35 protein-coding genes, 2 rRNA genes and 1 pseudogene (2 of these 38 running past the window's edge) are annotated in these 57,671 nt (G+C 72.4%); 18 read left to right on the top strand and 20 right to left on the bottom strand.

All coding sequences use genetic code 11. The annotated features are described in order from the left end of the window. The 3 genes from OG937_26920 to ftsE all read right to left on the bottom strand — a co-directional run. Nucleotides 1-487, bottom strand: partial view of a S41 family peptidase gene (locus tag OG937_26920; GenBank protein ID WUD75067.1) — the 5' portion only. Its footprint begins 677 nt before the window's first position; only the first 487 of its 1,164 coding nucleotides appear in the window; its start codon is at nucleotides 485-487; its stop codon lies beyond the left edge, outside the window. 67 nt (nucleotides 488-554) lie between these two features. Then, nucleotides 555-1,472, bottom strand: coding sequence for a permease-like cell division protein FtsX (gene ftsX / locus OG937_26915; protein WUD75066.1), 918 nt, complete (start codon nucleotides 1,470-1,472; stop codon nucleotides 555-557). A 44-nt stretch (nucleotides 1,473-1,516) separates the two neighbouring features. Continuing rightward, nucleotides 1,517-2,206 carry a cell division ATP-binding protein FtsE gene (gene ftsE, locus OG937_26910; GenBank protein ID WUD75065.1) on the bottom strand — a complete coding sequence of 230 codons (690 nt, stop codon included), beginning with the start codon at nucleotides 2,204-2,206 and terminating at the stop codon, nucleotides 1,517-1,519. A 274-nt stretch (nucleotides 2,207-2,480) separates the two neighbouring features. On the opposite strand from ftsE, the gene OG937_26905 reads away from it, so the two are divergent. After that, entirely contained in the window at nucleotides 2,481-2,672 is a 192-nt protein-coding gene (locus tag OG937_26905) for a hypothetical protein (GenBank protein WUD75064.1), read from the top strand. A 412-nt stretch (nucleotides 2,673-3,084) separates the two neighbouring features. Here OG937_26905 and prfB read toward each other — a convergent pair whose 3' ends face one another. The 3 genes and pseudogenes from prfB to OG937_26890 all read right to left on the bottom strand — a co-directional run bounded on the left by prfB (nucleotide 3,085) and on the right by OG937_26890 (nucleotide 8,514). Then, entirely contained in the window at nucleotides 3,085-4,203 is a 1,119-nt protein-coding gene (gene prfB, locus OG937_26900; GenBank protein WUD75063.1) for a peptide chain release factor 2, read from the bottom strand. Nucleotides 4,204-5,242: 1,039 nt separating this feature from the next. Then, nucleotides 5,243-6,436: pseudogene (locus tag OG937_26895) on the bottom strand (serine/threonine protein kinase). Nucleotides 6,437-6,723: 287 nt separating this feature from the next. Continuing rightward, on the bottom strand, nucleotides 6,724-8,514 hold the full coding sequence (locus OG937_26890; GenBank protein ID WUD75062.1) for a protein kinase: 1,791 nt from the start codon (nucleotides 8,512-8,514) through the stop codon (nucleotides 6,724-6,726). A gap of 367 nt (nucleotides 8,515-8,881) precedes the next feature. Between OG937_26890 and OG937_26885 the strand changes: the two genes are divergently transcribed. From OG937_26885 to OG937_26865, 5 genes are all read left to right on the top strand, one after another. After that, nucleotides 8,882-11,968 carry an FtsK/SpoIIIE domain-containing protein gene (locus OG937_26885; GenBank protein ID WUD75061.1) on the top strand — a complete coding sequence of 1,029 codons (3,087 nt, stop codon included), beginning with the start codon at nucleotides 8,882-8,884 and terminating at the stop codon, nucleotides 11,966-11,968. A 219-nt stretch (nucleotides 11,969-12,187) separates the two neighbouring features. After that, nucleotides 12,188-13,573, top strand: a complete 1,386-nt coding sequence (locus tag OG937_26880; protein ID WUD75060.1) for an extracellular solute-binding protein — start codon at nucleotides 12,188-12,190, stop codon at nucleotides 13,571-13,573. A gap of 81 nt (nucleotides 13,574-13,654) precedes the next feature. Continuing rightward, nucleotides 13,655-14,932 carry a sugar ABC transporter permease gene (locus tag OG937_26875; GenBank protein ID WUD75059.1) on the top strand — a complete coding sequence of 426 codons (1,278 nt, stop codon included), beginning with the start codon at nucleotides 13,655-13,657 and terminating at the stop codon, nucleotides 14,930-14,932. After that, a complete protein-coding gene (locus OG937_26870; protein WUD75058.1) occupies nucleotides 14,929-15,852 on the top strand; it encodes a carbohydrate ABC transporter permease in 924 nt (307 codons plus the stop codon). Before OG937_26875 ends, OG937_26870 begins: the two co-directional genes overlap by 4 nt. A gap of 122 nt (nucleotides 15,853-15,974) precedes the next feature. Beyond that, nucleotides 15,975-18,188 carry a bifunctional glycosyltransferase family 2 protein/CDP-glycerol:glycerophosphate glycerophosphotransferase gene (locus OG937_26865; protein WUD75057.1) on the top strand — a complete coding sequence of 738 codons (2,214 nt, stop codon included), beginning with the start codon at nucleotides 15,975-15,977 and terminating at the stop codon, nucleotides 18,186-18,188. Nucleotides 18,189-18,192: 4 nt separating this feature from the next. Here the strand turns inward: OG937_26865 and OG937_26860 are convergent, their stop codons facing one another. Further along, nucleotides 18,193-20,289, bottom strand: coding sequence for a CDP-glycerol glycerophosphotransferase family protein (locus OG937_26860; protein WUD75056.1), 2,097 nt, complete (start codon nucleotides 20,287-20,289; stop codon nucleotides 18,193-18,195). A gap of 136 nt (nucleotides 20,290-20,425) precedes the next feature. On the opposite strand from OG937_26860, the gene OG937_26855 reads away from it, so the two are divergent. The 3 genes from OG937_26855 to OG937_26845 all read left to right on the top strand — a co-directional run bounded on the left by OG937_26855 (nucleotide 20,426) and on the right by OG937_26845 (nucleotide 28,039). Continuing rightward, nucleotides 20,426-24,115, top strand: a complete 3,690-nt coding sequence (locus tag OG937_26855; protein ID WUD75055.1) for a CDP-glycerol glycerophosphotransferase family protein — start codon at nucleotides 20,426-20,428, stop codon at nucleotides 24,113-24,115. 17 nt (nucleotides 24,116-24,132) lie between these two features. Beyond that, the gene (locus OG937_26850; GenBank protein WUD75054.1) at nucleotides 24,133-26,415 is read left to right on the top strand and encodes a CDP-glycerol:glycerophosphate glycerophosphotransferase; all 2,283 of its coding nucleotides are present in this window, start codon (nucleotides 24,133-24,135) and stop codon (nucleotides 26,413-26,415) included. A gap of 100 nt (nucleotides 26,416-26,515) precedes the next feature. Beyond that, the gene (locus OG937_26845) at nucleotides 26,516-28,039 is read left to right on the top strand and encodes a hypothetical protein (GenBank protein ID WUD75053.1); all 1,524 of its coding nucleotides are present in this window, start codon (nucleotides 26,516-26,518) and stop codon (nucleotides 28,037-28,039) included. Nucleotides 28,040-28,109: 70 nt separating this feature from the next. On the opposite strand, the gene OG937_26840 is transcribed toward OG937_26845, so the two are convergent. Next, the gene (locus tag OG937_26840) at nucleotides 28,110-33,038 is read right to left on the bottom strand and encodes an NAD-glutamate dehydrogenase (GenBank protein ID WUD75052.1); all 4,929 of its coding nucleotides are present in this window, start codon (nucleotides 33,036-33,038) and stop codon (nucleotides 28,110-28,112) included. Nucleotides 33,039-33,392: 354 nt separating this feature from the next. On the opposite strand from OG937_26840, the gene OG937_26835 reads away from it, so the two are divergent. Then, nucleotides 33,393-33,959: a DJ-1/PfpI family protein gene (locus tag OG937_26835; GenBank protein WUD75051.1), complete on the top strand. Its 567-nt coding sequence runs from the start codon at nucleotides 33,393-33,395 to the stop codon at nucleotides 33,957-33,959. 79 nt (nucleotides 33,960-34,038) lie between these two features. Here OG937_26835 and OG937_26830 read toward each other — a convergent pair whose 3' ends face one another. Further along, nucleotides 34,039-34,692 carry an HAD family hydrolase gene (locus OG937_26830; GenBank protein ID WUD75050.1) on the bottom strand — a complete coding sequence of 218 codons (654 nt, stop codon included), beginning with the start codon at nucleotides 34,690-34,692 and terminating at the stop codon, nucleotides 34,039-34,041. Between the two features lie 81 nt (nucleotides 34,693-34,773). After that, nucleotides 34,774-35,280 carry a hypothetical protein gene (locus tag OG937_26825; GenBank protein WUD75049.1) on the bottom strand — a complete coding sequence of 169 codons (507 nt, stop codon included), beginning with the start codon at nucleotides 35,278-35,280 and terminating at the stop codon, nucleotides 34,774-34,776. Between the two features lie 156 nt (nucleotides 35,281-35,436). Between OG937_26825 and OG937_26820 the strand changes: the two genes are divergently transcribed. Continuing rightward, on the top strand, nucleotides 35,437-35,850 hold the full coding sequence (locus OG937_26820) for an Rv3235 family protein (GenBank protein WUD75048.1): 414 nt from the start codon (nucleotides 35,437-35,439) through the stop codon (nucleotides 35,848-35,850). Nucleotides 35,851-35,915: 65 nt separating this feature from the next. Here OG937_26820 and secA read toward each other — a convergent pair whose 3' ends face one another. Continuing rightward, nucleotides 35,916-38,708, bottom strand: a complete 2,793-nt coding sequence (gene secA, locus OG937_26815; GenBank protein WUD75047.1) for a preprotein translocase subunit SecA — start codon at nucleotides 38,706-38,708, stop codon at nucleotides 35,916-35,918. A gap of 207 nt (nucleotides 38,709-38,915) precedes the next feature. On the opposite strand from secA, the gene OG937_26810 reads away from it, so the two are divergent. Both OG937_26810 and OG937_26805 read left to right on the top strand, forming a co-directional pair. Next, nucleotides 38,916-39,506, top strand: coding sequence for a GNAT family N-acetyltransferase (locus tag OG937_26810; GenBank protein ID WUD75046.1), 591 nt, complete (start codon nucleotides 38,916-38,918; stop codon nucleotides 39,504-39,506). A gap of 80 nt (nucleotides 39,507-39,586) precedes the next feature. Continuing rightward, nucleotides 39,587-40,750, top strand: a complete 1,164-nt coding sequence (locus OG937_26805) for a winged helix DNA-binding domain-containing protein (protein ID WUD75045.1) — start codon at nucleotides 39,587-39,589, stop codon at nucleotides 40,748-40,750. Between the two features lie 10 nt (nucleotides 40,751-40,760). Here the strand turns inward: OG937_26805 and OG937_26800 are convergent, their stop codons facing one another. The 7 genes from OG937_26800 to mtnA form a co-directional block, all read right to left on the bottom strand. After that, nucleotides 40,761-41,513, bottom strand: a complete 753-nt coding sequence (locus OG937_26800) for a response regulator transcription factor (GenBank protein ID WUD75044.1) — start codon at nucleotides 41,511-41,513, stop codon at nucleotides 40,761-40,763. A gap of 172 nt (nucleotides 41,514-41,685) precedes the next feature. Further along, nucleotides 41,686-42,369, bottom strand: a complete 684-nt coding sequence (gene raiA, locus OG937_26795) for a ribosome-associated translation inhibitor RaiA (GenBank protein ID WUD75043.1) — start codon at nucleotides 42,367-42,369, stop codon at nucleotides 41,686-41,688. Between the two features lie 479 nt (nucleotides 42,370-42,848). Then, nucleotides 42,849-43,625: a ComF family protein gene (locus OG937_26790; GenBank protein WUD75042.1), complete on the bottom strand. Its 777-nt coding sequence runs from the start codon at nucleotides 43,623-43,625 to the stop codon at nucleotides 42,849-42,851. A 207-nt stretch (nucleotides 43,626-43,832) separates the two neighbouring features. After that, nucleotides 43,833-45,659, bottom strand: a complete 1,827-nt coding sequence (locus OG937_26785; GenBank protein ID WUD75041.1) for an LpqB family beta-propeller domain-containing protein — start codon at nucleotides 45,657-45,659, stop codon at nucleotides 43,833-43,835. Continuing rightward, a complete protein-coding gene (gene mtrB / locus OG937_26780; GenBank protein WUD75040.1) occupies nucleotides 45,659-47,602 on the bottom strand; it encodes an MtrAB system histidine kinase MtrB in 1,944 nt (647 codons plus the stop codon). The genes OG937_26785 and mtrB overlap by 1 nt, the downstream gene beginning before the upstream one ends. A gap of 28 nt (nucleotides 47,603-47,630) precedes the next feature. Then, a complete protein-coding gene (mtrA, locus tag OG937_26775) occupies nucleotides 47,631-48,308 on the bottom strand; it encodes a two-component system response regulator MtrA (GenBank protein WUD75039.1) in 678 nt (225 codons plus the stop codon). Between the two features lie 8 nt (nucleotides 48,309-48,316). Next, nucleotides 48,317-49,453: an S-methyl-5-thioribose-1-phosphate isomerase gene (gene mtnA, locus OG937_26770; protein ID WUD75038.1), complete on the bottom strand. Its 1,137-nt coding sequence runs from the start codon at nucleotides 49,451-49,453 to the stop codon at nucleotides 48,317-48,319. Nucleotides 49,454-49,596: 143 nt separating this feature from the next. On the opposite strand from mtnA, the gene OG937_26765 reads away from it, so the two are divergent. Genes OG937_26765 through OG937_26745 form a run of 5 tightly spaced genes read left to right on the top strand, consistent with a single transcriptional unit; the run spans nucleotide 49,597 to nucleotide 55,029 of the window. Next, entirely contained in the window at nucleotides 49,597-50,850 is a 1,254-nt protein-coding gene (locus OG937_26765) for a hypothetical protein (protein ID WUD75037.1), read from the top strand. Then, on the top strand, nucleotides 50,850-51,512 hold the full coding sequence (locus OG937_26760; protein ID WUD75036.1) for a DUF4129 domain-containing protein: 663 nt from the start codon (nucleotides 50,850-50,852) through the stop codon (nucleotides 51,510-51,512). Before OG937_26765 ends, OG937_26760 begins: the two co-directional genes overlap by 1 nt. Next, the gene (locus tag OG937_26755) at nucleotides 51,509-52,735 is read left to right on the top strand and encodes a DUF4350 domain-containing protein (GenBank protein WUD75035.1); all 1,227 of its coding nucleotides are present in this window, start codon (nucleotides 51,509-51,511) and stop codon (nucleotides 52,733-52,735) included. The genes OG937_26760 and OG937_26755 overlap by 4 nt, the downstream gene beginning before the upstream one ends. Further along, nucleotides 52,732-53,700 carry a MoxR family ATPase gene (locus OG937_26750; protein ID WUD75034.1) on the top strand — a complete coding sequence of 323 codons (969 nt, stop codon included), beginning with the start codon at nucleotides 52,732-52,734 and terminating at the stop codon, nucleotides 53,698-53,700. The genes OG937_26755 and OG937_26750 overlap by 4 nt, the downstream gene beginning before the upstream one ends. A gap of 18 nt (nucleotides 53,701-53,718) precedes the next feature. Then, complete coding sequence (locus tag OG937_26745) at nucleotides 53,719-55,029, top strand: DUF58 domain-containing protein (GenBank protein WUD75033.1); 1,311 nt, start codon at nucleotides 53,719-53,721, stop codon at nucleotides 55,027-55,029. A gap of 138 nt (nucleotides 55,030-55,167) precedes the next feature. Here the strand turns inward: OG937_26745 and rrf are convergent. Both rrf and OG937_26735 read right to left on the bottom strand, forming a co-directional pair. Next, nucleotides 55,168-55,284 (bottom strand): 5S ribosomal RNA (gene rrf / locus OG937_26740). Between the two features lie 66 nt (nucleotides 55,285-55,350). Then, nucleotides 55,351-57,671 (bottom strand): 23S ribosomal RNA (locus OG937_26735); it runs 802 nt beyond the window's last position.

The following is a 57,671-nucleotide window of genomic DNA, read 5'->3' as shown; positions in this document are numbered from 1 at the left end:
GGGCGACGACCTCGGTGACGGGACGGCCGGTGACCTCCGTGCCGTCGATGCTCATCAGCCGGTCCCCGGCGTGCACACCGGCCCGGGCGGCGGGGCTGCCGGACTGGACGCGGTCGATGCCGATGCGGCCGTCCTCGGTGCGTCGCACCCACAGGCCGACCCCCACGTACCGGCCGTCCAGGGACTGCTGGAAACCCTCGTACTCCTGGGCCGTGTAGAAGGAGGACCAGCGGTCGCCGCTACGGCTGACCAGGGCCTCCGCCGCCTGCGGGCCGACCTTGCCCTCCGCGATCGCCTCGGCGATCTCGTCGGTGTCGGCGACGGTGCCGGCCGGGATGCGGGAGTGCGGCGGCGTCCGCCGCTCCCCGCCCAGGTCCCCGAAGGAACCCGCCGCGGCACCCGTCGCCAGGACCGCGCCGAAGACCAGCGTCAGCGCCGCGGCACGGCGCAGGCGGCGCGGTCTCCCGGACGGACGGTGGCTCAGCACGTCGGGCAGTCTAGGCGAGAAGCGGGCGCTGTACGGAAAGTTGGCCGTACAGCGCCCTTGGCGCGGATCAGACCTTGAGGTATTTGCGCAGCGCGATCAGGGCCGCCAGCGCGGGCATCAGCATGCCCACCACCAGCACCAGCGGCAGCACCTGTGCCACCTCGCCCCAGCCGAGGAAGTTGATCAGCGGCACCTTGGTCTGCAGCGAAAGGCCGTGGTCGATCAGGAAGTAGCGGCCCACGAGGAGCATCAGACAGGCCAGGCCACCGCCGACCAGACCGGCGAACGCGGCCTCCATGATGAACGGCATCTGGATGTAGAAGCTGGACGCGCCGACCAGCCGCATGATCCCCGTCTCCCGGCGGCGGCTGAAGGCCGACACGCGCACCGTGTTGACGATCAGCATCATCGCCACCGCGAGCATGAACGCCAGCACCACCAGCGCGGCCAGCGTCATGCCGTTGAGCAGCCCGAACAGGTTGTCCAGCAGGGCCTTCTGGTCTTGCACCTCCTGGACGCCGGGACGGCCCTGGAAGGCGCTCGCCACCACCTGGAACTTCGTCGGGTCCTTGAGCTTGACCCGGAACGACTCCTGCATCTGGTCCGGGGTGAGCGAGTCGGCCAGCGGCGAGTCGGAGAACTGCTCCTTGTAGTGCTTGTAGGCGTCCTCCGCGCTCTCGTGGAAGTACTTGTCCACGAGCGGCAGCGCCTTGAGCTGCTTCTCGATGTCCTGCTTCTGCTCCTCGGTGACGGCGCCCTTGGTGCAGTTGGGGTCGGTCTTGGCGTCGTTCTTGTTGCAGAGGAAGATCGACACCTGGACCTTGTCGTACCAGTAGCCCTTCATCGAGTCGACCTGCTCGCGGGCGAGCCACGAGCCGCCGGCGAGCGCGAGCGAGAGGGCCACGGAGACGATGACCGCGAAGGTCATGGTGAGGTTGCGCCGGAGACCGACGCCGATCTCCGAGAGCACGAACTGGGCGCGCATGTTGTCCTTTCAGAAGGCTGCGGTGTGCAGGGCGGGGCCCAGGCTCAGTGCTGGTAGCCGTAGACGCCGCGGGACTGGTCGCGGACCAGTCGCCCCTTCTCGAGCTCGATGACGCGCTTGCGCATCTGGTCGACGATGTTCTGGTCGTGGGTGGCCATCACCACGGTGGTGCCGGTCCGGTTGATGCGGTCCAGCAGCCGCATGATGCCCACGGAGGTCTGCGGGTCGAGGTTTCCCGTGGGCTCGTCCGCGATCAGCAGCATCGGGCGGTTGACGAACGCCCGGGCGATCGCCACGCGCTGCTGCTCACCACCGGACAGCTCGCCCGGCATGCGGTCCTCCTTGCCGCCGAGGCCGACGAGGTCGAGCACCTCGGGGACCGTCTTGCGGATGGTGCCGCGCGGCTTGCCGATCACCTCGAGGGCGAACGCCACGTTCTCCGCGACCGTCTTGTTGGGCAGCAGGCGGAAGTCCTGGAAGACGGTGCCCAACTGGCGCCGCATCTGCGGCACCTTCCAGTTGGACAGCCGCGCGAGGTCCTTGCCGAGGACGTGCACCATGCCGGTGTCCGTCCGCTCCTCGCGCAGGATCAGCCGCAGGAAGGTCGACTTCCCGGAGCCGGAGGAGCCCACCAGGAAGACGAATTCACCCTTCTCGATTTCCAGCGACACGTCCCGAAGTGCAGGACGGTTCTGCCGGGGGTAGGTCTTGGTGACGTTGTCGAATCGGATCACGGTCGCACTCCGGATACAGGGGATCGGAGGCGACCTTACGCGAATGGCCGCGGCCCGCGCAGTCCGCGGTCCGGGATGACGGGTTTATCCATCGACCACGGGGGGACAAAGCAGGCATTGGCCACATGCGTCACTCTTCGGAGTCGCAGGAATCACGCGGGGCGCGCCGAGCGTCCCGGAAACTGGCACAGTGGTCGGGGGCTCGGGAACGTACCGCCCCTGTCGCGCGTTGTTCATGGAGCGGCCGCCAGGCCGCCTGGGAGGAGGCCACCGCATGACAGTCGACCGACTGGTGTGCGCCAACTGCGCCGGCCCCGTCAGCGAGGGCCGCTGTGCGGTCTGCCGCGCCCACCGCGCCCGCATGCAGCAGGAGAACCCCTTCGCGGCCATCTCCCCGGCGGCACTGATCGCCCTGTTGGTCGCCCTGCTCGCGGTGGCGTGGGTGGTGCACGAGGCCGCCGTGTAGCGCGGCGCACACAGACAGCAAGCACGGGGGCCCGCGGCGCATTCGACGCTGCGGGCCCCTGCGGCGTTCCCGGGCCTCCCGTGGACGCACGGGGGCTCCCGGGTCCGGGTGTGGGCCTCGCAGCGCGCAGTCGTGGCCGCAGCCGGTCAGGCGGGGCGTCGGGCGGAAGCCGGCACCCGCCCGCGAGCGTCGTGGCGGCACCCCGGCCGGCTCGCGTTGCCGTGACCCTGGGTGACCAATCCGCTGCCGCCGACGACGGTGCGGTCGGCACCGTCGGCGCCCGGGCCGGACCGTCCGCGCACGCCTCCGTGGCCGGAGCCGCGCCACCCCCGTGCGGGCTCGGCTGCCCCGGAACGCGACGACTGCCGCCCGTCGGGCGGCAGTCGTGGAAGTCCGGGACGTTGACGACGCGTCAGACGCCGGCGCCCTGCTCCTGCTGCTTGCGCCAGCGGATGCCCGCCTCGAGGAAGCCGTCGATGTCGCCGTCGAGGACGCCCTGGGGGTTGCCGACCTCGTACTCCGTCCGCAGGTCCTTGACCATCTGGTACGGGTGGAGGACGTAGGAACGCATCTGGTTGCCCCAGGAGTTGCCGCCGTCGCCCTTGAGGGCGTCCATCTTGGCCTGCTCCTCCTGGCGGCGCCGCTCCAGCAGCTTGGCCTGCAGCACGTTCATCGCGCTGGCCTTGTTCTGGATCTGCGAGCGCTCGTTCTGGCAGGAGACCACGATGCCGGTCGGGATGTGGGTGATCCGGACCGCGGAGTCGGTGGTGTTGACGCCCTGGCCGCCGGGGCCGGAGGCGCGGTAGACGTCGATCCGCAGCTCGGTCTCGTCGATCTCGACGTGGTCGCTCTGCTCGACGACGGGCAGCACCTCGACGCCCGCGAAGGACGTCTGGCGGCGGCCCTGGTTGTCGAAGGGCGAGATGCGCACCAGGCGGTGGGTGCCCTGCTCGACGGAGAGGGTGCCGTAGGCGTAGGGCGCCTTCACCACGAAGGTGGTGGACTTGATGCCGGCCTCTTCCGCGAACGAGGTCTCGTAGATCTCGGTTGGGTAGCCGTGCCGCTCGGACCAGCGCAGGTACATCCGCTGCAGCTGCTCGGCGAAGTCGGCGGCGTCGACACCGCCGGCCTCGGCGCGGATGTTGACCAGCGCCTCACGGGCGTCGTACTCGCCGGACAGGAGGGTGCGGACCTCCATCTCGTCCAGCGCCTTGCGCACCGACTCCAGCTCGGTCTCGGCCTCGGCGCGGGTGTCCGCGTCGTCCTCGGCCTCGGCGAGCTCGAAGAGCACCCCGAGGTCGTCGATGCGGCCGCGCAACGCCTCGGCCTTGCGGACCTCGGCCTGCAGGTGCGACAGCTTGCTGGTGATCTTCTGCGCCGCGTCGGGGTCGTCCCACAGCGACGGCGCCGCCGCCTGCTCCTCGAGCACGGCGATGTCGGCCCTCAGCTTGTCGAGGTCCAGAACGGCCTCGATCGAGGCCATGGTCGACGAGAGGGACTTGAGCTCTTCGGATACATCCAGGACTGCCACGTCCCCCAGCGTACCGGCACGCCGCGCATTGCCGCGCCGGTGAGCCGGGGCGGCCCGGCCCACCGGCCGGGAGGTCCCGCGCCGCTCAGACGGGGACGGGGGCCGACGCGTGGGCGAGCGTGCCGTCGGCGCGGCGCAGGTACAGGGTCAGGGTGTCGTCCGCCGTGGTCAGACCGGGGTGGGAGGGGGTACTGGCGGACAGCGGCACCGGCGTCCACGTGCCGCCGTCGGAGACGGCGGCGGCCAGGGCCCCGTCGTCGGCGGGGGCGAGGACGAAGAGCCGGCCGCCGGAGACGGCGGGTTCGGGGCGGCCCGTGGCGTCCAGGCCCGTGACGATCTCGGAGGGGCGCCAGGCGCCGTTCACGTACGGCAGGCGCAGCACGGCGCCGTCGGCCTTGCGGACGGCGAAGGCGTCCAGGGTGCCCGACGCGGCCGAGACCAGCCCGGGAGCGGCGGTGACCCGGCCCGCGGTGGGGACCAGCGCCCAGGCGTTCCAGCGGCCGTCGACCCAGGAGGAGGTGACGAGGTCACCGCCGGAGCAGCCCACCAGGTCGATCCGGCCGGGCACGGAGGACGCGGCGGCGGGGGTCGTGGTGAAACGGGCGGGCTGGTCGACCTGGTACCAGTCGCCCCACGCGCCGCCGCTGAGGGTGCGGCGGTAGACCTTGTGGTCGGTGCCGAGGGCGAAGACGTCCAGCTGCCCGGCGCGCGAGGAGACGACCGAGGGGTCGTCGGCGACGCTTATCCCGGTGAGCCGGTGCCAGGTGCCGGAGACCAGGTACCAGACGTTCTTGTCGCTGCCCCGGGTGAACACGTACGTCGTACCGGAGACGGAGATCGCGCGGGGGCCGCCGACCGGGTGGACGTCGCGGTCCGGGAAGCCGGGCAGCGCCGTGTAGCCGGACCAGCGCAGCGCCGCGTCCTCGGCGGTGCCCGCCGGGGTGCTGACCGCGCCCTGCGGGGAGGCGGCGGCGCCGGTGGGGGCGGTCGGGGTGGTCGAGGCCTGCCCGGACGGCTTGTCCTCCCGGCTGTTGGAGCCGCCGTCGTCGTCGGAGCCGGAGGCCGCGATCGCCCAGCCGCCGAGCCCGACGACCAGGGCGGCCGCCGCCGCGGCGCCGATCTTGACGCGGCGGCGCTGGAGCGCGTCGGGGACGGCCCGGTGGCGGTGCCGGGCGCGCTGGCCGGGCATCGCGGCGGCCCCGCCGCCGGCCAGCTCCTCGGCGGTGGGCAGCTTGATGCTGGTGTGCGTGTCACGCGTCGAGTCGGGTGCGGAGCCACGGACCAGGGGCACGGCACCACGTGGCTGGCCGGCCGGCGGGTCGTACGGCTCGGCGACGGAACCGGGCTCCCGGTCGTACGCGTCCTCGCCGTGGTGGTCGCCGGGCGCGTCCACCTCCAGCGGGGGCAGCCCGGCGAGCGCGGGCAGCAGCTCGCGCAGCCGCGCGCCGACCTCGGCCGCCCTCAGCCGGGAGGCGGGGGCCTTGGCCAGGCACTGGGAGAGCAACTGCCACAGCTCGTCGGGCAGGTCGGGCAGCGGCGCGACGGACTCGGTGACGTGCCGGCGCAGCACCGCGCCCGGGTGACCGCCGCCGAACGGGGTGAAGCCGGCGAGCAGCTCGTACAGGACGGTGGCGAGGGCGTAGATGTCGACGGAGGCACGCGGCGGCAGACCTTCGATGATCTCCGGGGCCAGGTAGTCGGGGGTGCCGATGATGCGGGTGGCCCGGGTGCGGCGCGGGGAGTCGACCAGCCGGGCGATGCCGAAGTCGGTGAGCAGTGCCGGGGGCGCCCCGCCCGGTCCGGGCGGGGCGGCGGAGTCCAGCAGGACGTTCTCCGGCTTGACGTCGCGGTGGACGACGCCCGCGGCGTGGGCCGCGGCCAGGCCGTCCGCGACGTCCGCGGTGATGGAGACGGCCGCCTCGGGGGTGAGCCTGCGTTCGCGCTCCAGCCGGGAGCGCAGGTCCGTGCCGCGGACGAGTTCCATGACGAGCGCGAGGTCGGAACCGTCGACCACCAGGTCGCGGATGCCGACGATGTGCGGGTGGTGGAGCGCCAGCAGGGCCGTGCGCTCCTGGACGAAGCGGCCGACGAGGTCCTGGTCGGAGGCGAGGTCCTCGCGCAGCAGCTTGATGGCGACCGGGCCTTCGGGGCCCTCGCCCAGCCACACCGTGCCGGCGGAACCCCGCCCCAGCACCTGGTGTGCGGTGTACCGGCTGCCGATCTTCCGTCCCAAGGCTGCTCCGACTCCTCCGACGTGCCGTCGTGTTGGCGACAAAGCTACGCGGATGCGAGCCGGTTGGGGGAACCTGTCAGGGGTGAGTGCGGCTTCTCCGGGAGAAATCACCCTCCAGAAGTCGACAAATCACCAACATCGGCGGATCGGAGAGGTGACGGCGCACCGCTCGGCGTTGACGGAACCGGGCCCCGCACGCGGGTGGCGCCACGTCATCCGCCGCCCCGGCGCGCTCAGTTGGGGGCGCGGCTGGCGGCGCCCCCGGCCGGGGGCGCCGCCGCACGCCGCTACTGGTTGCCGCCGGGGACGTTCGGGACGTCCGGGGCGCTGTTGGCGGTGTCACCGATGGTGGAGACCCAGTTCCACACCTCGCTGATCCAGCCGGTCACGGTGTCCCACAGGCCCTTGCCCGTGTTCAGCCAGTCCTGCAGGGGGGTGAGGTACCAGGCCAGCATGAAGATCACGACCAGCACGACGATCATCGTGAAGCAGCCCTTGAGGCACCCCAGTCCCGGGATCTTCATCGGGTTGGCGCTGCGGGGGCGCGGCTCACGGCGCGGTGCCGGCTCGGGCGCGGGCGGGCGCTGCGGCTCGTACCGCTGGTGCTGCGGCTGCTCGTAGCGCGGCGCGGGCTGCTGCGGCCGCGGCGCGTACTGCTGGGGCTGGGGCTGCGACTGCTGGCCGTACTGCTGCGGATGCGGCTGCGGGGCGTAGGCGGGCTGCGAGGGCTGCCGGTACTGAGGGGGCTGCTGCGGCCGCTGCTGGTACGCCTGGGGAGGCTGCTGCGGCTGCTGCGGCTGCTGGGCGGCGGGCTGCCGGCGCGGCCTGCGGCGCAGCGGGTCCTGCTCCGGGTCCAGGTACTGGATCTCGGTCTGCTCGGCGCGCGCACGGGCGCGGTTGAGCTGCGACTCCCACGGATGCGGGCCCTGCGGGACACCGGAGTCCGGCGGCCCGTCCGGCACCGGCGGCATCACCCGGGTGCCGTCGCCGGACGCGGTCGGTGCCGAGCCGCCCGGGATCACCCGGGTCGCGTCGGCGGCGCCCCCCGCCGAGGCGGGCAGGACGCTGGTGGCGGCATTGGGGTCGTACGCGTCGTACGCGCCGACGGGCGACCGGTTCGGCAGCACCTGGGTGGGGTCGGCGGTGCCCGGCGGGACGAGCGGGGTGTCCGGGACGGTGGCCGGTGCCGGGTCCGGCGCGAGCAGCGCGGCGACGCCGAGCGCCGCCTCGGACTGCGCCGGGGAGGAGTGCACGCCCACGCCCGCCGCGACGACGCGCAGGGCGCGCGCCAGGTTCTCCGCGCTCGGGCGTTCGCCGGGCTCCTTGCGCAGGCAGCGCTCTATCACCGTCCACAGCGGTTCGGGCACGGTGGAGGGACGGCGCGGCTCCTCGCTCAGGTGCTGGTGCAGCACTTCGAGCGCGCTCTCGCCCCGGAACGGCGGGCGGCCGGTGACCAGTTCGTACAGGAGGATGCCGGCGCCGTAGATGTCCACCGCGGAGGTCTGCGGACGGCCCTGGGCCGACTCCGGCGCTATGTAGGCGGGCGTGCCGACGAACTCGTGGGTGCGGGTGACGCCGGGCGAGTCCGCCAGCCGCGCGATGCCGAAGTCGGTCAGCATCGGGTGCATCTGCTGGGTGCCGTCCGGGCCGGCGACGGTGGCGAGCAGGACGTTGGCGGGCTTGAGGTCGCGGTGGACCACGCCGTCGGCGTGGCTGGCGGCCAGCGCGTCGGCCACGGCGGCGGTCAGCAGGGCGCCGCCGACCGGCGAGAACGGGCCGTTCTCGCGCAGGTAGCGGTAGAGGTCGGGACCCTCGACCAGGTCCATCACCAGGGCGAGCAGCTCACCCTCAACGACCAGGTCGCGGACCCGGACGATGTGCGGGTGGCGCAGCCTCAGCAGGACCGACCGCTCCCGGAGGAAGCGCATGACGATGTCGGGATCGCCCGCCAGCTCCTCCTTGAGCACCTTGATCGCGACGACCTCGCCGGTGTCCCGCACCTGGGACCGCCACACGGTGCCCGTGGCTCCGCGCCCGAGCGGCTCCACCAGTTCGTATTTGCTGCCTACCGGCCGCACGTTCGCGCTCCCTGGATCTTGGCCTGGTCCGTGGCCTGTTTCGCCCACTGTAGTGCCGCCACGTGGGAGCGGGGCTGCGTTCCGGTACGGGGCGGGTGTGGGGTTAGGACGCGGGGTACGGTCGTTTGGTTGCTTTTTCCGCCCAATGCTGACCATTCAAGATCGCAAAGGTGGGCACCGGCGGCGAGCTGTCGGCGGCGGGTGGGAGGATGCGTGTCGCGGAACGCGCATCGCCGAGCCGGCTGGGTCAGCCGAGCAAGGGGAGCCCGCCGGTCCGTTCTTGTACGTGTCGACGTCCCGGGCACGGCGGGGTGGGGTCGGGGGCCCGCACCGCGGTGGATCCGGGCAGAAGGGACCGTGGACGGAGATGCAGATCCGGCTGACCGTTCTCGGGCCGCGCGGCGGCCGCGCGGCGCGCTCCTGCGACGTGCTGGTCACCGCGCCCGCGGGCACTCCCCTGAGTGCCGTGGCCGGCGCCCTCGCGTCCGGTTCGGGCGGCTCCGGCCAGCCCGCGCGGGCCGGCAAGTCCACACCCCCGCTGTACGCGGGCGCCGAGCGCCTGGACCCGGCCACCGCCGTCCTCGGCGTGCCGCCCCTGCTCGACGGCGCCGTCCTGTCGCTGCACTCCCCCGCCGACGGGCACGACGGCGGCCGTCCCACGGCCGCCGCCCGGCTGCACGTCGTCGGCGGGCCCGACGCGGGCGGCGTCCACCTGCTGCAGGGCGGCCGGATCCGGGTCGGCCGGTCCGCGGACGCGGACGTCCCGCTGGACGACCCCGACGTCTCACGGCTGCACTGTGCCATCACGGTGGACGGCGAGGGCCGGGTCACCGTCGTCGACCTCGGCTCCACCAACGGCACCACCCTCGACGGGGCTCCCGTGGGCGAGCGCGCGGTCCCCTTCCCCGCCGGCACGCTGCTGCGGATCGGCGAGTCGACCCTCCGGCTGGAGCCCACGCCCCCGGGCTCGGCCGTCCCCCCGCCGCCCGCCTCCGTCCCCGCCGTCCCCGACGCCGAGGGGCACCTCCAGGTGTCCCTCCCCCCGACCTCCTGGCCGGACAGCGGCCCCGTGGCGACCTGGCGTCCCGCCCGTCCCGCCGACGGCACCGGGGAGCGGCCCGCCGCCCGGGACGCGGTGCCCGCCGACGGTCCGACGACCACCGGCACCGGCGCCGGGAACGTCGGCGTGGACGCCCTCGCCGCTCCCGCGCCCGGACCGGGGCCGGCGGAGGGCGCACCGGGCACCCCGGCCCGACGGGACACCCCGCAGCGCGGCCTGTCCGAGCAGACCCGCACGGTCGCGCTGCCCCAGGGCCGCCGCGGCGGCGGGAAGGCCGCGGAGGCCGGCAGCCGGATGGCCGGGGCCATAGGGGGCTGGGCCAGGCGCCTGGCGGCCGGACGCGGCGCCCCGGGCGCCGACGGCCCCGGGGGCGGCGGGACGACGTACGACCAGGCCGACGCCGCCGCGCTGCGCGAGCGCTGGCCCGATCCCGCGGCCGTCCTGCTCACCGCGCTCGGGCCGGGCCCGCGGCTGTGGGAGCGCGCCCTCGGCCATCCCGACCTGCTCACGGTCCGGCTCGGCACCGCCGACCTGACCGCCGAGGACGGCTTCCGGACGCTGCCCGCCGTGCCGTTCACCGTCGACCTGCGCGACCCGCACACCCATGTGCTGGGCCTCGCCGGACCGCGCCCCCGGCTGTCCGGGCTGGCCCGGGCCGTGATCGCCCAGCTGTGCGCCCTGCACCCGCCCGGCGTGCTGGAGGTCGTCCTGGTCAACGCCGACCGCTCCCGTCCCGCCGAACAGCGGGCCGAGGAGTGGGGGTGGCTGAACTGGCTGCCGCATCTGCGCCCGGCGCACGGCCAGGACTGCCGGTTGCTCACCGCCACGGACCGGGAGCAGGCGGAGGCCCGCGTGTCCGAGGTGGTCCGGCGCATCGAGGAGGGCCCGCTCGGCACGGGCTGGGCGACCGCCTCGCCGGAGGAGGTGGCCGAGGCCGCGGCACGCCGCGAGGGCCCGTACACCCTGCTGGTGGTGGACGGCGACCCGGGCTCGGCCTATCTGCGCGAGGCCACCGGCCGCATCGCGGCCGCCGGCCCGTCGGTCGGGGTGCACCTGCTGTGCCTGGCCGAGAGCCCGGAGCGGCTGGCCGCCGGGTGCGGTGCCGTCGCCGTACTGGAGGGCGACGTCGCGACGACGCTGCGGATGGAGCCGCACGGGCCGGAGCACATGACCATGGAGGCGGTGTCGGCGGCCTGGGCCGAGCGTTTCGCGCGCGCCCTCGCCCCGCTGCGGGAGGGCGACGCCGCCGCGCCCCGCCGTACGCGCTCCGCGCTGCCGCCCACGGCCCGGCTGCTGGACGAGCTGGACCTGGCGCTCGCCACCCCGGCGAAGATCGCGACCCGCTGGGCCGAGCCCGCTCCCTCCGGCGGTGCGGCCGCGGCGGTCCTGGGCGCCGGCCCGGAGGGCCGGGTCCTGGTCGACCTGGTCGGCGAGGGACCGCACCTGCTGGTCGGCGGCGCCGCGGGCTCCGGCAAGACCGAACTGCTGCGTTCGGTGGCCGCCGCCCTGTCCGCGGGCGAGCGGCCGGACCGGCTGGCCCTGGTCCTCGTCGACGGCGCCGGGTCGGAGCGCGGCGAGGGGCTGCGCACCTGCACCGACCTCCCGCACGTCTCCACCTATCTGTCCGCCTCCGACCCGGTGCGGATGCGCGAGTTCGCGCAGGCGCTCACGGCGGAGCTGAGGCGCCGTGACGAGCTGCTGGACGGGGGCGACTTCGCGCAGTGGCACGAGCGCCGCCGGCTGCCCGCGGTGCCCCGCCAGGTGGAGCCGGGCCACGCCCCGGCCGGTGCCGCCGACCCGCAGGTGCGCGGCGCGGTGCGGGTGCGGACCCGCACCACCGAGCCGCTGCCCCGGCTGGTCGTCGTGGTGGACGACTTCGACGTCCTGGTCGCCCCCGCGCTGGGCAGTCCCGGCCGGCCCGCCGCGGGCTCGGTGGTCCGCGCCCTGGAGGGCGTGGCACGCGACGGCGAGCGTCTCGGCGTCCACCTGGTCGCCGCGACCGGCCGCCCGGAGCGCACCGCGGGCACCGACACCGACGACGCGGCGCGGCTGCGGATCGCGCTGCGCACCGAGGAGCCGGAGTCGGCCGCCCTGTTGGTCGCCGTCGAGGAGCCGGCGACCGTCGACGACGCCCTGCCGGGCCGGGGTTACCTGCGCCGGCCGGACGGAGCGGTCACGGCCTTCCAGGCCGGACGGGTCAGTGGCCGGATCCCGCGTACGGCGACCCTCCGGCCCACGGTGGTCCCGCTGGAATGGGAGCGCATGGGCGATCCGCCGACCCGCCGCCCGGTCCGCGAACTGGGCAACGGCCCCACCGACCTCGCCCTGCTGGCCAGTGCCCTGCAGCGTGCCGCGGAGTCCGCGGCGGCCGATCCGGTGCCGCCGCTGCTCTGAGCCCTCCCGGTCCCCTGCGCCGGCCGCACCGCCGGTCACATGAAGGTCACGATCCAACCGCCGTGCGCTGAGGCGCTATTGCGGCGGTTATCAGACAGGGCGTAGGACTGAACGCGGAACAGCGGATGACGCGGGGACGGGACGCCCGGCGCAGCTGCCACGGCCATGCGGCGGGCTGCCACCGCGGCGCGGGTCCGCGCTGAGGGGATGGGCAGGCAGATGCGGACATCCAGCAGGCGCACGCGACGTACACGCGAAGCGGTCATCGCCGCCGTGGCGACGGCCGCCCTGGCGCTGACGGCCGCCGGGTGCGGTGGAGGCGACGACGACAAGGGCGACCCCGGTGGGGGCCGGAGCAGTTCCGGTGGCAGCGGGAGCGTCTCGCTGCCGGACCTCAAGGGCCAGAAGCTCGAGGTCGCGGCGGTGTGGACCGGGCCGGAGCAGAAGAACTTCCAGAAGGTGCTGGACGAGTTCACCCAGCGCACCGGGGCCGAGGTCGGCTTCGTGCCCACCGGCGACAACGTCTCCACCTTCCTCGGTACGAAGATCGAGGGCGGCCAGCCGCCGGACGTGGCGTTCCTCCCGCAGGTCGGCGTGTTACGGCAGTTCGCGCAGAAGGGCTGGCTGAAGCCGCTCTCCTCCGACGTCCAAGCGCAGCTCGACAAGAACTTCACCACGGGCTGGAAGGACCTGGGCGCGTACCAGGGCAAGCAGTACGGCGTCTACGCCAAGGCCGCCAACAAGTCGCTGGTCTGGTACAACACCGCGGCCTTCGAGAACGCCGGGGTCGCCGAACCGCCGGGTACCTGGGACGACTTCCTCCAGACCGCCGAGACCCTCTTCGAGTCGGGCACTCCCCCGGTATCGGTCGGCGGCGCGGACGGCTGGACCCTCACCGACTGGTTCGAGAACATCTACCTCTCCCAGGCCGGGCCGGAGAAGTACGACCAGCTGGCCGAGCACAAGATCAAGTGGACCGACCCCTCGGTGAAGGACGCGCTCACCACCCTCGCCCAGCTCTTCGGCAAGAAGGACCTGATCGCCGGCGGGCAGAGCGGCGCGCTCAAGACCGACTTCCCGAAGTCCGTGACGCAGACCTTCACCGGCAACCCGCCGAAGGCCGGCATGGTCTACGAGGGCGACTTCGTCGGCGCGTTCATCGGCGACAACACCAAGGCGAAGGTGGGCGAGGACGCCAAGGTCTTCCCCTTCCCCGCGGTGGGCTCCGGCAAGGCGCCGGTGGTCAGCGGCGGTGACGTCGCCGTGGCGCTGAAGGACAACAAGGGCGCGCAGGCGCTGCTGACCTTCCTCGCCTCCACCGACGCGGCGAAGGTGTGGGCCTCCTCGGGCGGCTTCGTCTCGCCGAACAAGTCGCTGGACCTGTCGGCGTACCCGGACGAGGTCTCGCGGTCGATCGCCCAGGGCCTGGTCGCGGCGGGCGACGACTTCCGCTTTGACATGTCCGACCAGGCCCCGGCGGCCTTCGGCGGCACCGCGGGCAAGGGCGAGTGGAAGGACCTGCAGGACTTCCTGAGGAACCCCTCCGACGTCGCCGGCACGCAGGCCAAGCTGGAAGCGGACGCCGCCAAGGCGTACGCCGGCTAGGCGGCCACGATGGCGACGGCGGCCACGGCGAAGGGGCCGGCCGCTCCCGGCGGCGCTCCCTCCGCCCCGGGCAGGAGCGTCATGGGCACCCGGCGCTGGGTGGCGGGACTGTTCCTGCTGCCCGCGCTGGTGCTGCTGGGCGCGCTGGTGGTGTACCCGATCGGGTACACCACCTGGCGCAGCCTGTTCGACAGGGCCGGCTCGGGTTTCGTCGGCCTGCACAACTACGCCTCGGTCTTCAGCGACGACAGCACCCTGACGGCGCTGCGCAACACCGCGGTCTGGGTGGTCGTGGCGCCGGTGCTGGCCACGGCCCTCGGGCTGGTCTTCGCCGTGCTCACCGAGCGGGTGAGCTGGGGCACCGCCTTCAAGCTGGTCGTCTTCATGCCGATGGCGATCTCGATGCTGGCGGCCGGGATCATCTTCCGGCTGGTCTACGAGCAGGACCCGGCGCGCGGCGCGGCCAACGCGGTCGTCGTCGGTGTCCACGACACCTTCGCCGAGTCCTCGGCGTACCCCGGGGCCCGGCCGCGGCCGAACGGCTCGCTGGCGGCCTCGGGAGGGGGCTCGTACACCACGCGGGACGCCGCCGGGCAGGGGACGGCGGTCGGGCTGCCGCTGATCGGCATCCCCGCGGCGAAGCTCCCCGCGGGCACCGCGGACGCCCGGCAGGCCGCCGCGGGCCCCGGGGTGACCGGCACCGTGTGGCTGGACTTCAAGCCGGGCGGCGGCGGCGAGCCCGGGGTGATCGACGCCGGTGAGAAGGCGCTGGAGGGCGTCAAGGTCGAGGCTGTGCGCGACGGACGGGTGGTGGCCTCGGCCACCTCCGGCACGGACGGCACCTTCGCGCTGCCCGCCTCGGCGGCCGGGGCCCAACTGCGGCTGCCGGCGTCGAACTTCGCGGAGCCGTACAACGGTGTCGACTGGCTCGGCCCCACCCTGGTGACGCCCGCCATCATCGGGTCGTACCTGTGGATGTGGGCGGGCTTCGCCATGGTGCTCATCGCGGCGGGCCTGGCGGGGGTGCCGCGGGAGCTGATGGAGGCGGCGCGCATCGACGGCGCCAACGAGTGGCAGGTCTTCCGCAGGATCACCGTGCCGCTGCTGGCGCCGGTGCTGGTCGTGGTCGTCGTGACGCTCATGATCAACGTGATGAAGATCTTCGACCTGGTCTACATCGTCGCGCCCGACACCTCCAAGGACGAGGCCAACGTCCTGGCCCTGCAGCTGTACCTGTCCTCCTTCGGGGCCGGCAACGACCAGGGCGTGGGCAGCGCGATCGGTGTGGTCCTGCTGCTGCTGGTCGTCCCGGTCATGGTCTTCAACATCCGCCGACTGCGCAGGGAGGCCCGACGATGACGACCGTCGCAGGCACAGCGGAACCGGCGGGCCGCCCCGCCGAGGCGCGGGCCACCGCGGCCGCCGCCCGGCAGTCCTTCGCCTCGCGGGTGGCGGCCCGCACCGGCGGCGGGGTGCTGCGGGTGTTCCTGGTGCTGGTGGCCCTGTTCTGGCTGATGCCGACCGTGGGGCTGCTGATCTCCTCCTTCCGGGGGCCGGTGGACATCGCCGACTCCGGCTGGTGGAAGGTGTTCACCACGCCCTCGCAGCTGACCGTCACCAACTACCGGGAACTGCTCGGCAACGACGCCGTCACCTCCTCGCTGGTCAACACCGCCCTGATCACGGTGCCGGCCACGCTGCTGGTGGTGGTGATCGGGGCGCTGGCGGGCTACGCCTTCGCCTGGATGGAGTTCCCGGGCCGGGACTGGCTGTTCCTCGTGGTGGTGGGGCTGCTGGTGGTGCCGGTGCAGATCGCGCTCATCCCGGTGGCGAAGCTGTTCGGGGAGATCGGGATCTTCGGCGACATCATCGGCGTGGTGCTCTTCCACGTCGGCTTCGGCCTGCCGTTCGCCGTCTTCCTGCTGCGCAACTTCTTCGCGGAGATCCCGCGGGAGCTGCTGGAGGCGGCCCGGCTGGACGGCGCGGGCGAGCTGCGGCTGTTCGCCACCGTGATCATGCCGCTGGGCGGCCCGGCGATCGCCTCGCTCGGCATCTTCCAGTTCCTGTGGGTGTGGAACGACATGCTGGTGGCGCTGATCTTCTCCAACAGCGGCTCGCAGCCCATCACGGTCGCGCTGCAGCAGCAGGTCCGGCAGTTCGGCAACAACATCGACGTCCTGGCACCGGGGGCCTTCGTGTCGATGGTGGTCCCGCTCGTCGTCTTCTTCGCCTTCCAGCGCCAGTTCGTCTCCGGCGTCATGGCGGGCGCCGTGAAGTAACCCCGTGACCCTCCGCAGGCCAGAGGGGCAACACTCCGTCGTCGGACGGGTCGCCGTACGCGGCGTATGCCCGGGATATAACGGGCATACGCCGCGTAAGCCGACATTACGGATGTGCTGCCTTGCCCCGGTTCAGCGTCATCGTGCCCGCCCACAAGGTGCAGGCCTACCTGCACGAGTGCCTGGAGTCCGTGCTCGGGCAGAGCTTCTCGGACTTCGAGGTGATCGCCGTCGACGACCGCTCCCCGGACGCGAGCGGTGCCATCCTCGACGGCTTCGCGGCCCGCGACCGCAGGGTGACCGTCCTGCACCTGAAGGAGAACGTGGGCCTCGGCCCGGCCCGCAACGCCGGGATGGCCCGCGCCACCGGGGACTACCTGCTCTTCCTCGACAGCGACGACACCCTCGCGCCCGGCTCCCTTCAGGCCGTCGCCGACCGCCTGAAGGAGACCGCCGAGCCGGACGTGCTGGTCTACGACTACGCCCGCACCTACTGGGACGGCCGCGTCGTGCGCAACCAGCGCGCCCCCCTGCTCGCCCAGGACGCACGCCCCGCCGGGCCCCTCGACGACCGGCCCGAGCTGCTGCGGCTGCTGCCGGTCGCCTGGAACAAGGCGTACCGGCGGGAGTTCGTCCAGCGCCGCGACCTCGCCTTCCCGCCCGGCTGGTACGAGGACGTCCCCTGGACCTACCCCCTGCTGCTGTCCGCCCGCAGCATCGCGGTGCTCGACCGGGTCTGCGTGCACTACCGGCAGCGCCGCCGGGGCAGCATCCTGCGCACCACCAGCAGCCGGCACTTCGACGTCTTCGACCAGTACGACCGGGTCTTCGCCTTCCTTGACCGCAACCCCGCCCTCGACGGCTGGCGGGCCGCCCTCTTCAGCCGGATGACCGACCACCTGCTGGCGGTCTACAACACCCCGGGGCGGCTTCCCCGCTCGGCCCGTGGCGTCTACTTCCAGCGCTGCAGCGTCCACTTCCGCCGCTACCGCCCGCAGGAGCCCGGCTCCCGTCCGCACGGCGTCCCCGGCGGCACCCGGCGGCTGCTCGTGCGGCTCGGCGCGCGGCAGGTCTTCGACGCCGTGCGCACCGCCAACGCGCTGCGCAGGAGGCTGCGGCGGCTGGTGAAGGACACCGCCCGGGCGGCCCGGGAGGCGGGCCTGCGGCTGCACTACCGGATCCAGCGGCGGCGCCGTCTGGACCCGGACCTCGCCGTCTTCGCGGCCCGCCGCTACGCCGGCTACGGCGGCGACCCCGCCGCCCTGGAGGCCGCCGTCCGCGACCTGGCCCCGCACCTGCGCACCGCGTGGATCACGACCCCGGCGTACGCGGCCACCCTGCCGCGCGGCGTACGCCGGCTCCAGCCCGGCTCGCCCGCGTACTGGACGGCGCTGGCGCGCGCCACCTACCTGGTCAACGACGTCAACTTCCCGCACGCCTACCGCAAGCGGCGCGGCCAGGTGAACCTCCACACCCACCAGGGCACCCCGCTCGGCCGCACGGGCCTGGACGTCCAGGGACACCCGGCCGCCTCGGCGGGCCGGGACTTCGCCCGGATGCTGGCCCACACCGACCGCTGGGACTTCTGCCTGTCCGCCAACCCGCACTCGACGGTGGTCTGGGAGCGGGCCTACCCCGCCGGCTACACCACCTTGGAGCACGGGCGGCCCGGCAACGACGTCCTGCTGCGCGCCGACGCCGACGACGTGCGGCGGATCCGGGCCCGGCTGGGCATCCCGCCGGAGTCCACCGCGATCCTGTACGCGCCCGCGCACCGCGACTACCGGCGCGGCTTCCACCCGCCCGTCGACCTGGTCCGGCTGGCCCGTGAACTCGGCCCCGGCCACGTGGTCCTGTACCGGGCACCGGACGGCCACGGCGGCTCGGGCACGCTCCCCGAGGGGCTGCCGGACACCGTGCTGGACGTCTCCGCCCACCCGTCGGTCCAAGAGCTGTGCCTGGCGGCGGACGCCCTGGTGACCGACTACTCCCCCCTGATGTTCGACTACGCCGGCCTCGACCGCCCGATCGTGGTCCACGCCGAGGACTGGACGGCCTACCGGGCCGCCCGCGGCACCTACTTCGACATCACCGCCGAAGCCCCCGGGCCGGTCGCCCGGAGCGAGGACGAACTCCTGTCCATCCTCACCACGGACACCTGGCGCGGCCCCCGTTCGGCCCAGTCGCGGGCCGCGTTCCGGGCCCACTTCTGCCCGTGGGACGACGGCCACGCCGCCGAGCGGGTCGTACGGCGGGTCTTCCTCGGCGAGGACGGCGGCCAGCCGGCCCCCCTCCCCCCGGAGCGCCGCGCCCCCGCCCCGGCGGTCCGCCCCTGACGGCTCACGGCGGCGGCGCGGGGGTGCGCTCGTCCGGCTTGAGGACCGGCAGCAGCTCCGGTTCGCCGAGCAGCACCCGCCGTACGGCGCGTTCGGCGGCGCGGCCGTCGTCCCAGGGGCAGAAGCGGGCCCGGAAGGCCGCCCGCAGCTCGGCCGCCTCCGGCGAGGCCCAGGCGCCGGAGCGGAAGGCGGTGGCGATCGCGGCCTCGTCACGGGCGACCACGCCCGGGGTGTCGCCGGGGCGCCCGGAGACCAGGTCGAAGTAGACCCCGCGGGCGGCCCGGTACACCTCCCAGTCGGCGGCGTGGACCACGATCGGGCGGTCGAGGTTGGCGTAGTCGAACATCAGCGACGAGTAGTCGGTGAGCAGCGCGTCGGAGGCCAGGCACAGCTCCTCCAGCGGTGTGTGCGCGGAGACGTCCAGCGCCCCCTCCGGCAGCGCCGCCGGGCCGACCCCGGGGTGGAAGTAGTGCGCGCGGACCAGCACCAGGTACTCCCGCCCCAGCGCCCGGCACAGCCGGGCGAGGTCCAGCTGCGGGACGAACTCCCGCTGGTAGTCGCGGTGCGTGGGGGCGTACAGGATCGCCCTGACCCCGTCCGGGATGCCCAGCCGGGCCCGGATCCGCCGCACGTCGTCGGCGCCCGCGGTGAAGTAGACGTCGTTGCGGGGGTAGCCGGTCGGCAGTGTCAGGTAATCGCCGGGGTAGACCCGCTCCCAGACCTCGCTGGAGTGGGGGTTGGCGGACAGGGAGTAGTCCCACTGGTCGGCGTGGTCCAGCAGGCGGCGGAAGCTCATGCCCTTGGCCACCGCGGGGTGGGCGCGCAGGTCCATGCCCATGTGCTTGAGCGGGGTGCCGTGGTGGGTCTGCAGGTAGACCTGGCCGGGGCGCTTGACGACCTCCCCGGTGAAGTTGGCGTTGTTCACCAGGAAGCGGGCGCGGGCCAGCAGCTCCCAGTAGCGGCGGGAGTTCGCCTCCACCCGGTCGACGCCCTCGGGGACCGCGTCCTGCGCACCGCGCCGGACCACCCACACCCCGTGCAGGTGCGGGGCGAGCTCGCGGGCCTTGCGGTGGATCGCGGCGGGGCTGCACAGCACCCCCCGGTTCCAGTACGCCGCGTACACCACCAGGTCGTCGTCGAGCGGGCGGCGGCGTTCCAGGGCGTACCAGCGGCGGTACACCTCGCGGGCGGCGGCGTTGCGGTGCGTGCGCAGCCGCCGGGCGGCCCGGGTGCCCAGCTCCGCGGCGCGGTGGGCGGCGAAGGTGCCGGGCAGCCCGGCGCGGCGGAAGAAGGCGGCGCGGTCCTGCGGGCGCAGCCGCCCGGGGTCGTCCAGGACGGCCGTGAGCCGCCGGTCCCGCTCGGCGCGCAGCACCGGCAGGTCGTGCCGGGCCAGCAGCGTGTCGTACCGGTCGGCCAGGACGAGGTGCCGCGGGCCCGGCGTGCTGGAGAAGCTGCCGCGGCGGCGCCCGCGCCACGTGACGCAGACCCGGTCCAGGCAGGCGATGCGCGGGGCGGCGAGCAGCATCTCGTACGCCACCGGGACGTCCTCGTACGGCCCGGCGCCGAAGGCGAACCCGGACCAGTAGTCGCGCCGCACCACCCGGTTCCACGCGGCGGGGAACACGGTCAGGCACTCGGGGCGCTCGGTGGCCCGGAAGACGGCGTGCCCGGCGAGCGCGGCCGCCTGCAGGAAGTCGCCGTCCCCGCTCTCCGTACGGTGCTCCCACACGTCGAGCCGGTCGTGGTCGAAGAGCAGCACCTCCGGGTCACCGGTGGCCCGCAGCCTCGCGTCGAGGGCGGTCAGGGCGCCGGGCGCGAGGAGGTCGTCGGAGTCGAGGAAGAGCAGGTAGTCGCCGCTGGCCCGGGCCGCCCCCGCGTTCCGGGCCGCGCCGGGCCCTGCGTTGCGGGGCCGCCGCAACGGGAGCACCCTGGGGTCGGCGGCGGCGACCTCGTCGACGACGGCGGCCGACCCGTCGGGCGAGCAGTCGTCGACCGCGATCAGCTCCAGGTCCGCGTACCGCTGCCCGAGCACCGACTCCAGGCACGCACGGACGTAACCCTGGGTCTTCCATACCGGGACGATCACACTGAACCGAGGCATAGCGCCGAGCGTAGGCAGGAGCGGCCCCCGGCGCCCGGTGGATCACCCGAAAGGCGCAGGCGAGGTGACCGAGGACGCGATCACGAGTTGAACCCCTCGCCCCCTGTCGCCCTCGTCCGGAAAGGGCCACGTCACCATGGTGTCGCGCACGCCCCGCCTCACGGTCGTCGTTCCGGTCCACAACGTCGAGAGCTGGCTGCAGGAATGCCTGCGCTCGGTCTCCGCACAGACCTTCGACGCGCTCGACGTGGTCATGGTGGACGACGGCTCCACCGACTCCGGCCCGGAGATCGCCCAGGGCTTCGCCGACCGCGACCCGCGCTTCCGCCTGGTCCGGCAGGACAACGGCGGACTGGGCCACGCCCGCAACACCGGCACCCGCCACGCCGACCCGCGCACCGAGTACCTGTGCTTCCTCGACAGCGACGACATCCTGCCGCCGCGCGCCTACGAGCGGCTGGTGGGCCTGCTGGACGGGTCGGGCTCGGACTTCGCGACCGGCAACGTGTGGCGGCTGACCGCCGACGGCCGCAGCCAGGCCTGGCAGCACCGGGACATGACCCGCACCGTCACCGGCACCCACATCACCCGGGACCTGAGCCTGCTTTCCGACCGGGTCGCCTGGAACAAGGTCTTCCGCCGCTCCTTCTGGGAGCGCCACCGCCTCGCCTTCCCCGAGGGCGTGCTCTACGAGGACACCCCGCTCACCATCCCGGCGCATTTCCTCGCCGACGCCGTCGACGTGACGCACGAGCACGTCTACTACTGGCGGATCCGCGAGGGCTCCATCACCCGGCGCCGCACCGACGTCAAGGGCGTGCGCGACCGGATCGCCGCCGTCGACCACGTCAGCCGCTTCCTCGGCGACCCGGCCCGCACGCGCTGGACCTCCTTCAAACGGGCCTACGACCGCTCGGTCCTCACCGACGACCTGCTGTACTTCATCGACGCCCTGCCGATGGCCGGCCCCGAGTACCGGCGGGTCTTCATGGACCGCTGCCGCGACTGGCTCACCCGGGTCGACCCCACCCTCTTCCCCGAGCTGCCCGTCGGGCTGCGCATCAAGTGGCACCTGATCGTCAAGGACCGCCTCGACGACCTGCTGACGGTGCTCGACCACGAGCAGCGCAACTCCGCCGGCTTCGGCGTCACCGGCCCGCCGCTGCGCAAGCGGGCGGTGCTGCGCGGCGCCGACGGCGGCCGGATCACCCTGCCGGCCTCGGCGGCCCGGCTGCGGCGCGCGGACTTCCCCGTCCGGGCGCGGGTGCGCGAGGTGGTGCGGGAGAACGGGCGGATCGTCCTGCGCGGCTACGCCTACCTGCGCAACATCGACGCCGACCGCAAGGGCGCCGCGCACATCACCGCGGTCGCCGTCCACGGCCACGGCCGCCGGGCCAAGGTGGTGCTGCTGCCGGTCAGGATCCGGCAGGAGCCCGCCGCGACCCTCAACTCGCGCCAGGAGGAACACTGCTACGACTGGTCGGGCTTCGAGATCACCATCGACCCGGCGCGGCTGACCACCGGCCGCCGCCAGGGCGAACCAGGGGCCGGCCGCTGGCAGCTCGGGGTGGTCGTCGCGGCGAAGGGGGTCATCCGCAAGGCGGGCCTGCGGGCCGCGGACGCGGGCTCGGGGGCGTCCCCGCCGTCGTACGCGGCCGGCGGCGGCATGCGGCTCGTGCCGTACTACCGGCAGGGGCGGCTGCACCTGTCGGTGGAGCCGGAGGTGCGGCGGCTGACCGGCCACCGGGCGACCGGCGACGGCACCGCGGTGGAACTGGACTTCACGGGCGCGCCACAGGCGACGGCGGTACGGCTGACGCACTCCGCGACGCCCACCGTGCTGGAGTACCCGCTGGAACCGGCGGTCTCCGGGGAGACGGACGACGGCGTCCGCCGGGCCCGCGTGCCCCTCGCCGACCTGGCGGCCGCCCGGCCCGCGCTGGACGCCGGCCCCAAGGAGGTCCGCCCGGAGGACACCGACAGCTGGGACGTCGCGCTGCTGCGCCCCGGGCACGCCGACCCCGTCCACCTCGACGGCGCGCTGCCCGCCGGGCACTACGACCTGGGCACCGACCCCCGGCTCGGCGGGACGCCGCGGCGGCTGCTGGTCGAGGCGAAGGCGTCGGGGAAGCTGGTGCTGCGCGACCGCACCCCGCAGCCGGTGGCCGACGCCATCGGCTGGACCGCCGAGGGCGCCCTGGTCGTGGCCGGCCGCCTCGCGCCCGGCTCCGCCCCCGGGCCGGCCGAACTGGTGCTGCGGCACGGCACGCACCGCGTGGAGCACGCCGTCCCGGTCCAGGCCGACGGCGTACCGGGACGCCGCCCCGGCTTCCCGCCGCCGTCCAGCGCGATCCCGCCACTGCCGTCCGTGCCGGAGGACGCCGCGGGGCCGGGCCCGCACGAGGGGCGCCGTTTCACCGCCACCCTGCGCCCCGGCACGCTGGAGTCCCTCGCCGGCACCGTCCCGCTGCCCGCCGGCCGCTGGTACCTGCACCTGCGCGACGGCGCCGGCACGGAAGCGCCGGTGCGGGTCGCGCCCGGGGTGTTCGAGGCGCTGCCGATGGCGGCGGAGGCGGGCGGCAAGTCCTTCTCCGTCGACCGGCGCTTCCACGACCGGCTGTTCCTCGACGCCCGGCCCACCGTGCCAGAGCCGCAGCGCGGCCCGTACCGGCAGCGGGCGCTGCGCGAGAGCCACCATCCGCGCACCCGCGGGCTGCCGCGCCGCGAGTCGGTGCTCTACAGCGCCTTCGACGGGCGGGCGTACGGGGACTCGCCGCGCGCCGTCCACGAGGAGCTGCTGCGCCGCCGCGCCGCGGACGGCCTGGAGCACCTGTGGGTGGTCAGGGACGGCCAGGCCCCGCCGCCGGCGACCGCGCGGCCGGTCGTGCTGCACAGCGCCGCCTGGTACGAGGCGCTCGCCCGCAGCCGCTACGTCGTCACCAACACGCACCTGCCGGAGTGGTTCGTGCGCCGCCCGGACCAGACCGTGCTGCAGACCTGGCACGGCACCCCCCTCAAGCGGACCGGCCGGGACCTCGCCGGCACCCTGTGCGCGGACCTGGTGCACCTGCCCCGCCCGCCACGCGACCCGAGCGCCCAGTGGAGCCTGCTGCTGTCGCCGAACGCGTACAGCACCCCGCTGCTGCGGGCCGCGCTCGGCTACGACGGCCCGGTCGCCGAGACGGGACTGCCCCGCACGGACGTGCTCTTCGCCGACGACCGCGGCAAGGTGGCCGCCGCGCTGCGCGACCGGCTGCGGATCCCCAGGGACCGCACCGTCGTGCTGTACGCGCCGACGCGCCGCGACGACCTGGCGTACGACGCCGAGCACTACCGCATGTCGCCCCACCTGGACCTGGCGGAGGCCGAACGCGCCCTGGGCGCCGACCACGTGCTGCTCTTCCGCTCCCACCCCCTGGTCGCCGACCGCGTCCGCACCCCGCGCTCCGGGTTCGTGCGCGACGTGTCCTGCCACCCGGAGGTGGCGGAGCTGCTGCTGGTCGCCGACGTCCTGGTCACCGACTACGCCTCCCCCGCGGCCGACTTCGCCAACACCGGCCGCCCGATGCTCTTCCTCGTCCCCGACCTGGAGCACTTCCGCGACACCCTGCGCGGCTTCTACCCCGACTTCGAGGCCCAGGCCCCGGGCCCGCTGCTGCAGTCCACCGCCGACCTGGCGGGCGCGCTGCGCGACCTCGGCACCGTGGCACGGCACAGCGCCGACGCGTACGCGCACTTCCGCGCGACCTTCTGCCACCTCGACGACGGCGGTGCGGCGGCCCGCGCCGTCGACCGGCTGCTCGAACCCGACCGTCACCGACCCTGAGGGAACCCAGGATCCACATGCCCCGCTTCTCCGTCATCGTCCCGGTCCACCAGGTGCAGGGCTATCTGCGCGCCTGCCTCGACTCGGTGCTGTCGCAGTCACTGCCCGACCTCGAGGTGATCGCCGTCGACGACCGCTCGCCGGACCACTGCGGCCGCATCCTCGACGAGTACGCGGCCCGCGACTGCCGGGTGGTCGCGCTGCACCACGAGGAGAACCTGGGCGTGGGGCGGGCCCGCAACACCGGTGCCGAGCGGGCCACCGGCGACTACCTGCTCTTCCTCGACGGCGACGACACCCTCGCCCCCGGCTCGCTGGAGACGGTCGCCGAGCGCCTGAAGCAGGACGGCGACCCGGACATCCTCTACTTCGACCACGTGCGCACCTACTGGTGGGAGGCGGCCGAGAAGAGCGTCTTCGGCGACCTGCTCGCCTCGGCCGGCACCGACGTCTTCCGGATCACCGAACGCCCCGAGTTCCTGCGGCTGTTCGCGATGACCTCCAACCGGGTCTACCGCCGCGCCTTCTACCGGGGACACGGCTTCTCCTTCAGCGACGGCATCTACGAGGACGCCCTCGTCTCGTACGTGACGATGCTCAGCGCCGAACGGATCTCCTGCCTGGCCCGGGCGGTGCTGGAGTACCGGCAGCGGCGCAGCGGCGCCAGCACCCGCAGCCCGGGCCGCAACCACTTCGTCATCCTCGACCAGTACACCCGGCTCTTCGACTTCCTTGACGCGCCCGGCCGCGAACACCTCGCGCCGCTGCGGCCGATGCTGTTCGAGCGGGCCGTCAGCCACTTCCTGTTCTGCCTCGGCAACCCCGACCGGATCCCGCCGCGGCTGCGCGGCGCGTTCTTCCGGCTCGCGGCCCGCTGGTACGCCCGCAACCTGCCGGAGGGGTTCGTGCCGCCCGCGGACAAGGCCACCGCCTACCGGCGGCTGGCCCGCGGCAGCTGGCCGCTGGCCCGGCTGGGCGACGTACCGCGCGAGGCCCGCAAGGAGCTGACCCGGCGCAGGCGGCGGCTGCGCCGGCAGGTCGCGCAGCGGGCCAAGGCCGCCCTGTACGCCTACCACCTGCGGCGGCCGCTCGACCCCAACCTCGCGGTGTACTCGGCGTACTGGGACCGCGGGGTGTTCTGCAACCCGGCCGCGATCTACCACAAGGCACGGGAGATCGCCCCGGGCGTCCACGGGGTGTGGCTGGTCCGCAAGTCCGACGTCCCCCGGGTGCCCAAGGGCGTGGACTACGTCGTGCCGCGCACCCGGCGCTACTGGCGGCTGATGGCCCGGGCCACGTACCTGATCAGCAACGTCAACTTCCCCAACGACGTCCGCAAGCGGCCCGGCAGCGTCCACCTGCAGACCCACCACGGCACCCCGCTGAAGAAGATGGGCATCGACCAGCAGCGCTACCCCGCCTCCGCCAAGGGCATGAGCTTCCGCCGGCTGCTGGAGCGGGTGGACCGCTGGGACTACAGCGTGTCCTCCAACCCGCACTCCAGCGAGATCTGGGAACGCGTGTACCCCTCCTCCTGGCAGCACCTGGAGACCGGCTACCCACGCAACGACGTCTTCCTGACCGCCGGCGCCGCCGAGGTCTCCCACGCCCGCGCGGCCCTGGGCATCGCCCCCGGCCGCACCGCGGTCCTGTACGCGCCGACGACCCGCGACTACCAGCGCAACTTCGTGCCGCGGCTGGACGTGGAACGGGTGTGCCGGGCGCTCGGCGAGGGCTTCGTCCTGCTCACCCGCATCCACTACTTCCACGGCGAGGACGCCCGGCTGAAGGCGCTGCACGAGGAAGGGCTGCTGGTCGACGTGTCCCGGCACCCGTCGGTCGAACAGCTGTGCCTGGCCGCCGACGCCCTGGTCACCGACTACTCGTCGATCATGTTCGACTACGCGCTCCTCGACCGGCCCATCGTCGTCCACGCCGACGACTGGCCGGTCTACCGGGCCAGCCGCGGCGTCTACTTCGACCTGCTGTCCGGCACCCCCGGCGAGACCCCCGGCGCCGTCTCCACCAGCGACGACGAGCTGATCGCGGTCTTCCGCGACGGCGCCTGGAACAGCCCGGAGGCAGCCGGACTGCGGGAGGCGTTCCGCCGCCGCTTCTGCGCCTTCGACGACGGCCGGGCCGCCGAGCGGGTCGTGCGGCGGGTCTTCCTCGGCGAGAGCGAGCCGCTGCCCGTCGTGCCCCTGGAGGCCCGCACCCCCGCGCCCGCTCCCGCGCTCCTGGCCGGCGCCCCGCCGCAGGGACCGCGCCCCGGTCCGCAGGAGGCCGCCGCACGGCCGTAGCGACGCCCCGTACGGGCCCCGCCGGGATGCAGCCGCGTCCGTCACGATCAAGCATCGAGGGGAACGAGGTGACGAGCGGACGACGGCCGGGAGGGCTGCGGTGACCGGCGTGCTGACCCAGCGGGACTGGCGGATCCGGGCGTACGAGCTGCGGGACGTGCGCAGGCCCTCCCCGTACCTGATCCTCGCCACCCTCTTCTGGGCGGTGGTGGCCTACCGCACCTGGCAGTCGCCGGTCGCCTCCGACTTCGGGCAGCACGCCGCCGCGATCGAGCGGATCGCCGCGGACTGGCGGCACCCGGCCAACCCGCTGCTCGACGTGCCGGGCACCGGCAGCCCCTACTTCACCCCGTACACCGTGGTGCTGGGGATCCTGTCGCACCTGACGGGCGTACCGGGCTGGCAGCTGCTCAAGGGGTGCGGCCCGGTCAACCTGGCGCTGGTCGTCACCGGCATCGGCGCCTTCACCCGCGTGCTCAGCAACCGGCGCTGGGCGCCGGTGCTGGCGCTCGCCGCGTTCGTCCTGCTGTGGGGGCCGCAGCACAAGGAGTGGAGCGGCTTCCTCGGTCTGCAGTCGATGATCCGGGGGCTGACCTACCCCAGTGCCTTCGCCGTCGGCGTGACGTTCTGGGTGTGGGCGCTGACCGCGCGTGCCGCCCGCCGCGGCGTGGCCGGGACGTGGCTGCACGCCTGGCTCGGACTGCTCATCGGGACCGTGCTGCTCGTGCACCCCTTCACGGCGATGGGCACCCTCATCGGCGTGGTCGCCATCGTCATCGGCATGCAGCGCATGCCGGTCGCCGCCGGGGTCATCGGCCGGTGGGCGCTGACCGCGGCCGTCGCCTTCGCCGTCGCCGCCTGGTGGCCGTACTTCAGCCTCTCCGCGCTGCTCGGCGACCCCACCGTCGACGACGTCCACCGGCGGCTGTACGCGGACCTGTGGCAGTGGTACGGGCTGGCCCTGGCCGGGCTGCCGGCGCTGCTGTGCCGGCTGCGGCTGAACCGCTTCGACCCGCTGGTGCTGATGTTCGCCGCGGACTGCGCCGTCGCCGCCTACGGCTGGCTGAGCGGCTCCTACTCCTTCGGGCGGATCTTCGGGCTGCTGCTGGTCCCGCTGCAGTTCGCGCTGGCGGTGGAGCTCGCGCAGGCCCCGCCGTGGACCGCGCTGCGCACCGTGCTGGCCCCGCTGGCGGCGGTGGCGGCCTGCGCGGGACTGCTGGCGCAGGCGGGCGCGGTCGTACCGGCGCGCTACGTGCCGCCCGCGCTGCACCTGCAGCGGCTGGGCACCTGGCCCGGCTACCTGTGGGCGCAAGCGCACATCGCCGTCGGCGACGTCCTCCTGACCGACGGGTACAACCCCAAGCACGTCATGCCCGCCTACGGCGTGTTCCTGGTGTCACCGGCCTGGCCCGACCCCTCGACGACGGCGGCCGACCGCGAGCGCCGCGAAGCCGACGTACGCGCCTACCTGGCCCCCGCGACGCCCATGGACCAGCGCCTGGCCATCGCCCGCCGCTACCACGTGAAGTGGGTGATGACCGAGCCGGGCGACCCGGGCCCGCCCGGCGGCGTCCAGGTCGCCCAGGGCCCCCGCACCGGCGAACGGCTGTACCGGGTCGGCTGAGCCCGTCCACGCGGCAGGGGCCGGGGAGCGTGCTCCCCGGCCCCTGCCGTCTTGCGGTCGCCGTCCGGCGTCAGCGGCGGGCCCGCAGCAGCGAGCGGATCGTCCGCATCGCCACCGACAGGTTCGCCAGGTCGAAGCTCTCCGAGCCCTGGATCTCGTCGAGCGTCGTCCTCGCCCGCCCGATCAGCGCGCTGTTGGACTCCTCCCACGCCTGGTAGCGCTGCTCCGGGGTGGAGGAGCCGTTGCCGACGGACAGCACGTCCTGGGTGAGGGCCGCGTGCGCCGCGAAGAGGTCCTCGCGGATCGACGCCCGAGCCATGGAGTGCCAGCGGTCGGCGCGCGGCAGCTCGATGATCCGGTCGAGCAGCTGCGTGATCTGCAGCCGGTCGGCGAGGTCGTAGTAGACCTCGGCGACCGCCAGCGGGTCCTTGCCGGTCCGGTCGGCGACGTCGACGATGTCGAGCGCCGGGAAGGCCGAGGAGAGCCCGGCGACCCGCGTGGCCAGCTCCTCCGGCACGCCCGCGCCGGTCAGCTCGTCGCGGATCGACTCGTACCACTCCAGGTCGGCGCCGCGCAGCAGCTTCGGCAGCACCGCCCACACCGTGGCGACGCCCTCGCGGAAGAAGTCGATCGTCTCCGCGATGGCCAGCGGCTGCGGCCGGTTGTTCAGCAGCCAGCGGGTGCCCCGCTCGACCAGCCGCCGCGAGTGCAGCCGGATCCGGGTCTGGACGTCGGCCGCGACGACCGTGTCCAGCGCCTCCACCTCGTCCCAGATGCCGCCCAGGCCGAAGATGGCGCGGGCCGCGGTGTGCGCCCGCACGATCTCCTCGGTGGTGGCCCCGGTCTCCTCCTTGAAGCGATGCAGGAAGGTGGTGCCGCCGGTGTTGACGGTGTCGTTGACCAGCACCGTCGTCACGATCTCGCGCCGCAGCGCGTGCCCGGCGATCTGCGCCTGGAACCGCTCGTGCAGCGCCTTGGGGAAGTACGCGTCGAGCAGCTGCCGCAGGTAGGGGTCGTCGGGCAGGCCGGTGCCGAGCAGCTCCTCCGCCACGGTGATCTTCGTGTAGGCGAGCAGGACGGCCAGCTCCGGCTGGGTCAGGCCGTGGCCGGCGTTAAGCCGCTCCCGGATCTGCCGGTCGGAGGGCAGGAACTCCAGGGCCCGGTCCAGCTTGCCGTCGCGGACCAGCCTGCGCAGGTAGCGCTGGTGGGCGTGGAGCAGGCTGGCGGACTGGGCCATGCCGTTGGCCAGGGCCACGTTCTGCGCGTAGTTGTTGCGCAGCACCAGGGCGCCGACCTCGTCGGTCATCTGCGCCAGCAGCGAGTTGCGCTGCTTGACCGTCAGGTCGCCTTCGGCGACGACCGCGTTGACCAGGATCTTGATGTTGACCTCGTGGTCGGAGGCGTCCACGCCGGCGCTGTTGTCGATGGCGTCGGTGTTGACCCGCCCGCCGGTCTGGGCGAACTCGATCCGGCCGAGCTGGGTCAGGCCCAGGTTGCCGCCCTCGCCGACGACCTTGACGCGCAGGTCTCCGCCGTCCACGCGGATCGAGTCGTTGGCCTTGTCGCCGACGTCCAGGTGGGACTCGGTGGCGGCCTTCACGTAGGTGCCGATGCCGCCGTTCCACAGCAGGTCCACCGGGGCCTTGAGGATCGCCTTCATCAGGTCCGCCGGCGTCATCTTCGCCACCGGCTGCTCGATGCCGAGCGCCTTGCGGATCTGCGGGGTGAGCGTGATCGCCTTGGCGCTGCGCGGGAAGACACCGCCGCCGTGCGAGATCAGCTTGGTGTCGTAGTCCGCCCACGAGGAACGCGGCAGCTCGAACATCCGGCGGCGCTCGGCGTACGAGGTCGCCGCGTCCGGCACGGGGTCGATGAAGATGTGCCGGTGGTCGAAGGCGGCGACCAGCCGGATGTGCTCGCTGAGCAGCATGCCGTTGCCGAAGACGTCACCGGACATGTCGCCGACGCCGACGACGGTGAAGTCCTCGCTCTGGGTGTCGTGGCCCGTCTCGCGGAAGTGCCGCTTGACCGACTCCCAGGCGCCGCGGGCGGTGATGCCCATCTTCTTGTGGTCGTAGCCGACCGAGCCGCCGGAGGCGAAGGCGTCGCCGAGCCAGAAGCCGTACGAGGTGGCGACCTCGTTGGCGATGTCCGAGAACGACGCGGTGCCCTTGTCGGCCGCGACCACCAGGTAGGTGTCGTCGCCGTCGTGGCGGACCACGTCGGCCGGCGGCACGACCTGCCCGCCGACCAGGTTGTCGGTGACGTCGAGCAGACCGGAGATGAAGGTCTTGTAGGAGGTGATGCCCTCCGCCAGCCACGCCTCGCGGTCGGCGGCCGGGTCCGGCAGCTGCTTGGCGACGAAGCCGCCCTTGGCGCCGACCGGCACGATGACGGTGTTCTTCACCATCTGCGCCTTGACCAGGCCGAGGACCTCGGTGCGGAAGTCCTCGCGCCGGTCGGACCAGCGCAGGCCACCGCGGGCGACCTTGCCGAAGCGCAGGTGCACGCCCTCCACGCGCGGGGAGTACACCCAGATCTCGTACGCCGGGCGCGGCGCGGGCAGGTCCGGGATCGCCTGCGGGTCGAACTTCATCGACACGTAGGCGTGCGGCTTGCCGCCGTCGGCGCGCTGGAAGTAGTTGGTGCGCAGCGTCGCCTTGATGAGCGTGAGGAAGGAGCGCAGGATGCGGTCCTCGTCCAGGCTGGCGACCTGCTCCAGGGCGGCGTCCACCTCCTCCAGCAGCGCGTCGGTCAGCTCGCTGCCGGCCCGCTGGTGGTCCGGGGAGAGCCGGGCCTGGAAGAGGTTGACCAGCAGCCGGGTGGTGTGGACGTTGTTGCGGAGGGTGTCCTCCATGTAGTCCTGCGAGAAGGCCGTGCCGGCCTGCCGCAGGTACTTGGCGTACGCCCGCAGCACCATCGCCTGGCGCCAGGTCAGCCCGGCGCGCAGCACCAGGGAGTTGAAGCCGTCGTTCTCGGCCTGCCCGGTCCACGTCGCGGTGAAGGCGTCCTGGAAGCGCTCACGGGCGTCGTCGCCGAGGTCGCCCAGCGACGGGTCGATGCGCAGCCCGAAGTCGTAGATCCAGGCGCGGGTGCCGTCGGCGCGGCGCATCTCGTACGGACGCTCGTCGATCACCTCGACGCCCAGGCGCTGCAGCACGGGCAGCACCGCGGACAGCGAGACGGGGGCGCCGGTGCGGTAGATCTTGAAGCGGCGCTCGTCGGGGGCGGCGCCGACCGGCTCGTACAGGCTGAGGCAGAAGTCCTCGCCGTTGAGCCGCTCCAGGTGCTGCAGGTCCGCGACGGCCGCGCGGGGCGTGAAGTCGGCACGGTAGCCGTCGGGGAAGGCGTGCGCGTAGCGGCGGGTCAGCTCGGCCGCGCGCTCCTCGCCGCACTCGGAGGTCAGCGCCTCGGCGAAGCCGTCGGCCCAGGAACGGGCGGCGTCGGCGAGCCGGCTCTCGATCCGCTCGACGTCGCGGTCGGTCAGGTGCGGCAGCGTGGTGCCGGCCGCGACGCGGACCACGAAGTGCAGCCGGGAGAGCACCGACTCGGTGTTCCAGGCCGTGAAGTCCGCGGTGACCCCGTTCAGCTCCTCCTTGAGGATGTCGGTCAGCCGCAGCCGCACGCCCGTGGTGTAGCGGTCCCGGGGCAGGTAGACCAGCGCCGAGAAGTAGCGGCCGTACTCGTCCTGGCGCAGGAACAGCCGCAGCCGGCGGCGTTCCTGCAGGTACAGCACGCTGGTGACGATCTCGCGCAGCTCGTCCGGGCCGGTCTGGAAGAGCTCGTCGCGCGGGTAGGTCTCCAGGATCTGCAGCAGGTCGCGGCCGTCGTGGCTGTCCGGGGAGAACCCGGCGCCGTCCAGCACCTCCTGGACCTTGCGGCGGATCACCGGCACCCGGCGCACCGACTCGGTGTAGGCGGCCGAGGAGAACAGGCCGAGGAAGCGGCGCTCGCCGACGACGTTGCCGTCGGCGTCGAACTTCTTCACCCCGATGTAGTCGAGGTAGGACGGGCGGTGCACGGTGGAGCGGCTGTTGGCCTTGGTGAGGATCAGCAGCTTGTGCTCGCGGGCCTTCTTGCGGGCGTCCGCGGGCAGCCGGTTGAAGGACGGCGAGACCGCCTGGCCGCTCTCGGACTCCTCCACGCGGTGCTGCGGGTCGGAGCGCAGGATGCCGAGGCCCGTGCCGGGGACGGCGGTGAGCACGTCCTCCTCGCCCTCGGGGGTGGTCTCCGTGGTCAGCGCGTACTCGCGGTAGCCGAGGAAGGTGAAGTGGTCCTCGGACAGCCAGCGCAGCAGCTCCCAGGCCTCGCCGACCTCCTGCTCGGGCAGCGCGGGCGGGGTCGCGGCCAGCTCGTCGGCGATGCGCAGCGCGGCGTCGCGCATCTTCTGCCAGTCCTCGACGGTCTCGCGGACGTCGGACAGGACGCGGCGCAGGTCCGTGGTGATCTGCTTCAGGTCCTCGCGGTCGGTCTCGCGGTCGATCTCCACGTGGATCCAGGACTCGGTCAGCACGTCGTGCGGCACACCGGCGCCGTCACCGGGCGCGGCGTCCAGCACCTCCAGCAGCTTCCCGGTCACGTCACGGCGCACCAGCATCTGCGGGTGGACGACGACGTGGATCGCGCGGTCCTGCCGGGACAGCTCGTTGGTGACGGAGTCGACCAGGAAGGGCATGTCGTCGGTGACCACCTCGACGACCGTGTGGCTGCACGTCCAGCCGTTCTCCTCCACCGAGGGGGTGTGCACGCGGACGTTGGCCGTCCCCTGCGGGCGCACCTCGGCGAGACGGTGGTGGGACACGGCGGCGCCGAAGACGTCCACCGGGTCGCGGTCGAGCAGGTCCTCCGGGGCGCTGTGCAGGTAGTAGCGCTGAAGGAAGGCTTCCAGCGCCTCCTTCTCGAGGCCCTGGCCAGGTTGTCCCCCCGCCGGGCTGTTCTCAGCTACCCGGGCCGCCCGTGCGAGCAGCTCGGCCTTTGCTTCGTCCAGCTTGGTCTGCATGTCCTCATGCTCCTGTCGCGCGCCATTGCGTGACGTAGGTGATGGTGATCGGTGGATCAGCGCTGATCACGCTGTAAGGCTATCGCTACGTCCGGGGGGGCTGTCAGGGGCTCTTTGTGTACAAAACCACGAACCAATCTTTGACGAACTGGACAGTCCGGCCGGGCGGGTGCAGGTTGAGGAGGGGAACGTCGCGGAGATGTATCGAGACGTTCACACGACGGCGGCGCCGGACGGCGGCGCGAGACCACAGGGCGAGACGGCAGGGCGAGACGGCGGGGCGGCGCAGCAGCACGCAGCGGACGGACAGCAGAGCGGACGGACAGCAGACGGCGAGAGGCGGGACACCCAGCCATGGCCACCAAGATCCTGATCGTGACCGGCGACGCGGCGGAATCGCTGGAAGTCATGTACCCGTACCAACGGCTCCTCGAGGAGGGGTACGAGGTGCACATCGCGGCCCCCAGCCGCAAGAAGCTCAGGTTCGTCGTCCACGACTTCGAGGAGGGCTTCGACACCTACACCGAGAAGCCCGGGTACACCTGGCAGGCCGACCTGTCCTTCGCGGACGTCGACCCCGGCGCGTACGCGGCCGTGGTCGTCCCCGGCGGACGCGCCCCGGAGTACCTGCGCAACGACCCGGAGCTGCGCAAGGTCCTCAAGGCCTTCTTCGACGCCGACAAGCCCGTCGCGCAGATCTGCCACGGCCCCCTGCTGACGGCCGCCGTCGGCGCCCTCAGCGGGCGCCGCGTCACCGCCTACCCGGCGCTGGAGATGGACATGGAGGCGGCCGGAGCGAGCTTCCAGGACTCCGAGGCCGTCGTCGACGGCGTCGTGGTCTCCGCGCGGGCCTGGCCGGACCACCCGGCGTGGATGCGCGAGTTCCTCACGGTGCTGCGCTCCAAGGCGCCGGTGACCTGACGGACGGCCGCCCGGGTCCCCGGCGGGGACCCGGGGCGCGCGGCCGGGCCCGGGCTCAGCCGCAGGCTCAGGCTCAGGCTCAGGCGACGAGCGCCTCGGCGGTCTCCACCGCCTGCTCCAGGCTGTCCACGACGGGCACCCCCGCGGTCTCCAGGCTGGCCCTGCTGTGCGAGCCGCCGGTGTAGAGCACCGCCATGGCCCCGACGTGCTTGGCGGCCACCGCGTCGTCGACGGCGTCGCCGATCACCACGATGCGGTCCGCCGCTATGCCCTCCATCGCGGCGACGTGCCGCGCCATCTGCTCGGACTTGCCGCTGTGGCTGCCCTCGGTACGGCCGTCCACCCGGAGGAAGTGGTGCTCGATGCCGTGCGTGCGCAGGATCGGTATCAGCTGATCGTGGGGCGCCAGGGAGCACAGCGACTGCGTCAGTCCCTCGTAGCGGCGCCGCGCCAGGATCTCCGCCGCCCCCTCGGCGAGGCCGCACGTACCGGCGAGGGTCCAGTAGTGGCGATGGAAGATGTCGTCCATCACCTCCCACTCCTCGTCGGTGGGCAGCCGGCCCATGAGCCGTTCGTAGAACAGGGGGACCGGCACGCAGTACAGCTCGCGGTAACGCTCCAGCGTGATCCGCGGCAGCCCGATCTCGGCGAAGGAGGCGTTGGTCGCCTCGATCACCGCGTCGATGTCATGGAGCAGCGTGCCGTTCCAGTCCCACACGAGATGCGCGTTCACATCCGAAACCGTACCCAGACCCCATGTCCTCAAGGCAAGTGCCCAGGTCAAATCCACTCGCGGCGTATTCGTACGGTCACCTCACGCAATGAGCGAGGGGATCTCCTGGGTGGCGTACCAGAGCAGCTCGTGGTCCTCGGCGCCGTCGACGGTGAAGCGGGCGTCGTCGTCGCCCGCGTCGGCCGCGCCGAGGGCGTCGGCGGCCGCCGTGACGTCCTGCTCGGCCTCGTCCGCGTCGGCGTGGACGGCGGCCGCCCGGGCCATCGGCACGGGCGCGGCCAGGCGCACCGCGCCCAGCGCGGAGGGGTCCAGGCCGCGGTCGGGGTCGAAGGAGACGGCGCCGTCGGCGACGTCCACCGCCACCACGACGCGCCGCCTGGGCGCGTCCGGGGTGGCCGCCAGCTGCCGCAGGGAGGCCTGGGCGGCGCGGGTGAGCGCGGCGTACTCCAGTTCCTCGATGTCGTCGGAGACGTACCACTCGCGCAGGCTCGGGGTGACGGCGAAGGCGTCCAGCGGGGCAGGGCCCAGCTCACCCGCCTTGTGCGCCTCGGCCAGGCCTGGGAGGGTCGTGGGGATGTAGACGCGCATGGCGTCAGCATACGGGCGCACCACCCCTGATAGGTGAATCCCGCACCGCCTCCCGGACATCGCGGGCCCGGCTTCCCGCAGCGGCGCCCGTCCCCGTAGAACCCGGTTACCAGTCGGTAGACCACGGGGGTCCACACCATGCCTGTCTTCACACCCATGCCCACGTCCACGCCCGCACCCACACGGCACGTCACCGCCCTGCCACCGCACGTCTGGTTCGCCGGACGGCTGCTGGAGGTCCTCACCGGACGACGGCCCATCACCAGCCTCGCCGGACGGATGGAGCCCGAGGCCTACGACCGGCTCTGGGACCTCGTGGGCGCCCGCGCCGACTGGCGCTACGTCTCCCGGGGCCACCTGCCGCGGCTGCTGGGGCCGCCGCGCGTCTGCCCCGTCCCCGACGGGACGGCCGTCGAGGTCAGCGCCGTCGTGCTGCTCACCCCGCACGTCGTGCGGGCCCTCGCCTTCCGGCTGGAGCGTGCGGGCCGCCAGGGCCCGGCACGCGCCGGTGGCGGCACCGGCACCCTCACGGGCACCGGGTGGCGCTGCGCCGCCGTCGAGGCGCAGTGACCCGCGCCCGGGCAAAAGCCCGGGGCCGGACCCCCGCAGGAGTCCGGCCCCGGAACGCGCGGACGCTACTTCTTGCGGCGCCGGCCGCCCTTGGCCGCGCGGCGGCGCTCCGCCCGCGTCATGCCGTCCGACTCCGGGCCCGCGTCGCTCTCGAAGTCGCCCTCGACGACACCGCCCTCGCCGTCCACCGTGGGAGCGGAGAAGTGCAGCCGGTCGGCCCGCTTCGGGGCCTCCAGGCCCTTGGCCCGGATCTCCGGACGGGCGTCCTGCTTGACCAGCGTCGGAGCCGCGTCCTGCGGGGCACCGGCCTCCACCGGCACCTCCTCGACCTGCTGCTCGACCTGGACCTCCAGGTTGAACAGGTAGCCGACGGACTCCTCCTTGATGCCGTCCATCATGGCCTTGAACATGTCGTAGCCCTCGCGCTGGTACTCCACCAGCGGGTCGCGCTGCGCCATCGCCCGCAGGCCGATGCCCTCCTGCAGGTAGTCCATCTCGTACAGGTGCTCGCGCCACTTGCGGTCCAGCACCGACAGCACCACGCGCCGCTCCAGCTCGCGCATGATCTCCGAGCCGAGCTGCTGCTCACGCCCGTCGTACTGCTCGTGGATGTCGTCCTTGGCCATCTCCGCGATGAAGTCCGCGGTGATGCCCGCCCGGTCGCCCGCGGCGTCCTCCAGGTCCTCCACGGTCACCGTGACCGGGTAGAGCTGCTTGAAGGCGCCCCACAGCCGGTCCAGGTCCCAGTCCTCGGCGAAGCCCTCGGCCGTCTCGATCGCGATGTAGTCGTCGATCGTGTCGTCCATGAAGTGACGCACCTGCTCGTGCAGGTCCTCGCCCTCCAGGACGCGGCGGCGCTCGCCGTAGATGACCTCGCGCTGCCGGTTGAGCACCTCGTCGTACTTCAGGACGTTCTTGCGGATCTCGAAGTTCTGCTGCTCGACCTGCGACTGGGCGGAGGCGATGGCGCGGGTCACCATCTTGTTCTCGATCGGCACGTCGTCGGGCACGTTGGCCATCGCCATCACGCGCTCCACCATCTGCGCCTTGAACAGGCGCATCAGGTCGTCACCGAGGGAGAGGTAGAAGCGGGACTCGCCCGGGTCGCCCTGACGGCCGGAGCGGCCGCGCAGCTGGTTGTCGATGCGCCGCGACTCGTGGCGCTCGGTGCCCAGCACGTACAGGCCGCCGAGCTCCTTGACCTCCTCGAACTCGGTCTTGACCGCCGCCTCGGCACGCTCCAGCGCCTCCGGCAGGGCCGCCGCCCACTCCTCGACGTGCTCCACCGGGTCCAGGCCGCGCTGCCGCAGCTCCGCCTCGGCCAGGTCGTCCGGGTTGCCGCCGAGCTTGATGTCCGTACCACGGCCGGCCATGTTGGTGGCCACCGTGACGGCGCCCTTGCGGCCGGCCTGCGCGACGATCGACGCCTCACGCTCGTGCTGCTTGGCGTTCAGCACCTCGTGCGGCACGCCGCGCTTGTTCAGCTGCTGCGACAGGTACTCGGACTTCTCGACCGAGGTGGTGCCGACCAGGACCGGCTGGCCCTTCTCGTGCTTCTCGACGATGTCGTCGACGACCGCCGCGAACTTCGCCTCCTCGGTGCGGTAGATCAGGTCCGCCCGGTCCTTGCGCTGCAGGTTGCGGTTGGTCGGGATCGGGACCACGCCGAGCTTGTAGATCTGGTGGAACTCCGCGGCCTCGGTCATCGCCGTACCGGTCATGCCCGAGAGCTTGGAGTACAGGCGGAAGAAGTTCTGGAGGGTGATCGTGGCGAGCGTCTGGTTCTCGTCCTTGATGTCCACCCCCTCCTTCGCCTCGATCGCTTGGTGCATGCCCTCGTTGTAGCGGCGGCCGGCCAGGATGCGGCCGGTGTGCTCGTCGACGATCATGACTTCGCCGTCCATGACGACGTAGTCCTTGTCCTTCTTGTAGAGCTCCTTGGCCTTGATGGCGTTGTTCAGGTAGCCCACCAGCGGGGTGTTCACCGACTCGTAGAGGTTGTCGATGCCCAGCCAGTCCTCGACCTTGGACACACCGGACTCGTGGATGGCGACGGTGCGCTTCTTCTCGTCGAAGTCGTAGTCACCGGTCTCCGCCTTGCCCATGGCGCCGGCCTCGCCCGGCTTCAGGCGGGTCACCAGCCTGGCGAAGTCCGAGTACCACTTCGTGGCCTGGTCCGCCGGACCGGAGATGATCAGCGGCGTACGGGCCTCGTCGATGAGGATCGAGTCCACCTCGTCCACGATCGCGAAGTTGTGACCGCGCTGTACCAGTTCCTCCTGCGACCACGCCATGTTGTCGCGCAGGTAGTCGAAGCCGAACTCGTTGTTGGTGCCGTAGGTGATGTCACAGGCGTACTGCTCGCGGCGCTGCCCCGGGGTCATGTTCGCGAGGATGCAACCCACCTGCAGGCCCAGGAAGCGGTGCACCCGGCCCATCCACTCCGAGTCGCGCTCGGCGAGGTAGTCGTTGGTGGTGATCAGGTGCACGCCCTTGCCGGACAGCGCGTTCAGGTAGGCGGGCAGCGTGCCGACCAGGGTCTTGCCCTCGCCGGTGCGCATCTCGGCGACGTGGCCGAAGTGCAGCGCCGCACCACCCATGAGCTGGACGTCGTAGTGCCGCTGACCCAGGACGCGCTTGGCGGCCTCGCGGACGGTGGCGAACGCCTCGGGGAGCAGGTCGTCCAGGCTCTCGCCGTCGGCGTAGCGCTCCCTGTACTCGTCCGTGAGGGCCCTCAGCTCGGCGTCCGTCAGATTGACGAAGTCCTCTTCAATGGAATTGACCTGGTCCGCGATGCGGTGCAGCTTGCGCAGGATCTTGCCTTCGCCTGCACGCAGGATCTTGTTGAGGACGGACACGTAGGCTGGCTCCTTGCCGGTCGGGCCTGGCACGGTTTCGCGCGCTGGCACAGCAGGTCACACCCCGCTGCAACGGCCATCGTAAGCGAGGACACCAGCGGGCCGGGAGGTCCGTCGCCAAGCCGGGCGGTTCTCCCCGCCGACCACCGTCCCGATCCGGTCTTTTCCGGTCGAGACCGCACCCCTGCCTCGGGGATACTCCGACGCATGGAGCCGATAACCCTCACCACCGACCGCCTCGTCCTGCGCCCCTTCGGACCGGACGACGCCGAGGCCGTCCGCGTCGCCTGCCAGGACCCGGAGATCCCGCGCTGGACACCGGTGCCGTCCCCGTACACCCACGAGCACGCGCAGGAGTTCGTCACCCGCACCTGCCCCGACGGCTGGCGCGACGACACCGTCTACAACTTCGCCGTCACCACGCGCGACGAGGGACGCCTGGTGGGAGCCATGGGGCTGGTGCGGCTGGCCCAGCTCAACACCGCAGAGCGGCAGGCCGAACTCGGCTACTGGACCGCCAAGGAACAGCGCGGCCGCGGCCTCACCGCCGAAGCCGCCCGCGCCGTCGCCCGCTGGGCCTTCGAGGAGCTCGGCGTGGAGCGCCTGGAGTGGTACGCCGAGGCGGGCAACGCCGGCTCCCGTGCGGTCGCCCTCAAGACGGGCTTCCGGATGGAGGGCACCATGCGCGCCAAGATCGTCCACCAGGGCACCCGGCGGGACGCGTGGATCGGCTCCCTGCTCCCCTCCGACCTCGGCCTGAACGGCGGCGCCGCCTACCTCCCGTACCAGGGCGAGTGACCGCGGCGGCGGGCCCCCGGGACGGGGCCCGCGGACCCGGCACGGACCGGATTGTCGGTGGCGCCTTCTAGGGTGGGCCCATGACGACGCCCGTGGCCCTCTCCGCCGACGACGCCCGCCGGACCGCCCTGCGCGCCCAGGGCTTCCTCGGCGCCCCCGACCGCCGCGGCGGCGTCCGCGGCGTCCTGCGGCGGCTGGGCGCGGTGCAGCTCGACACCATCTCCGTGCTCGCCCGCTCCCACGAGCTCATCCCGTACGCCCGCCTCGGCGCCGTCGGCCGCACCGCGGTCGAGGCCGCGTACTGGACCGAGAACCACGCCTTCGAGTACTGGTCGCACGCCGCCTGCATCCTCCCCGTCGAGGAATGGCCGCACTTCGCCTTCCGCCGCCGCGCCCGGCGGGCCCGCGGCCACCGCTGGCACGTGCTGCAGGACGCCGACCGCTCCACCGCCGCCGTCCTGGACCGGCTCAAGGCCGACGGCCCGCTGACCTCGACCGAACTCGGCGGCGCCAAGAACGGCGGCCCCTGGTGGGACTGGTCGGAGACGAAGATCGCGGTGGAGTGGCTGCTCGACACCGGCGAGGTCGTCTGCACCCAGCGGCGCGGCTGGAAACGCGTCTACGACCTCGCCGAGCGGGCGGTTCCCGACGCCCTCCTCCACGACGACATCGACGACGCCGAATGCCTGCGCCGCCTGGTCGCCCAGGCCGGCGCCGCGCTGGGCGTCGCCACCCGGGCCGACCTCGCCGACTACCACCGGCTCAAGGGCGAGCAGGTCGACTCGGTCATCGCCGACACCGGGCTCGTCCCCGTCCAGGTCGAAGGCTGGGGCGGCAAGCCCGCCTGGGCCGACCCCACCGCCCTCGCCGAAGCCTCCCGCAGCGGCCGGCACCGCACGACCCTGCTCTCCCCCTTCGACTCCCTGATCTGGGACCGGCCCCGCACCGAGCGCATCTTCGGCTTCACCCACCGCCTGGAGGCGTACGTCCCCAAGCCCCAGCGCATACACGGCTACTTCGCGATGCCCCTGCTGGCCGGTGGCCGGCTGGTCGGCCGCGCCGACCCGGCCCGCGAGGGAAGCACCCTGATCGCCCGTCAGGTCTCGCTGGACTCCGCGCGCGCCGTCGAGCCCATGGCGCAGGCGCTGCGCGAGGCCGCCGCATGGGTCGGCTGCGACAGCGTCCGCGTCGAACGGCTAGACGACCCCAAGCTCGCCGCGGCCCTGGTCGAAGCCCTCTCCTGACCGGGCAAACTCAGCGGATCTCGAGGATCTTCTCCCGCATCGCGTACACCACAGCTTCCATCCGCGAGTGCAGCTGCAGCTTCTCCAGGATGTTCCGCACGTGGTTCTTCACCGTGTTCTCGCTGATGAAGAGCTCCTTGGCGATGTCCCGGTTGTTCATGCCGGTGGCGACCAGCTTCAGCACCTCCAGCTCACGGTCCGTCAGCCGGGGGGCGGGCACGAGCCGGCGCTCGTCCGTGCGCTGGATCATCGACTTGAACTCGGTGAGCAGCTTCGACGCCATCGAAGGACTGATCTGCGACTGCCCGTCCGCCACCGCGCGGATCGCGGTGGCCACCTCGTCGGTGGAGATCTCCTTGAGGAGGTAACCGGTCGCCCCGGCCTTGATGGCCTCGTAGAGGTCCGCCTCCTCGTCGCTCATCGTCAGCATGATGATCTTCGCGCTGGGAGCCACCTCCTTGATGGAGGTGCACGCCTCGATACCCCCCCGCCTCGGCATCCGCACGTCCATCAGCACGATGTCCGGCAGCAGGTCGGCGGCCTTCTCCGTCGCCTCCGCGCCGTCCCCCGCCTCGCCGACGACCTGGATGTCCTCCTCCTGCGCGAGCACGATCTCCAGACCCCGGCGGAACAAGGCGTGGTCGTCCACCACGAGCACCCTGATCGGCTCCTTGCGCGGCGCACCGGCGACGCCCGCCTCCCCCGCGGCGCCCGGACCGGGCTCCGCGCCAACGGCCGGCGCGGGCTCGAAGCTGTCCGCCATCGGTTCCTCCCCCTCGGGCCGGCGCCCGTGGTAGTCGCACTGTCCGTGCCAGGCCAACCGGGCGCTGCGGCCCGTACATTGGCTGCCCGGCCATGATTCCATGCCCGAGCACGGCAGCGCCCCCAGGCGATGGTCGTTTTCCCGCCCGGGAGCGCCGCCCCTGACCCCTAGTTCACCGGCTGAGCGCTCCGCCCGCGCCGGCCGGCGCATCCTCGACGGAAGGGTCCGCCTTGAGGTGGATGACGCCGTAGTCGTAGCCGTGCCGCCGGTAGACGACACTCGGTTGTTCCGTGTCGGAGTCGATGAACAGGTAGAAGTCGTGCCCGATCAGTTCCATCTCGTAGAGGGCCTGGTCGAGCGTCATCGGTGCTGCCGCGTGCGTCTTCTCGCGAACCACCAGGGGCCCTTCACCCTGGACCTCGAGACAGCCGCCGATCTTGGTGGTGGGCACGCCTGTGGACGTCTCCCCGCCGGTCGGCGTGCCGTTGAACTCGGTCATGGCCAGTCCGGCCGTCGCCTCCGCCACGCTCATGGGCGTACGGCTGCCGCCGCGGTGCACCCGGCGCTTGTCGGCCGCCTTGCGCAGCCGCGCCTCAAGCTTGTTCGCCGCGACGTCGAGCGCCGCGTAGGGATCGGTCGCGGCGGCCTCGGCCCGGATCACCGGGCCACGGGTGCGCAGCGTGATCTCCACCCGGTCGGAACGGTCTGCCTGCCGGGGGTTCGGTTCCTTGGACACCTCGACCTCGAGGCTCATCACCTTGCCGTCGAGCTTCTGGATCTTCTCCAGCTTCTCGTTCACGTGCTTCCGGAACCGGTCGGGCACCTCGGTCTTGCGGCCCTTGACGACGATGTCCACGCAGAACTCCGTTCCCGGATCGCCTCGGTCTCACGGGACGATCCCTTGCGCTGAGGCCGGCGGGCACCAGGTCCCGCCCGGCGTCGACGTTCGTTGCCGCTCCGCGCGCTCGGAGGCTCCCGGGCGGCGAAGCCGCGACTCTCACCTCCTCCTCCCCCGCGAGACAGATCTTCACCCACTGAACTATGGGTGAACCACGTCCCGCGGTCCGTGAAACGGCGGCCCACAGCGGGCGCCGCCGCCCCTCACCACCGAACATAGACCCGCGGACCCAGGGTCGGCACCCCCAGAAGCGCTATACCTCCCTTCGGGTGAAATGCCCCTTGTGCGACCTGCGAGATCCGCTCTGACCTTCGGATTCCGCCTCCCGTTCGGCCACCTGTTCGGCCGTCCACCCGGCCGTCCACCCGGCCGTCCACCCGGCCCGCGGTGGGGGCCTCGCCCGCTCCGGCTTTCCGCGTCGGGACCACCCGGGGCGCTTACCCTTCCCCGCCGCCCGGGGCGCCCGCCGGGTGGCGCAGCGGCGCCGGGCCGCCGACCACGGCCGCGGCCAGGACCCGGCCCCCGGCGTCCTCGACCGCCTGGGCCGCGGAGGCGAGCGAGGCGCCCGTGGTCATCAGGTCGTCCACCAGCACCACGGGCGCGGTCCCCAGGAGGCGGCCGGCACCGCGCACGGCCGTCAGGGCGCCGGAGAGGTTCGCGGGCCGGTCGCGGGCGCCGAGGCCCGACTGGTCGGCCACCGCGCGCCGCTGCCGCAGCACCGCGGCCACCCGGACGGACAGCCCGTCGCGCCGCAGGTCCGCGGCGGCTGCGAGGGCGAGGCGGCGGGTCGCGTCATGGCCGCGGACCGCGACGGCCCGGCGGGACGAGGGGACGGGGACGAGGAGGAGCGGTGGGAGGGCGGGGGTGAGGGTGAGGGCGCCTTCCGGGTGCCGCGTCTCGGGGGCCCCTCCCCCACCCCCTCCCCGCACCGCGGCGTAGACCGCGCCCGCCAGGGCCTCGCCCAGCGGGCGGGCCAGACCCAGCGCGCCGCGCTCCTTGTGCGCCAGCAGCACCGCGCGTGGCTGGTCGGCGTAGACGGTCGCCGCCCACACGGCGGGCAGCCCATCGGGCGGCGCGTCCGGCCAGACCTGCCGGGCCCCGGGCTCGTGCAGCGCTGCGCCGCACTCGTCGCACAGAACGGTCCGCGGCGTCCCGCACCCCGCACACTCGGCCGGCAGCAGCAGCCCCGAGATATCCCGCCACCATGACCGCACCCCACGGGCACCCCACAGGCTCCGCCGTCCCCCGCGCCCCCGCCGCCGTGCTGACCGTGCTGCCCGTGCTCCCCGCATGACTCAACGATCCCGGGAAAGGGCGCTGACCACCAGGCCTGTCCCCAGCCTGTGGATAACTTCCGCCGCCGCACGATCCGCGCGCGATCGCCGCCCGACGCAGACGCCCGAGGAGGGCGCCCAGGCCGGTCAGCCCGGGTAGACGGGCGAGCTGGCCTTGGGCGCGACTTCCTTCCAGTTGGAGTCGGGCTGCAGCCGGAAGACCCCGCCGTCGAGCTCCGCGAGCAACGGCTTGTCCTGGCGCTCCGAGGCCGCGACCGACGTCACGCCGCTGATGCCCGGCAGGCTCGGCGTGGACGCGCCCGAGCCGTCCGCGTCCACGTACTGGATCTGCGGCACTCCCCCGGCCTCGCGTCCCACGACGACCACCCGGCTGACCCCGGCCCAGGACGCCGCCTTGACGTCCTCGAGCTGCGGCGCGACGCTGCGCAGCTCCGCCACCGTGATCCGCGGGTCCTCGGCGGTCCCGGTGCGCTCGATCCGTCCGAGCCGCAGTGTGGTGTGGTCGCCGTCACGGACCAGCAGGGCGATGCGCACGCCGTCGGCCGCGACCCGTAGCGATTCGATGCGCCCGTCGCCGAGTTCCGGCACCGCGACGGGCACAGGGGTGCCGGCGCCGTCGCGCAGCATCAGCAGTTGCGGCTGCTTCGGGTTGCGGTCGGCGATCCACAGGTCGCCGTAGCCGTCCCAGCTGGGCGTGGTGAGGCGGTTCTTCGGGTCGGTGGCCTGGCTGCGCAGGACGACGGGGCCGAGCTGGGCGTCGGCGCTCAGCGCGGTCACGTAGAGGCTCGCGCCGTCCTCGCTGAGGGCGGCGGCGTACTGCTCGTCGCGCCGCACGGCGGCGGAGCCCATCTTGAACGGACCGGTGCCGAGGGGGCCCGCCACCGCGGTGGGCTGGGTGTCCGCGCCGCTGAGGCTGACGAGGTGGTGGTCCGCGTCGATGAAGTACTGCTCCCGGCTTTCCCCCACGAGCTTGTCCGGTGCGTACGCACCGGCGTCGTCGCGCCGGAGCGAGCACAGGGTGCGGCCGTGCGGGCCCTGGAGTTCGACCGAGGGCACGGGTGTGGAGGACATGCCCTGGACGGTCTCGATCAGCTGGGCGGCCATCCGTTCGCACCGCGCACCGTCGCCGCCGGGGGACCGGTTGAGCGTCACGGTCACGCGCTGGGAGTCGTCGATCTCGACCTTGGTGGCCCGGATGCCCGTGGGGAAGGCCGAGACGACGACCGGTTCCAGCCAGTCGGTGGGTCCGGCGAGCAGGGCGTTGACGGTGGTGCTGAGCGCGTTGATGCGCTTGCGCAGGTAGATCGGGTCGGCGACGAGGGCGTTCCGGCCGGCGGCGGCCTCCTCGGGGCCCGGCCCGGGGGAGGCGAAGTAGAACGTGTCGACGGAGCGGTAGAAACGCTGGAAGTCGGCCTCGCTCAGCACCAGGCCGTCACCGACGCCGGCGATGCGCCATTCGCCCTTCTCCTTGGTCAGGCGTATGCCGGTGCTGAAGGAGCCGTCCTCGGCGCGGTAGGCGTGCCGTCCGTCGACGGTGGCGACCCTGTCGCCGGTGAGGGTGATCTGCGTGCTGCCGCCGTCCTTGCCGTCGGCTATGGCGCCGGGTTCCTGCGCCTGGGAGGGTCCGCCGGCGAGGATGGTGATCCCGGACTCGGGTTTCCAGCGCTTGGCCTGGTCCTTGGTCATGTAGAGCTTGGCGGTGGCGTAGTCGGCCTCGTCGCTCGTGGTGGCCTCGAGGAAGCCGTTGACGATGTCGCGGGGGTTCTCGCCGCCTTGCGGTTTGACGCCGAAGACCCGGACCTGGGCGTCGGTGTCGGCGTGCTTCTCGCCGCCGCCGACCTTGTGCACCTCGCCGCTGCTGGGCATGGAGGCGCAGCCCGTGAGCAGCACCAGTCCGCACAGGAGCACGCCCGCAGCGGCCGGCCTCGGAAGGCCGCCCCCCTTCGCACGCATCAGTCGTCGTCCTCCCGCGCCTGGTCTGCTGTCGTGGGGTGGGTGACCGTCCCGCTGCCTGCGCGGTGCCCGACGACCCGTGCGCCGTTGCCGGGCAGGGCCGCGGGGTCGGCGGCCGGGGGCCGCGGTGGGCTGAGCGGCATCGAGGGGATGGCGGGCGCGGCGAAGCGCGGTGCCGGGAAGCCGTGGTGTGCGGAGGCCGGGGACGCGACGGCGTCCAGCGCGGTGGCACCGGCGGGCATGCCGCGGTGGGAGAGCGTGGAGGCGAGGTCGCGGTTGCGGCGGGAGTCCTCGGGTTCGAGGGCGATCGGTGATCCGCGCAGGCTGTCGGCGCCGGTGCGGGGCAGGGTCAGCCGGAACTGGGAGCCACCGCCGGGCTCGCCCCAGGCCTGGAGCCAGCCGCCGTGCAGGCGGGCGTCCTCCAGGGCGATGGACAGGCCGAGGCCGGTGCCGCCGGTGGTGCGGGCTCGGGCGGGGTCGGCGCGCCAGAAACGGTTGAAGACGCGGGTGGCCTCGCCGGGCTTGAGGCCGACGCCGTAGTCGCGCACGGCGACGGCGACGGCGCCTCCGGCGGAGGCCATGCGGACGTGGACGTCCTGGCCCTCGCCGTGTTCGACGGCGTTGACGACGAGGTTGCGCAGGACGCGTTCGACGCGGCGGGCGTCGGCCTCGACGGTGACGGGCTGCTCGTCCCCGTGGACGACGATGCGGCTGCCCTTGCGCTCGGCGAGCGGTTCGGCGCCGTCCACGACGCGCCGCACGACGTCGCGCAGGTCGACGGGTTCGGCCTCCAGGGCGGCGGCGCCCGCGTCGAAGCGGCTGATCTCCAGGAGGTCGGAGAGCATCGACTCGAAGCGGTCGAGCTGGTTCTGCAGCAGCTCGGCGGAGCGGGAGGTGGCGGGGTCGAAGTCCTCACGGGCCTCGTGGATGACGTCGGCGGCCATCCGGACGGTGGTCAGCGGGGTGCGCAGCTCGTGGGAGACGTCCGAGACGAAGCGGCGCTGCATCCGGGACAGGTCTTCCAACTGCTGGATCTTGACCTGGAGGGTCTGCGCCATCTTGTTGAAGGACTCTCCCAGGCGGGCGATGTCGTCCTCGCCGGTGACCTTCATGCGTTCCTGGAGGTGTCCGGCGGCGAGCCGCTCGGAGATCCGGGCGGCCATGCGGACGGGCGTCACGACCTGTCGGACGACGAGCCAGGCGATGGCGCCGAGCAGCACGACGACGAAGATCCCGGCGGTGGCCAGGGTGCCCTTGACCAGGCCGAGGGTCTTCTCCTCCTGGTCGAAGGGGAAGAGGTAGTACAGCTGGAAGGGGTTGCCGTTGGGGTCGCTGAGGCGCTGGCCGACGATGAGGGCGGGCTCGCCGTCGGGCTCGCTGTCGCTCTTCATCGAGATGTAGCGCTCGAAGACGTCGGACCGCTCGTCGAGGGCCTGACGCAGGTCCGCGGGCACGCTCTCCTCGGGCCAGACGCCGCCGGAGCCGCGGGGTGCGTGCGTGCCGGGGCTGTCCGCCTTGGCGCTGTAGGTGTCCGAGCTGAGGGCGACGACGGAGTAGACGCCCTGGCCGCTGCTGGCGAGCCCGTCGACGAGGTCGTTGAGCCAGGTCGCGGTGTCGGGGCTGTGCTGGCTGTCGGTTCCGGCGCCCCCGGTGTCGGGGGCGCTGCGGGCCGTCTCCTTGGCGACGGCGAAGCCGCCGACGGCCTGGCTCTGGGCGGTCTGCCGCTTGGCGTCGAGCAGTCCGTTCTTGACCTGCCCGATGACGACGACGCCGAGGAGCAGGACGACGCCGAGGGACATCAGCAGGGTGGTGGCGACCACGCGCAGCTGGATGTTGCGGCGCCAGAGCCGGGCGGCGGGCTGGAGGGGCCGCCGGGCCCAGCGCACGAACGAGCGGAGCACCGGCAGCAGACCCGTCAGGGGGTCCGCGTGCCGGCTCTCCATCCGCTCACGCTCGTACGCGGTGGCCACGTCAGCCCGGCCCGGCCTTGTAGCCGACGCCGCGGACGGTCACCACGATCTCGGGGCGCTCGGGGTCCCGCTCGACCTTGGAGCGCAGCCGCTGGACGTGCACGTTGACCAGGCGGGTGTCGGCGGCGTGCCGGTAGCCCCAGACCTGCTCGAGCAGCACTTCGCGGGTGAAGACCTGCCAGGGCTTGCGGGCGAGCGCGACCAGCAGGTCGAACTCGAGGGGGGTCAGCGCGATGGGCTGTCCGTCCCGCTTGACCGAGTGGCCGGCCACGTCGATGACCAGGTCACCGATGGTGAGCTGCTCCGGCGTGGGCTCTTCGGCCCTGCGCAGCCGGGCCCGCACGCGGGCGACGAGCTCCTTGGGCTTGAACGGCTTGATGACGTAGTCGTCGGCCCCGGACTCCAGGCCTACGACGACGTCGACCGTGTCGCTCTTCGCGGTGAGCATGACGATGGGGACCCCGGACTCGGCCCGGATCTGGCGGCATACGTCGATGCCGTCCCGTCCGGGGAGCATGAGGTCGAGGAGGACCAGATCAGGCTTGGTCTCACGGAATGCGGCGAGGGCCTTGTCACCGTCGGCCACGAACGACGGCTCAAAACCTTCTCCGCGCAGCACGATGCCAAGCATCTCTGCCAGTGCGGTGTCGTCGTCGACGACCAGGACGCGTCCCTTCATAGCGACCATCATCCCATTACCTGATCGTGACCTGGAGCACGAGACGGGCACAAAGCTGCCAGGGCATCGGGTGTGACCGGCGAAACCACGCCGTTTTCGGTGACTATTGCCGTTATCAGGCCTGCGGGTGTGATGTCGAACGCAGGGTTGTACGCCTGGGTGCCGAGGGGTGCCACCGGGTTTCCGGCCGATTCGGTCACCTCGTGCCCGGGGCGCTGCTCGATCTCGATGGACGGACCGTCGGCGGTGCCCTGGTCGACGGTGGTGGTGGGGGCGACGACGATGAAGGGCACGTTGTGATACCGGGCGAGCACGGCGAGTGGGTAGCTGCCGACCTTGTTGGCGACGGAGCCGTCCGCGGCGATGCGGTCGGCGCCGATGAGGACGGCGTGGACGTTGCCGGCGGCGAAGAGTGAGCCTGCGGCGTTGTCGGTGAGCAGGGTGTACGCCATGCCGGAGCGGGCGGCCTCGTAGGCGGTGAGGCGGGCGCCCTGGAGCAGGGGGCGGGTCTCGTCGACCCACAGGCGGCGCAGCTGGCCCTGGCGGTGGGCGGCGAGTGCGACGGCGAACGCGGTGCCCTCGCCGCCGGAGACGAGGGCACCGGTGTTGCAGTGGGTGAGGATCTGATAACCGCCGCCGGGGAGGAGCTCGGCGAGCAGCTGGAGGCCGTGGCGGGCCATGGCTGCGCTGGCCTCCCTGTCCTCGGCGTGCAGGCTGCGGGCCTCGGCCAGGGCCGCCGCGGCGGCGCGTTCGGGGTCGCCCCCGGCGGTGCCGGTGAGGGCGGCCCGGTAGGCGGCCAGGGCCCGCCGGACGCCGTAGGCCAGGTTGACGGCGGTGGGCCGGGCGTGGGCGAGGGATTCGGCGGCCTCGTCCACGTCGTAGCCACGAACGGCGGCGAGGGCGATGCCGTATGCGCCGGCTATGCCGAGCAGCGGGGCGCCGCGCACGGCGAGGCCGCGGATGGCCTCGACCAGGGCGGGGACGTCGGTGCAGACCAGCTCCACTTCCTCGGCGGGCAGCCGGGTCTGGTCGAGGAGGACGAGGACGGGGCCTTCCGGCGGCTCCTCCCAGCGCAGCGCCGGCAGGGGCTCGTCAGGGTTGCCCTTGGAATCATTGGCCAGAGTTACCACGTACTGATCACCCATCTGCTCAGTCTGCCGTGAACGGCAGCACGTTTTGAACGGTTGCGGCACTCCGCATCCGCAGGTACAAGCCCGCTGCGCCCATGGCACGATGGCCACCGTCCCGCCGTTGGACGAGTAGGTAGCGCAGTAGCGAAGGAGCGACGATGAACGACTCTCCGGGCTGGGCCTCGCCCGGATCCTCCCCCTCCGGCGAACCGGGCCGCACCGACGGCCCCGGTGCGCCGCAGGACGCTGCGCCGCAGAACTGGTCCGAGCAGCAGCCGCCCGCGGGCCAGTGGAAGACCGCAGACGGCTGGGGCGCCCCGACCCCGCCCAGCGGCCCGGTGTGGGGCAGCCCCGCGCCCGCCGGCTGGCAGCAGCCGCACTGGGGTGCCCCGCCGTCCCCCAAGCCCGGTGTCATCCCGCTGCGGCCGCTGGGCGTCGGCGAGATCCTCGACGGCGCGGTCTCCACGATGCGCGCGCACTGGCGCACCGTGCTCACCATCTCCTTCGCGGTCTCGCTGCTGACCCAGGGCGCCATGCTGCTGCTCCAGGGGTTCATGCTCGACGACAGCGAGACGCTCAACTCCCTGGACGGCCGTGCCGACCCCTCGTTCAGCGACGTCATGAACGCCGTCGGCGGCACGCTGGCCGCCGGGGGGCTCGCCCTGGTCATCACCCTCCTCGGAACGGTGATCGCCACGGCGATGCTCACCATGGTTGTCAGCCGGGCCGTCCTCGGTCGCGAGGTGACCCTGGCCGAGGCGTGGTCCGATGCCCGCAGCCAGCTGCCGCGCCTGTTCGGGCTGACGCTGCTGCTCACTCTGATCGGCGCCGGGATCATGGCCGTCGGCATCCTCCCCGGGATCCTCGTCGCGGCCGGCGGCGCCACGGCCGCTGGTGTCGGGCTGGCGTTCCTCGGCGGCGTGGTCGCCCTCGGCGTGATCGTCTGGCTGATGATCCGCTTTAGCCTCTCCTCACCCGCCCTCATGCTGGAGAAGCAGGGCGTCCTGAAGTCCATGGCCCGGTCGGTCAAGCTGGTCCGCGGGTCGTGGTGGCGCATTCTGGGCATCCAGTTGCTCACCATGATCCTCGTCTACATCGTCTCGTCGATCATCCAGATCCCCTTCGTGCTGGCGGGCATCTTCACCGGAAGCGACGGCCTGTCGTCCTTTGCATCGGGCGACCAGGCGAACCTCGGCTGGACGTACCTGATCGTCATCGGGATCGGCGCCGTCATCGGATCCACCATCACCTTCCCCATCAACGCCGGCGTTACCGCCCTGCTCTACATGGATCAGCGGATCCGCCGCGAGGCCCTCGACATCGAACTGGCCCGTGCCGCGGGCGTCCCCGGTTACACCGACGCCCTCGGCGGGAGCGGCACACCCGGCAACAGCTCAGCCGCCGGGGGCTGATGCCGGTGTCGGGGGAGGACGTACCGGTCACCATTCCCCGCGGCCCCGCCCGCGAGGCCGCCGAGGACGAGCTGTCCAAGGGCATCTACCACCGCGACGACCCGAGCCTGTTCGAACGCGCCCTGAACTGGCTCTGGGAGAAGGTCTCCCACTTGATGGACGCCGCCTCCGGGGTCACCCCCGGAGGCGGCGTCGGCCTGGTTGCGATCATCGTCGTGGTCGTGCTGCTGGTCGTCGCCCTGCGGCTGCGCCTCGGCAGGCTGCGCGCGCAACCCACCACCGGCACCGGGCTGTTCACGGACGCCCCCCGGACCGCCGCCGAGCACCGGGCCGCCGCCGAGGAACACGCGCACCACGGCCGGTGGAGCGAGGCCGTCCAGGAACGGATGCGCGCGATCGTGCGCTCCCTGGAGGAACGGGCCCTGCTCGACCCGCGCCCCGGCCGGACCGCGGACGAGGCCGCCGCCGAGGCGGGCCGCCCCCTCCCCGACCACGCCGCCCGCCTCGCGGACGCCGCCCGCACCTTCGACGACGTCACCTACGGGGACCGCCCGGGCACCCCTGACGCCTACGCGGCCCTGCGCGAACTCGACACCGAAGTGCAAGGCACCAAGCCCCGGTTGGCCGACAGCGGCGCGGCCGCCGGAGGTTCCCGCCCGTGACCGACACCCTGTCCCCGGCCCAGGCGGCCACCCCCGCCACCACGTCGGCCTCCCCGACCGCGGGCCAGCTGTGGACGCGCTCGCGCACCCTGCTCGTGGCGTTCCTCGCCCTGATCGCCTTCGGCGTCCTGTACGCCGCCGCGCGTTCCGGTGAGAACCATGACGCACTCGACCCCCGTTCCCCCGACCCGTCCGGCAGCCGGGCCGTCGCTCAACTCCTCCACGACCAAGGTGTGACCACCACGGTCGTCACCACCACCGACGAGGCCGTGGCCGCCGCCGGACCCGACACCACCGTCCTCGTCACCGTGCCCGACCTGTTGACGAAGCGTCAGCAGGACGCGATGCATGGCGCGATGGAGCGCGCGGGCGGCCGTGTCGTCCTCCTCTCCCCCAGCGAACCCTCCATCGGACGGCTCGCCCCGGGCGTCCGCTACACGGGGCCCGTCCCCGTCCACGTCCTCGAGCCCGGGTGCGGCCTGGACGCCGCCCGCACTGCCGGCTCCGCCGAAATGGGCGGCAGCGGGTATGCGACGTCCTCGCGGGACGCCGACCGCTGCTACCCCAACGCCCGGGGGGACTTCACCCTGCTGCGGCTGCCCGCGGCCAACGGCGGCGACACCGTCGTCCTCGGCACCCACACACTCCTGCAGAACGAGAACCTCGCCGAGCAGGGCAACGCCTCGCTGGCCATGCAGACCCTCGGCGCCCACCCGAAGCTCGTCTGGTACCTCCCCTCGCTCACCGACGCCTCCGCCTTCGGCGGCGGACAGCAAAGCTTCCTCGACCTCATCCCCGACGGCTGGAACTGGGCCGTCCTGCAGTTGTTCATCGCCGCCGCCTTCGCGGCCCTCTGGCGCGCCCGCCGCCTCGGCCCCGTCGTCGCCGAACGGCTGCCCGCCACCGTCCGTGCCGCGGAGGCCACCGAGGGACGTGCCCGCCTCTACCGCCACGGCCGGGCCCGTGGCCGGGCCGCGGAGGTGCTGCGCACCGCCGCACGCGACCGGCTGGCCCCGTTGGTCGGCATCCCTCCGTCCCAGGCCCACGACCCGGCCGCCCTGCCCACCGCGGTGGCCGCCCGGCTGGACGACCCCTCCGTCGACCCGCACAGCCTGCTCCACGGTCCGCCTCCCCCCGATGACGCGGCCTTGCTGCGTCTCGCCGACGACCTCGACGCACTGGACCGCCGCGTCCTTCTCAACGAGAGGAAAGCAACCCCGTGAGCGCCGCCCCGACCGCCGACAGCGCCCGTGCCTCCCTGGAGGCCCTGCGCACCGAAATCGCCAAGGCCGTCGTCGGCCAGGACCCGGCCGTCACCGGCCTGGTCGTGGCCCTGCTCTGCCGGGGTCACGTCCTCCTGGAAGGCGTGCCCGGAGTCGCCAAGACCCTCCTCGTGCGCGCCCTGGCCGCCTCCCTCCAACTGGAGACCAAGCGGGTCCAGTTCACCCCCGACCTGATGCCCGGCGACATCACCGGCTCCCTCGTCTACGACGCCCGCACAGCCGAGTTCTCCTTCCAGGCAGGCCCTGTCTTCACCAACCTGCTGCTCGCCGACGAGATCAACCGCACCCCGCCCAAGACCCAGGCATCCCTCCTGGAGGCCATGGAGGAGCGCCAGGTGTCCGTCGACGGCATCCCTCGGCCGCTACCCGAGCCGTTCCTCGTCGCGGCGACGCAGAACCCCGTCGAGTACGAGGGCACGTACCCCCTCCCCGAGGCCCAGCTGGACCGCTTCCTCCTGAAGCTGATCCTGCCGCTGCCGTCCCGCGAGACCGAGATCGACGTGCTCACCCGCCACGCCGACGGCTTCAACCCGCGGGACCTGGACTCCGCCGGTTTGCGGCCGGTCGCCGGCCCCGCCGACCTCGACGCCGCCCGGGCCGCCGTCGCCAAGACGTCGGTCTCCGCCGACATCACGGCCTACATCGTCGATATCTGCCGAGCCACCCGTGAATCCCCCTCTCTGACCCTCGGTGTCTCCCCCCGGGGAGCCACCGCCCTGCTCGCCACCGCCCGCGCCTGGGCCTGGCTCACCGGCCGCGACTACGTCATCCCCGACGACGTCAAGGCCCTCGCCCTCCCCACGCTCCGGCACCGCATCCAACTGCGGCCCGAAGCCGAGATGGAAGGCACCACACCCGACTCGGTCATCACCTCGGTCCTCGCCCGCGTCCCCGTACCGCGCTGAGACGGGCGACGACCGACCATGGCACTCACCGGACGCACCGCCCTGCTGGCCGCCCTCGGCGCCCTCGCCGTCGGTCTGCTGCTCCCCGGCTGGAACGGCATCCTGCTCGTCGAAGGCATCCTTCTGTTCGGAATTCTGTGCGACCTTGCGCTCGCCGCGCCAGTACGAAAGCTCCATTTCACCCGATCCGGTGAGACATCAGTTCGACTCGGCGAAACGGCGGAGGTCGTGCTCACCGTGACCAACCCCAGCCAGCGCCCGCTGCGCGCCCACCTCCGCGACGCCTGGCCGCCCAGCAGCTGGTACCCGGGTACCGAGGTGACCGCGTCACGTCACCGGCTGACCATCCCGTCCGCCGAACGCCGCCGCGTCACCACCACCCTGCGCCCCACCCGCCGCGGCGACCGGCACGCCGAACGCGTCACCGTCCGCTCCCACGGACCCCTCGGCCTGGCCGCCCGGCAGGGTTCCCACCGCGTCCCCTGGACGGTCCGGGTCCTCCCGCCCTTCCACAGCCGCAAGCACCTGCCGTCGCGCCTGGCCCGCCTCCGAGAGCTCGACGGACGCACGTCCGTGCTCATCCGGGGCCAGGGCACCGAGTTCGACTCTCTCCGCGAATACATCCCCGGCGACGACACCCGCGCCATCGACTGGCGGGCCACCGCCCGCCGGGCCACCGTCGCCGTCCGCACCTGGCGCCCCGAACGCGACCGCCACATCCTCATCGTCCTCGACACCGGCCGCACAGCCGCCGGCCGCGTCGGCGACGCCCCACGTCTCGACGCCGCCATGGACGCCGCCCTGCTGCTCGCCGTCCTCGCGGGCCGTGCCGGCGACCGCGTCGACCTGCTGGCCTACGACCGCCGCGTACGCGCCTCCGTCCAGGGCCGTGCCGCCCGGGACATGCTCCCCGCCCTGGTCAACGCCATGGCACCGCTCGAGGCCGAACTCGTCGAGTCCGACGCCCGCGGTCTGGTCGCCACGGTCCTCCAACGGGCCACCCAGCGCTCGCTCGTCGTGTTCCTCACCGGGCTCGACGCCGCGCCGATGGAAGAAGGCCTACTACCCGTCCTCCCCCAGCTCACCCACCGCCACGAGGTCCTCATCGCCTCCGTGGCGGACCCCCGCATCGAAGAGATGGCGCAGGGCCGTCACAGCGTCGACGCCGTGTACGCGGCCGCGGCCGCCGAGCAGGCACGCGCTGAACGCCGCCGCGTCGCCCAGCGCCTTTCCCGGCACAACATCACCGTCGTCGACGCCCCGCCCTCCGACATCGCCCCGGCGCTGGCGGACGCCTACCTCGCCCTCAAGGCCGCCGGCCGACTGTAGGAGACGAAGACGAGGGGCTCTACAGGAGACAGGGGGGGACGCCTGCTCCCTCCTGTCTCCTGCCTTCTCTGCGTTTGGGGGACAACGCAGAAAAGCCTCAGCCCCCGAGTCGAAACTCAGGGGCTGAGGCTAATGATTGTTCGGCGGCGTCCTACTCTCCCACAGGGTCCCCCCTGCAGTACCATCGGCGCTGAAAGGCTTAGCTTCCGGGTTCGGAATGTAACCGGGCGTTTCCCTAACGCTATAACCACCGAAACACTATGAAACTATACGAACCAACGGTTCGTTGTTTCAGAACTACACAGTGGACGCGAGCAACCTATGGACAAGCCCTCGGCTTATTAGTACCGGTCAGCTCCACCCATTACTGGGCTTCCACATCCGGCCTATCAACCCAGTCGTCTACTGGGAGCCTTAACCCCTCAAGGGGGTGGGAGTCCTCATCTCGAAGCAGGCTTCCCGCTTAGATGCTTTCAGCGGTTATCCCTCCCGAACGTAGCCAACCAGCCATGCCCTTGGCAGAACAACTGGCACACCAGAGGTTCGTCCGTCCCGGTCCTCTCGTACTAGGGACAGCCCTTCTCAAGACTCCTACGCGCACAGCGGATAGGGACCGAACTGTCTCACGACGTTCTAAACCCAGCTCGCGTACCGCTTTAATGGGCGAACAGCCCAACCCTTGGGACCGACTCCAGCCCCAGGATGCGACGAGCCGACATCGAGGTGCCAAACCATCCCGTCGATATGGACTCTTGGGGAAGATCAGCCTGTTATCCCCGGGGTACCTTTTATCCGTTGAGCGACGGCGCTTCCACAAGCCACCGCCGGATCACTAGTCCCTACTTTCGTACCTGCTCGACCCGTCAGTCTCACAGTCAAGCTCCCTTGTGCACTTACACTCAACACCTGATTGCCAACCAGGCTGAGGGAACCTTTGGGCGCCTCCGTTACTCTTTAGGAGGCAACCGCCCCAGTTAAACTACCCACCAGACACTGTCCCTGATCCGGATCACGGACCGAGGTTAGACATCCAGCACGACCAGAGTGGTATTTCAACGACGACTCCACAATGGCTGGCGCCATCGCTTCACAGTCTCCCACCTATCCTACACAAGCCGAACCGAACACCAATATCAAGCTGTAGTAAAGGTCCCGGGGTCTTTCCGTCCTGCTGCGCGAAACGAGCATCTTTACTCGTAGTGCAATTTCACCGGGCCTGTGGTTGAGACAGTCGAGAAGTCGTTACGCCATTCGTGCAGGTCGGAACTTACCCGACAAGGAATTTCGCTACCTTAGGATGGTTATAGTTACCACCGCCGTTTACTGGCGCTTAAGTTCTCAGCTTCGCCCCACCGAAATGGAGCTAACCGGTCCCCTTAACGTTCCAGCACCGGGCAGGCGTCAGTCCGTATACATCGCCTTACGGCTTCGCACGGACCTGTGTTTTTAGTAAACAGTCGCTTCTCGCTGGTCTCTGCGGCCACCACCAGCTCAGGGAGCAAGTCCCCTCACCAGCAATGGCCCCCCTTCTCCCGAAGTTACGGGGGCATTTTGCCGAGTTCCTTAACCACAGTTCACCCGAACGCCTCGGTATTCTCTACCTGACCACCTGAGTCGGTTTAGGGTACGGGCCGCCATGAAACTCGCTAGAGGCTTTTCTCGACAGCATAGGATCATCCACTTCACCACAATCGGCTCGGCATCAGGTCTCAGCCTCAATGAGTGGCGGATTTGCCTACCACTCGGCCTACACCCTTACCCCGGGACAACCACCGCCCGGGCTGGACTACCTTCCTGCGTCACCCCATCGCTCACCTACTACTGGATAGGTTCAGCGGCTCCACCACTCCCCATCACTCCGAAGAGATCAAGGGCGGCTTCACGGCCTTAGCATCACCAGATTCAGCGCTGGCGCTTCAAAGCGGGTACCGGAATATCAACCGGTTGTCCATCGACTACGCCTGTCGGCCTCGCCTTAGGTCCCGACTTACCCTGGGCAGATCAGCTTGACCCAGGAACCCTTAGTCAATCGGCGCAAGAGTTTCCCACTCTTGTATCGCTACTCATGCCTGCATTCTCACTCGTGAACCGTCCACGACTCCCTTACAGGGCCGCTTCACCCGGCACACGACGCTCCCCTACCCATCACAGCCTCCGTTGGGAGTATTGCTGCAATGACACGACTTCGGCGGTACGCTTGAGCCCCGCTACATTGTCGGCGCGGAATCACTTGACCAGTGAGCTATTACGCACTCTTTCAAGGGTGGCTGCTTCTAAGCCAACCTCCTGGTTGTCTGTGCGACTCCACATCCTTTCCCACTTAGCGTACGCTTAGGGGCCTTAGTCGATGCTCTGGGCTGTTTCCCTCTCGACCACGGAGCTTATCCCCCGCAGTCTCACTGCCGCGCTCTCACTTACCGGCATTCGGAGTTTGGCTAAGGTCAGTAACCCGGTAGGGCCCATCGCCTATCCAGTGCTCTACCTCCGGCAAGAAACACACGACGCTGCACCTAAATGCATTTCGGGGAGAACCAGCTATCACGGAGTTTGATTGGCCTTTCACCCCTAACCACAGGTCATCCCCCAGGTTTTCAACCCTGGTGGGTTCGGTCCTCCACGCGGTCTTACCCACGCTTCAACCT

The organism is Streptomyces sp. NBC_00510 (assembly GCA_036013505.1).
Classification (GTDB): Bacteria; Actinomycetota; Actinomycetes; order Streptomycetales; family Streptomycetaceae; genus Actinacidiphila.
Note: the sequence above shows the minus strand (reverse complement) of the source record. Positions and strands in the feature narration are given on the sequence as shown.

Coding starts and splice junctions, on each gene's coding strand:
- OG937_26875 (WUD75059.1), top strand. CDS start 13,655: ATGGGCACCCGGCGCTGGGTGGCGGGACTGTTCCTGCTGCCCGCGCTG.
- OG937_26825 (WUD75049.1), bottom strand. CDS start 35,280: ATGCGCGTCTACATCCCCACGACCCTCCCAGGCCTGGCCGAGGCGCAC.
- mtrA (WUD75039.1), bottom strand. CDS start 48,308: ATGAAGGGACGCGTCCTGGTCGTCGACGACGACACCGCACTGGCAGAG.
- OG937_26870 (WUD75058.1), top strand. CDS start 14,929: ATGACGACCGTCGCAGGCACAGCGGAACCGGCGGGCCGCCCCGCCGAG.
- OG937_26905 (WUD75064.1), top strand. CDS start 2,481: ATGACAGTCGACCGACTGGTGTGCGCCAACTGCGCCGGCCCCGTCAGC.
- OG937_26800 (WUD75044.1), bottom strand. CDS start 41,513: ATGGCGGACAGCTTCGAGCCCGCGCCGGCCGTTGGCGCGGAGCCCGGT.
- OG937_26745 (WUD75033.1), top strand. CDS start 53,719: ATGGCACTCACCGGACGCACCGCCCTGCTGGCCGCCCTCGGCGCCCTC.
- OG937_26835 (WUD75051.1), top strand. CDS start 33,393: ATGGCCACCAAGATCCTGATCGTGACCGGCGACGCGGCGGAATCGCTG.
- OG937_26860 (WUD75056.1), bottom strand. CDS start 20,289: ATGCCTCGGTTCAGTGTGATCGTCCCGGTATGGAAGACCCAGGGTTAC.
- OG937_26765 (WUD75037.1), top strand. CDS start 49,597: ATGAACGACTCTCCGGGCTGGGCCTCGCCCGGATCCTCCCCCTCCGGC.
- OG937_26850 (WUD75054.1), top strand. CDS start 24,133: ATGCCCCGCTTCTCCGTCATCGTCCCGGTCCACCAGGTGCAGGGCTAT.
- mtrB (WUD75040.1), bottom strand. CDS start 47,602: ATGGAGAGCCGGCACGCGGACCCCCTGACGGGTCTGCTGCCGGTGCTC.
- OG937_26810 (WUD75046.1), top strand. CDS start 38,916: ATGGAGCCGATAACCCTCACCACCGACCGCCTCGTCCTGCGCCCCTTC.
- OG937_26820 (WUD75048.1), top strand. CDS start 35,437: ATGCCCACGTCCACGCCCGCACCCACACGGCACGTCACCGCCCTGCCA.
- OG937_26880 (WUD75060.1), top strand. CDS start 12,188: ATGCGGACATCCAGCAGGCGCACGCGACGTACACGCGAAGCGGTCATC.
- OG937_26855 (WUD75055.1), top strand. CDS start 20,426: ATGGTGTCGCGCACGCCCCGCCTCACGGTCGTCGTTCCGGTCCACAAC.
- OG937_26885 (WUD75061.1), top strand. CDS start 8,882: ATGCAGATCCGGCTGACCGTTCTCGGGCCGCGCGGCGGCCGCGCGGCG.
- mtnA (WUD75038.1), bottom strand. CDS start 49,453: ATGGGTGATCAGTACGTGGTAACTCTGGCCAATGATTCCAAGGGCAAC.
- OG937_26760 (WUD75036.1), top strand. CDS start 50,850: ATGCCGGTGTCGGGGGAGGACGTACCGGTCACCATTCCCCGCGGCCCC.
- ftsX (WUD75066.1), bottom strand. CDS start 1,472: ATGCGCGCCCAGTTCGTGCTCTCGGAGATCGGCGTCGGTCTCCGGCGC.
- OG937_26840 (WUD75052.1), bottom strand. CDS start 33,038: ATGCAGACCAAGCTGGACGAAGCAAAGGCCGAGCTGCTCGCACGGGCG.
- OG937_26805 (WUD75045.1), top strand. CDS start 39,587: ATGACGACGCCCGTGGCCCTCTCCGCCGACGACGCCCGCCGGACCGCC.
- OG937_26785 (WUD75041.1), bottom strand. CDS start 45,659: ATGCGTGCGAAGGGGGGCGGCCTTCCGAGGCCGGCCGCTGCGGGCGTG.